Here is a 51,551-nt window from a genome sequence, read left to right as displayed (position 1 = left end):
GCATGCCTCCCGTCTGCTTGCAAGCGATCCGGCACGTCGTTGGCCGGACGGTTACGGCAAGACGGCATCCGCTTCGAGCACATTGAGGAGGAGGGACGGGCAGGGTTTCTCGGTGCTGTCGCCGAGGAACTCCGCACAGGCACCTACCGCCCCAGGCCGTACCGACGAAGAGAGATTCCAAAGGAGGGTGGCAAGGTGCGTGTCATCTCGATTCCATCGATTCGAGACCGCGTCGTCCAAGGTGCCCTCCGGCTGGTATTGGAGCCAATCTTCGAGGCCGACTTCTCGGACAGCTCCTTTGGGGCGAGGCCGGGGCGCTCGGCGCATGAGGCCATCGACACCGTGCGGCAGGGACTGCGACGGCGCAGACACCACGTCGTGGACGTGGACTTGAAGGCCTACTTCGACAGCATCCGGCACGCGCCGCTGCTGGAGCGGGTGGCCCGAAGAGTCCAGGACGACGAGGTATTGGCGCTCGTGAATCAGTTCCTGAAGAGCACAGGAGACAAGGGAATCCCGCAGGGCTCGCCCCTGTCCCCGCTGCTGGCCAACATCGCGCTGAACGACCTCGACCATGCCCTGGACCGAGGACGAGGCTTTCTCAGCTATGCGCGGTACTTGGACGACATGGTGGTGCTCGCCCCCGATTCCGAGAAGGGACGGAGGTGGGCGGCCCGGGCGCTGGAGCGCATCCGCCAAGAGGCGGAGGCACTCGGCGTGTCGCTCAACACGGAGAAGACGCGGACGGTGACAATGACCGACCGTGGCGCCTCCTTCGCGTTCCTGGGCTTCGACTTCCGGTGGAAGCGGAGCCCGAAGACGGGGACGTGGTACCCGAATACGAATCCTCGACGGAAGAAGGTCACCGAAGTCCTGCGCCGCGTGCGCTACGTCCTGCGGGACAGTCGAGCACTCGCGGTGAAGGCAGCCGTGGCGGAGGTGAATGCCATCGTGCGTGGCTGGGTGAACTACTTCCGGTGGGGCAACTCGTACCAGGCGCTCGACAGGGTGAAGCATCACGTCGAGCTCAAGGTGAGGCGGTTCGCGGCGAAGAGAGCGAAGCGAGGGGGATTCGGCTGGAAGCGGTGGAGTAAGGACGTCGTGTACGGCGCCTGGGGTCTCTTCGATGACTACCGGGTGCGGTACTACGCTGCCCTGAAAGCGGGCTTCCCTCCGAGCGGAACCATAACCCTGGTGAGATGACGCCTTCGCGGTGAGCCGGATGCGGGAAATCCGCCTGTCCGGTTCGACGTGGCGGGGACCGGAAACGGAGTGATGGCACGCTCTACACGGGCACGAAGCTGGAAACGGCGGAAACAGCCAAGAGCAGCCTGCACACCACCGCGCCGGCCCCCGACCCGACCGCCTCGGCTGAACGGCCAGGCTGACCACGCCTTGGGGGCGAGAGCAGGCAGGACGCAGTGCCGTACACGGATGGCTTCAAGTCAGAAATGGTTAAGCAGATGGTGGATCCGGGCTCGGTAAGTGCCGCGGCGCTGGCGCGCCAGGTGGGCGTGTCGCAGCCGACGTTGTCGCAGTGGTTGAGGGAGGCGAATAACAGCTCCTAACAAATGCCAGGACAGAGCCGGCGCAGGAGCATGACGCAGCAGCCGAGGACGAGGAAGCCGAAGTGGACGTCGTCCCTGCGCTCGTCGCGGACGCGAAGTCGGCGCAGCTGGTTCTTCCACGCCAGCGTGCGCTCCACGACCCAGCGGTAGCGTCCGAGCCTTTCCTTGGACTCGACGCCCGGGCTCGCGATGCGAGCGTCAATGCCACGCAGGCGAAGCCCGCCCCGGTTTTTTCTGGAGGCGTAGGCCTTGTCGGCGTGGAGTTTTCCCGGGCGGAAGCGGCGCTGCCCCGAAGGCATCCGCACCGCGGGCACGGAGTCGACGAGGGGGAAGAGTTCGTGCGTGTCGTGGACGTTGGCGGCTGTCACCGATTCGGTCAGTGGCAGGCCATGGGCCTCTACGAGAAGATGATGCTTGCTACCCGCCTTCGCTCTATCCGTCGGGCGTGGGCCCGTGAGGGCCCCCTTTTTGACGCCCGTCCGGCCGAGGAGTCGATGGAGGCGCGGGAGAAGTCCACCTTACCTCGCAGTCCCAGCTCGTCCAGCAGCCGCGCCTGGAGCTGCTCCCACATGCCGGCCCGGGTCCATTCCTCCAGCCGGCGCCAGGCCGTCATGCCCGACAGGCCGAACTGCTTGCGAGGCAGCATCTCCCACGGGATGCCGCTTCGAAGCACGAAGACGATGGCCTCCAGCGCCGCCCGGTCATCCGCCCGAGGACGGCCCAGCTTCTTCTTGGGCCGGGGCGGAGGCAGCAGTGTCGCCACGCGCTGCCAGAAGGCGTCAGAGACAAGTTCGCGGACCATGTCCCTCAAGCTGAGGATGCCCCTTGGCAACGGCCACACCAACCCCGACTTTCGTTAGGTGCTGTTAGTGTAAATGGCACGTACTTCAATCGCCGGCCCCTTCGCCGGCACGTGGCCAATCCTCGGGCACGAGCTTCAATCCGCCACGCCACCTCTCCACACGAGCCTTGCGGTACCAGTCTTCGTTGAGGTCCGCATGCTCCGTCATGATCACTTGAAGTCCCGGAGTCACCTCGGCCACGGCCTCGAAGATCAACTCGAACATCCGCGAGACGGCGAGACGATCGTCGTCGGGCACAAGTGCCATCGAACCGTCCACGTCCTTCTCCGGTGGGAAGTACACCTGCGATGGCTGGTCTAGGAAGAGGAAGTGCGGGACCGGGCTGGAACGCTGAACGAACCATTGGTGGAGTGCCAAATGGGCGATGAGGTGGTACCCGACCCAATTCTCTCCGCTTCCCATTCGGGCCATTGGCACTGCACCATCGAGAGTATCTGCGACGACTGTGAGTCTCTTCAAGTCAAGCCTCAGAGGCGATGATGAATGCTCCAGTCCGAGCGAGCGAGCCCACTCGGTCATTCGTTCGGAGAGGCGCGAAGTAATCGAGAACAGTTGCTCTTGAACATGCTCATCGCTCAGTTCCTCTTCTAACTGCTGACACTTAGCTCGCAGCGACTCGGCCTGCTCCTCAAGTCCCTTCGTATCGGGAACATCCGGCATGCTCTCAAGGTAGAGGCTGAGCCGGCCTAGGATATGGGCCTTTCGCGCGGAGTCGGCTTGTGCTTGGGAGAGAGCCATGTTCGCCGTGCGGACTGCCTCCATTTGCGCACGGTTTTTGGAGAGCTTCTGGTGGACATCGTGGAGGCGCTTTTCAAGCTCTCCAATGGCGCGCTCGATATGAGGCTCGACGCGCGCAACAGATTCCATGCGCGTCGCGACGTCGCGCAGCGCGCTATGCAAGACCTCGACTTCCGGAGGAGCCTGCGTTTCGGGAAGCTCCTGCGTGCACAGCGGGCAAGTGTGCCCAGCCGCACCGCCCTCGAAGATACCAATCGTTGCGAGACGCGCCCTCTGTTCCTTGGCCTCGCGGGAGAAGCCCTTCTCGTCCTTGGAGAACGCACGTGCCGCCTCGATGTCGGTCCGCAACCGTCGCTGTGTCTCCAGTAGATCTCCTCGCTCCGTCGAAAGTCGCGAGAACTCCGAGCCTTCAGGCAGTGTGACGTCAACATTGCCAAGGGGGGTCCTCGCTACCGTCTGAAGCGCGCTTATCGTTTCCTCTCTCGATGTCGTCACTGCGTTCGAGAGCCCGGCGTCGCGTGCCTGCGCCAGGAGTGCATCCGCCTTCGAGGCTCCATCTCCACGCAGTGCTGCGATCTCTGCAAGACGACGCTCAACCGCCCGAAGCTGGTCTCGAAGCCGCCGAAGTTCAGCCTGCTTGCGCACATGCTCATCATCTACAGCGCCGAGCAGGTATGGCAGCGCGTCCTTCAATGCCTGCGCGAAGAACGAGTCATCGGTTCCGTGAAAGAGTTGCTGTCGACGGATGATCTCATCTTGTCGCTGGAAGCATAGAGCGAGTGCGTGGCGAACCGTTGCTGAGAGTGAAGGGCGCTTCTGCCCCGGGGGCGTCTCGTGCAGGTTGTCGCGGATTCCGACCCACGACGTCAATAACGCGAGGGCGCCCTTTGTGTTCGTCGTCTGCCGTAGCGCCGTTGCTGAAGGCAGTTCGACTGTCGCTCCAGTCACGACAAAGAAGTCCTCGCTCGACGCTCCTTTGGGCGGCGGGCAGCGTCGCGCGACGAATGCCTGACCCGATGCGAGTTGCAGTCGAACACCGAACCATGCGACGCAGTGGCGAATCGGCCCGTGGGGCACGCGACACTCACCGCTACCGAAGCAGTAGTCGACGATGTCAATCAGCGCAGACTTCCCCGTTTTAGATGCACCGGTGATGACGTTCACTTGTCCTGCCTTCAACGGGAGTGCGCGCTGTCTCCCGTCGTGGCTGTAGAGGACGATGTCGAGTATCTGGACGCTCATGGTCTTACCCCCAGCAGCGCCATCACGGTCTCCGAATCACCAGCCTTCTCGAGCCATCTCCCGAGAAACTCGGCGTGCTTGGCGCATGCGCGAACTTCGTCGCTGGTCGGTTTGAGACCAGCGGTTACCCGCTTCTTCATCTCGGCGTTTGCATGGACGCCCTCTGCGCTCAGCGAAAGCAGGCCATGCGAACCTCCGAAGACGAGCGCTTCTCGTGTGAACGGCCTTAGCGCGGACGCCCTCTCACTGATGCGCGTACGCACGATCGGTTGCTCAGCGAGCCATGTCGGAAGCGACGACTTGATGTTGCGTGGAAGGCTCTCTCGGGTCTCGCGATGGAGTACGAACGGTAACACAAGGAACGAGAGTTCGATTGGTAGCGCCACCTTGCGCTCTGAGGTGTACCCGAGCGCTGAGTGCCACAGTAGGACAGAGCAGAATCCAGGGTTGAGCAGATTCCGTTCCTCGATCGAACGAGCGCGCCACGGTATCACTCTGCAGCCCCTTTCGCTGCATCGTCAGGATTGGCGGCGCTGCTAGAATTCAGAATCTCGGCGAGGCGATCGTGGAAGTCGGGGTGCCACCCGATTCGTGGCGGCGTCTCGTCCGCTAGCATGTGGAACGAACCGCGGATAACAAACGGTTCCGTGACGCCGGGCCGAATAGCGATCGTAGTCATCTCCGCCCAGGCCAGTACCGAGCGCGCCGCCTTTCGCTTGGCAGCTTCGGCAGCGGTAGCCTCGATTTCGTCCTTAGCCGCTTCGAAGATCAACTCCCACTCTTCAAAGAGCTTGCGCTCATAGCGACTGAGGTCACCGACGAGAAGGAGTTCCTCCCGTAGCCATCGAGAGCGCTGTTCGTAGGCTCGGTAGAAATCTCTAATTGCGGCGGCAACACGTTTCTTTCCTGCGTCAATGAGCTTGAGTTGATGCACGAACCGGTACTCAGCATGCGCATCCTGTGTCTCGTCGTCGAGATTGAAGGTGATTAGGTCCTCATCAATCGGCAGGTTGTCCTGCTTGAATTGCTCGCGCAGTTCGGACATTTCGGCTTCAAGCTCTGCGCTTAGGATTCCCGCCGGCATTGGACTCGCAGAAAGCTGCTTGATGACGCGGCGGAACCACCAGCCCTCAAGCCGATTCAGGAACGGAATGAGGTGCTTCTGCTCGGCGGTCCAGAAGACTTCTGCTTTAAGGTCGTCGTCGATTGTCAAAATGCCGGGAGCGCGATCGAGCACGACCACGTTGTCGAGGATGTTTCGACGCGCAGTCGCTGACACGGCGAGGAACGCAGCGTACGCGGGTGCGTTAGCTTGGCTTTCGGAGCTTTGTGTCGTCGATTCGAGAATCGACAGTGCCTTCCCAACATCGCGGCTTTCATTGCGCAGGAACCACGCCGCGCCGTCCTTCGGTGCCGCACCCGTCGTGAGCAAACAGAGTGCCGTGCCCGCTGGGAACTGGTTATTTGCGTGGCCCTCGAACCACACGCGTAGCGACTTCCAAAGGTCGCCGCTCGCATTTGAGAGGGAGGCTTCACTATTGCGATGATGCTTCGTCTGAAGCAGTTCCTCTGGCGTTCCGCCCGTCGACTCAAAGGTAACGTCGTCGAGCGTCTCGAGAGAGACGACGAAATCGCCACCGGCTTTCGCGCGGCGCAGTGACCAGAGCAGCGCGATGCGAACCTGGTACAGATACCCAAGCGCCGAGTCGGCAGCAGAGAACGGGAACCCACTCATGGTGTCCACCCCAGTGACCTAAGAAGCCATCCTTCAGCCTCCGCAGTTCAGAGGTCAAGTCCCGAGTCCTGTGCGGTTGGTTGGGGGGATGCTCCTCGGCTGCATCACGCAGTGTCAGTGACTGGAGATGATTTCAGCAGGGACATGGACTTGACGTTGCCGTTGTCGCGAGGGTGGGGGGCCAAGTTAGGGTAGGCAGGTGCCAGAGTTGGCTGGGGGCGCTGACTAACGCGGAGCGGCAGGAACTCACGAGGTCGTGCAAATGCGTTGTCCTGGGCCGTCCTGTCGAATCGCTCGCGGGTCACCTTCTCGGTTCGTAGTTTCGAGCAGCCGAAGGCGGCTCGCGTGCTCGGGCGCGTCAAGGGTCGGGCTGAGCCGAGAATTCTGACTGGTCCTGCGCCCTGACAACTCCCTCCGCGTGCGGGTGTGAGGCAATCGGCCGCAAGCGGTCGGTCCTGAGCAATCAGGACTCGCGATCCGTTTGTCCGACCCGGATGCGGTCTGTTGACCCTATTCCTGACACGTGGAGAAGGGCAGAGAGGCGGGCAAGGAGGCTGTGCAGACCGAGGCCTCGGCCAAGAGAGACTGGGCGCCGTTTCGGAGAGTCTTCGCTGCGCAACGAAATCGTGAGTACCCAGTAAATGCTGGTCGCGTCTTCGTGCTCTCGGTTAACAGCCACGAGGGTCCGAGCCGGCCTCAAAGGCTCCGAGTCGTCCTGGAAACAGGGAAGCGAAGCAAACCTGGAAGGTACGACATCGAAAGCTCGGGGTTGTCAGAATCGAATGCCCTTGGTGGTTAACAAAGCTGTTAACCACTCTCGGACTCTCTCTCCCCAAAACGGGTGAAAGAGCGGTCCAGAGGGCCCAATCGGCGGCGGAGGAGAGGGGGCATCTCGCTCTGCGGGATAGAGCGCCAAGAGCGCCCTCTTCGTCACCGCGAGCCAGAATCCCTTGGGATTCAGCGGCTTAATCACGAAGGCCCCGCGATGTTCATCGCGAGGCCCGTGGAAAGCAAAAAGGCCCTGCCAAGTTAGGGCAGGGCCTTCTTTTTTGCTCCCCGAACGAAGCCCTGCGCGAACTCGTTCTCTGCGCCCTCTCCAGAGACTGCGACGGAAAACACGAGAAAAATCCTGGGGTTAGGCGAAGTCGGGAAAATTCGGGGGCCGATTGAGTCTCCGCAAACTTCCCTGCGGCTGTTTCCCCGAGTAGCGCGGATTGGGGATGGCGTCCAGCATCCTTCAGAAGGGGAGGGAGTAGGTATGCCTCGCACAGGTCTGGGCGGGACATGCGGGTCCTGGTGCTGCCCCATGCTCGACTACCACCTACGCCGGTACGGTTCGGTCCTGCCTGTGGCCCCCGGCGGAAGCCCTGCCGGCCGTGCATTCCGGTGGTGGGCGTCGCTCAAAGCCGCGCGCCGGTGGCCGTTCACGGGGAGGGCGCCCAGCCTGAAGCAGGGGGCAGGCTGGGCCGTGGTCTTGGCAGGCTGGGTTGATGACCTAGCCTGCCTTGTCGCACTGCCGGATGCTGAACAGATGCCCCCATGACGCAGCGACCGAGTTTTCGGTAGGCACAGCCCTTTATGCGGCCCCTCCTTCGGCGACCGGAGAGTGTCCCGTGGGTGCAGGGGACTGTTCTGGGGGGACGGGGACGACCTTGGGGCGGCCGCGGTCGAACCAGGTGTAGACGGTGGGCAGGACCAGCAGCGTGAGCAGCGTGGAGCTGAAGAGCCCGCCGATGACGACGGTGGCCAACGGCTTCTGCACCTCCGCGCCGGCCCCGGTGGAGAATGCCATGGGGAGAAAGCCCAGCGAGGCCACCAGCGCGGTGGTGAGGACCGGCCGAAGGCGCACGTGGGCCGCGTCGTGGGCGGCCTGGGCCGGCGACAGGCCGTCCTGACGCAGCTTTAGGATGTAGGCCACCAGGACCAGTCCGTTGAGCACCGCCACTCCGAAGAGGGCGATGAAGCCCACTGCCGCGGAGATGGACAGCGGCATTCCCCGCACCAAGAGCGCCAGCAGTCCACCTGTCACCGCGAAGGGGATGTTGAGGTAGATGAGGAGGGCCGGCCGCACCGCGTTGAACGTGGTGTAGAGCAACACGAAGATGAGGAAGAGGGTGAGGGGCACCACGATTGCGAGCCGGCTCGACGCGGACTGGAGGTTCTCGAACTGTCCGCCCCAGCTCACCCAGTAGCCCGTCGGCAGCTTGACCTCGCGCGCGATGACCGACTGGGCCTCCGTGACGAAGCTCTGGAGGTCTCGCCCGCGCACGTTGGCCTCGATGGTGAGTCGTCGCTGGATGTTCTCCCGGCTCACCTGGGCGGGGCCTTCCTCCACGACAATGCGCGCGAGCTGTGAGAGCGGGATGAGTTGTCCGGAAGGGCTGGCCACGCGGATTCCCTCGAGTTGCTCCACGCTCTGCCGAGCGCCTGGTGCGAAGCGCACCTGGAGCGCGAAGCGCCGCTGGCCCTCCAGCACCGTTCCCACCTCCTTGCCACCGATGGCCTCGATGGTGTCCAGCACCTGCCGGGCGTTGATGCCGTAGCGGGAGATGGCCTGCCGGTCTATCTGGATGCGCGCGACAGGGAGCCCCGCCACCTGCTCGGCCTTGACGTCTGCGGCGCCTGGGACCTTGGCCAGCGCGGCGGCGAGCTTGTCTCCCGTCTGTTTCAGCACGTCCAGGTCCTCGCCATAGAGCTTGAGTGCCACGTCCGAGCGCACGCCGGAGATGAGCTCGCTGACCCGAAGTTCGATGGGTTGCGAGTAGCTGAAGAGGGTGCCGGGCACCTCCTTCGTGAGCGCTTCGTTGAAGCGGGCGATGAGCCCCTCGCGGTCCTCCGCCGTCGTCCACTCCTCATGCGGTTTGAGCATGACGAAGATGTCGCTGATCTCCACGCCCATGGGGTCTGTCGCTATCTCCGCGCGCCCCGTACGGGAGATTACGGTGGTGACCTCGGGAAATCGCTTGAGCACCTTTTCGATGAGGCCCGTCTGTCGCACCGACTCCTCCAGCGAGACCGAGGGCACACGCCAAGCCTGCAGCGCGAGGGCTCCCTCATCCAGCCGGGGAATGAACTCCGCACCCAGGAAGGGCACCGTGGCCAGGCTCACCGCGAGCAGGCCTCCCGCGATGCCCACCACCACCCCGCGCCGCCGGAGGCACCAGGACAGCGCGGGCTCGTAGACACGGCGCGCCCCGCGGACGATGAAGCTCTCCTGCTCCTTCGCCCTTCGGGGAAGCAGGACGGAGGCGAGGGCCGGGATGAAGGTGAGTGACAGGACGAAGGCCCCCGCCAAGGCGCAGATGACCGTGATGGCCATGGGCTTGAACATCTTCCCCTCGATGCCGCTCAGGGCGAGGATGGGCAGATAGACCACGCCGATGATGACTTCACCGAACGCGGCCGCCTGTCTCACCTCCACCGCGCTGCGATAGACGACTTCGTCGCGCTCCTCACGCGTGAGGGCCCGGCCCAGCGTGTGGCTCTGCTCCGAAATGTGCCGCACCGCGTTCTCCACGATGATGAGCGCGCCGTCGACGATGAGGCCGAAGTCGATGGCTCCCAGGGACATCAGGTTTCCGGAGACGCCCAGCGCCCGCATCCCGATGAAGGCGCAGAGCATGGACAGGGGAATGGCCGCGGCGGCCAGGAGTCCCGCGCGCAGGTTTCTCAGCATGACGAAGAGCACGACGATGACGAGCAGACCGCCCTCGACGAGGTTCTTCGCCACCGTTTGGATGGTTTTCCGGACGAGGTCCGTGCGGTCGTAGAAGGTGTCGATGGTGACGCCAGGAGGCAGGGTGGGGCGGATCTTCTCCACCTCGGCCTTCACGTCGGTGACCACCTCGCGCGAGTTCTGCCCGATGAGCATCATCACGATGCCCGTGACGGCCTCGCCCCGGCCGTCACGCGTCACAGCGCCCTGGCGGACCTGTGGAGCGAACGCCACGTTGGCAACGTCTCGGACATAGACCGGGACTCCTTGTGGAGACGTGGAGAGGACGATGCTGCGGATATCATCCAGTGTCTCCACAAGGCCTTCGCCACGGATGAGCACCTGCTCCGGGCCGCGTGCGATGTACGCGCCTCCGGCGTTGGCGTTGTTCTCCTCCAGGGATTGGAACACCTGGCCCAGAGACAGGCCGTAGGCCGTGAGCTTGGAGGGGTCCACCTGCACCTCATAAGTCTTGAGCTCTCCGCCGAAGGCGTTGACCTCGACGACGCCGGGCACGGCACGTAGCCGCGGGGAAACCTGCCACTCCAGGATGCTGCGCAGCTCCATGGGGCCCTGACCCTCGCCCCGTACTTCGAACTGGTAGATTTCTCCCAGGCCCGAGGAGATGGGCCCCATCTCCGGAGAGCCGTAGCCTTCGGGGATGCTTTCGCGCGCCGCTGTCAGCCGCTCCTGGATGAGCTGCCGCGCGAAGTAGATGTTCACTTCGTCCTTGAAGACGACGGTGACGACGGACAGCCCGAACTTGGAGACGGAGCGAATTTCCTCGGTGTCCGGCAAGCCGCTCATCGCGGTCTCGACGGGCACGGTGATGAACCTCTCCACCTCTACGGGCCCAAGGCCCGGCGAGGATGTGAGGATTTGGACCTGCACGTTGGTGACGTCCGGTACCGCGTCGATGGGCAGTGAGCGCAGCGCGTTGAGGCCGAAGCCGACGAGCACCGCCGTCAGGATGAAGATGAGGATGCGGTTCTTGATGGAAAAGTGGATGAGCCTGTCGAACATGGCGCCCGCCTAGTGGGAGTGGCCCTCGCCCATGCTCTCCTTCGAGAGTTCGGACTTGAGGATGAAGGCTCCTTGCGTGACGAAGGAGGTACCGGGCTGAAGACCTGAGAGGATTTCCACGTCCTGGGCGGAACTGGCGCCAGTCTGGACCTCGACGGGGCGGAAGCGGTTCTCGCCGGCTGGGACGAAGACCACCTGCTCTTCGCCGACCTTTTGCACGGCCTCTCGTGGGACAACGATGCGTGTGGGCGAGGCGGAGCCAGAGTCTCGTGTCTCTCCCGAGGTGGTGGCGATTTCCGCCTGGGCGAACATGCCCGGCTTGAGCGCCCCATCGGTGTTGGACACCACGACTCGTACCGGAATGGTGCGAGTCTTCTCATCAACGACGTCTCCGATGTAGTCCACGCGGCCCGTGAAGCGCTGGCCCGCCCGTGCTTGGACGGTGATTTCCACCGGCTGACCGGCATGGACCTGCGGGAGCTGAGACTCCGTCAGGTCCAACTGCACCCAGAGTTCCGTGAGGTCCGCCACCGTGAAGAGGGACGTGGCCGCCTCCACCGCCTGGCCCACCGTGCCCGAAATCTCCACCACCGTGCCTGTCAGTGGGCTGATGGCCGGAAAGCGCGAGCTGTAGTGCTCGTTGCTACGCAGCGTGCTGATTTCTCCGTCGGAAAGGCCGAGCGCATGAAGCCGGCCGTCGGCGGCGTTGCGCTCCGCCTCGGCGGTGACGAAGGTGCTTTCCGCCTCGCGCATGTCCCGCTCGCTGGTGATTCCTTTAGCAAGCAGATCCTTCTCCCGGCGGAAGTTCTGCTCCGCCACGCGCGCCTTGGTCGCGGCGGAGAGGTAGTCCGCTCGCGCCTGGCCAAGCTCAGGGCTCTCGAGATGGCCCAGCACCTCCCCCTTTTTCACCTTCTGGCCGAGAGCTACCTGGATGGTGGCGAGTCGTCCTGGAACGCGGGAGGCCACTCTGGCTACGCCTTGCTGGGTGAAGGTGATACGCGCTGGCACGATGAGGCCGGTTACGAGGGGCTTTGCCTCTGCCTGGGCCAACTGGAGCTGCGCCGAGCGCAGCGCCTCTGGCGTGAGGGTGATGACCTCGTCATGTTTTTCTCCCCCCTCACCATGGGTTTCGCCTTCTTCCTTCTCGTGGTCGTGGCCCTCTTCTTCGGCGTGGGGCTTGCCCTTCGTCTCCTTGCCGGACGGGGCCGTCTTCGCTTCATCGGAGGGGGGGGCGGCCTTCTTGTCGGAGCAACTGGCCAGAAGAAGGGCCGCCGCCAGGACGATGGACAGATTCGTGTGAACGTTCATTGGATGTTCCCCACCACTTTCTTGAGTTGGGCCTCCGCGGCGTTGAGTTCCTCAAGGGCCTCGATGTAGCTACGGCTCGTATCGAGGGCCTCGCGCCGGATGATGAGCAGCTCCAGGAAGTCCACCTTCCCGGCCCGATAGGCCTCATTGATCAGCTTTAAGTTCTCTTGCACGGCCGCCATCACATCGCCGCCGAACACCTCCGCGGCTGACAGGGCAGTGCGGTAGCGCTCGAGGGCGAGCACCACCTCGGAACGCACGAAGCGTTCGGTGGCGGCGAGCGCCCGCTCCGCCTGGGCCGCCCGTGCCGTGCTAATCCCTCGCGCCGCTTGGTTGCGGTTGAAGAGGGGCAGGTCGATGCCGAGTGTGCCTTGGACGATTTGGGCGTCCTCCTCCTGGCTGTAGCTCACCCCCAATCGAGGGCGGGGTAGCGCCCCCCGGCTGGCGAGCCGGACCTCTGCCTGGGCTGCCTCCAACTCGGCCTTGGCTGCCTTGAGGTCCGCGCGTTGCGCCGCCGCTCGCTCCAGGAGGACGGAAAGGATTGGGGGCGCGGCCGCCTCCGCGCGCAGGTTCCCTTCGGGTGCGATGTCCTCAGTTGGTTCGATGCCCAGCAGCAGTCGCAGCTCTCCGAGGGCCTGCGTCCGGCGCTGGACGGCGCGAACACGGGCACGCTGGGTCTGGCCCAGCGCCACCCGCGCGGTGTTCACTTCGATGCGAGAGGCGGCTCCAGCCTGCAGTCGCTGCTCTGCGGCATCCCGGCCCTGCTCTGCGAGTACGAGTGCATCATTGGCCAGTTGCAGTTCCTGCTCGGCCGCGAGGGCCCTGCCGAAGGCTTGGCGCACTTCGGCCGCGAGCTCTACCTGAGAGACCGCGAGGCGCGACTCGCTCGCGGAAAGTGTCGCCGCTGCGGCGTCCCTGCGCGCTCCGCGCTGGCCGAAGAGTTCCAGTTGTTGGCTCACCCCGGCGCCCACGTCGACGTTGTTCCCACTCGCGCGAAAGCGTGGGCCGACGGCGACTTGTAGGTCCGGATTGGTCTGGAACAGGAGGGATGCTCCCGAAAGCTGAGCTCGAGCTGCGGCGGCATCGGCCTGGGTGGAAATGAGTCGGGGGCTGCGTTCGAGTGCGAGTGCCACAGCTTGCTCCATCGTGAGAGGGCGGGCCGCGAAGGCCGGCACCGCGACGAGCAGGAGCGGGAGCAGACTTATGAGACGGATTGATGGAGACACGACGCTCACCAAATTGAAAAGAGGTAGGGCCGCGCCTGGGCTGGAGGATGTGCGGAACCGGCGGAGTCAGACCGTCAGGACGCGAGCACACCTGCAGCGTCAGCCGCAGCTGATGAGTGGATGAGAGATGGCCCAAGGCCGGCGCCGCGCATGGCGGTACCGGGCACGCCTGAGCAGGCACATGCGTCCGGTCCGTTCGCGCGTCATCGGCGCGAAGGCGCGGCCTATCTCCCGGTCTCTCGAAGCGAGAGTCCCCGTAAGCGTGCGAGAATTGCCGCACGCGCATGGCCGCGGGACGTCACGGCCACAGCACGGCTGGAGGTGGAGGGGCGCACGAACCGGCCGTTAGGCCGATATAGGCGGACGCAGGAGGCGGGGACGCACTTCCTCGGCCGCCTCCTGGTTCTGCCCGACAATCTTCGGCGGTTTGACCGTGATGGCCCAACCCGGTGACGGCAGGGATTCAGGAATGACGGACTGGCTGGGGCAGCACCCGCAATGGTGCTCGGTTGGGCCACAGCCGTGCTCCCGGCTGGACTCTCCCAGGTCTGACTCGTCCGCAATGGAGTGCGCGAGATGCCCGGACGCCGCGTAGTGAACGGCCATCTCGACGGCCTCCCCGAAGGAAGGCACGAGGCCGTTGACCAGCACGATGAACATCAGAAGGCGCAGCACGGTGTCTTCGTAGTGACTTTAGTGGAAGAAGGCAATACGGCTGGTGGTCACGGTTTGCTGGCGCACGGATTCACCTCGTTCAGGGGGCCTGCCTGGGGGGCCCTTGCCCTTCCTGCCGGGCAGCTTCTTGGAAGATGGCCTGGAGGTCCCCTGGAATGGGCATGGGCGTGAAGATGCCCACGTTGGCGCCTCCGGTGTTGCCGAGGGGAGCGCGCCCGAGCCAGGAGCCAGGGGCGGCCAGCAGCAATCGGGGCAACTGTCCGGCCAGCTCGCTCAGGTTTCCTCTCCTCCATGCGAAGCAGAACATGGCTAGGTGGACCTGAAGATGAGGCCACGCGTGAGCCTGGCTCAGAATGTGAGCGCGTTCCAGCGAATGCCACGCCAGTTGGAGGTGGCCTTTGGCCTCGGCCTCGGAGGCTTGTCGCAGTTCCTTCTCGAAATGAATTCGCAACTTCGGTTCCATCAAGGCGCCTCCTTCTGATGCGTCAGTGACACGCAGCGCAGGTGTCCTCGCCCCGCCACGCTTCCCGGCCTTCCTTCACAAGGAAGAGCGTCATCCCAAGGGCGGCCACTGGGTCCGCCCACCACCAACCGAAAGCCGCGTTGAGGCCGATACCACCCAAGGTGATGAGGGACAGCCACCAGCACGCAGTGGTCTGGAGGGCATCGGCTTCCATGGCGCGGCTGCCCAGGGCCACGGCGGTCCGCTTTTTCGCGCGCGCGAGCCACATCATTACCGCCAGTGAGACAGTCGCAAGAATGAGGCCGACGAGGCTCGTCTTGGGCCGCTCGCTGTTCAGAAGCGATGTCGATGCTTCCCATGCCACGAATGCGGCCAGCGCGAAGAGTGACAGTCCGATGAGCCGGTGCGCGCGGCGGTCCAGTTGCTCCAGTTCCCCGGGAGTGCGCCGAGCTCGCCGCTCCGCCGAGAGGCGCCACAGCATGATGGCTGCGGAAGTGCTCTCCACGAAGCTGTCCACTCCGAAGCCGAGTAGCGCCACGCTGCCGGCAGCGAGGGCTGCGGCCACGGCGATGGTGCCCTCGATGAGGTTCCATCCCACGGTGACCAGCGTCAATGCCTTGGCCCGTTTGAGAATCGGCAGTCTTCCGTCGGGGAAGGTGGCCGTCTCAGACATGATTTTCCTCTCCAGGGTGCGCCACGACAGGCTCCTCGGCGGGCGCGATGTTGCAGCAGTTGGAAAGCTGCCCCGCCTCCACCTGGAGCGTGACGTGCTCGATGCCGAACTCATCGTGGAGTTGCCGCTTCATGCGGTCGAGGAGCGGGTCGTCCAGTTGTATCCCCCGAACGACGAGATGCGCGGTGAGGGCCGCCTCGGTAGTGCTTATGGCCCAGACGTGCAGGTCATGCACGTCGACGACGCCAGGTGCTCGGCTCAGCTGCTCCCGTACCAAGGTCATGTCGATGTTCTGCGGCACTGCATGCAAGGCGAGATTGACGGAGTCTTTGAGTAGTCCCCATGTCCCCCAGAAAATGAGGACTGCGATGAGGAGCGTCACCACGGGGTCGAGCCATGCCCATCCGGTGAAATGGATGAGGGCGCCGGCCAGGACGACACCGAGCGACACTCCTGCGTCCGCAGCCATGTGGAGGAATGCACCCCGGATGTTGAGGTCGTCCTTGCGGCCCTTCCAGAAGAGCATGGCCGTGGCGGTGTTGATGATGATGCCCACCCCGGCTACCGCCATGATGGTGACGCTGGAGACAGGAGCGGGCTCTCCGACGCGCTGCACAGCCTCCCATCCGATAGCGCCCACGGCGACGAGCAGGAGGAGGGCATTGAGGAGGGCTGCCAGGATGGACGAACTGCGCAGACCATAGGTGTGGCGGGCTGTCGGCTTTCGCCTAGCCAGGATGCTCGCCCCCCAGGCGAGCATCAACCCGAGGACGTCGCTCAGGTTATGGCCGGCATCCGCCACTAGCGCCAGAGAGTTGGAGATGACGCCGAAGGTGGCCTCGACAGCAACGAAGGCCAAATTGAGGGTTACACCGATGGCAAATGCCCGTCCGGGTGAATCGGGTGCGTGACTGTGGGAACCTGACATGGGCGTGGGTGCCTCCAGAGTGAAAACAGTTCCGCTGCACACTCCTTTTCCGGTGTGCCAGCAGGGACTTCCTGAAATCTACCTGGGCTGACGAACGGATTTGCCCAGGGTTACACCTCCACGTTTTTGTCGCGCGCGGACGCTGACGAAGCGGCCCCGCCAGCGCCCGATGGGAGTGCACGCCTTCCCCGACCTCCGAATTCTCATGGCTGCCTGGAGCTCAGCTCCGGTTTCTTCGCCGTCGAGCAGGCGAAGGGGACCGCGCCCGCAGTGCTTGGGACGCCAACCACCCTATGGGAGCGCCCACTGTGAATCCCAAGAAGAGGCAGGCCGCAGCGAACGTGATGTCGGCGCGGGGTTCGCCCCAGTTGTAGATGAACAGGCTCGTTCCGAGCGCAGTACCAGCCCAGAGCGCGTATCGGCGGAGCTGGAGGCGGGCTTGAAGCACCGAGGCTGTGAGCAGCACGAGGCCCGCAGCCCAGGATACAAGAAGGGGGGGCCACCGGTTGCGGTAGAACTCCACGCGCAAAGGGCCTTCAAGGCTCCCCTCCAACTGCTCCACCGTCAGCGCGTGTACGCCTCGCGGGATGGAGCCTCGCTGATGGAAGCTCAATCGGTTGCGCCAGACATGGGTGCGCCCGCGCTTCGCCCGGATGTAGGTACGCGACCGCTCCAGCGTCCCACGTATCATCTCCTCCATTCCCGCTATCGAAAACAGGATTTCGGTGTCGCCTGTTTGGGCGAGCCTGCCCCTCACCACGACGAGGACCCTTCCATTCACAGAAGGAGGGAGGGGGATGCTCTGTCCCTTCTCCGTCACTTCGACGGCAGCAAGTGGCTGCCCAGGCAGAACTGTTTCGAGGGCGGGTAGGGCAGCCAGCACGAGCACGAGGACCATCACGAATATGGACGCGGTGCGCGCCCAGCGCGCTTTAGTGCCTCGCCAGCCTTCGTGCAGCATCGCGCCGCAGAGGCCCAGCGCCGCAACGGCGATGAAGGCGGCTGCAGCGTCGCCATCCGCGAGGCGTTCCATCATAGGGGTGGGCATGTGCTGGTCCGGTCCCGGGTGCGATGCAGGGCTCTCATCTCAGGCTGGCTCACATGGACAGTCCACGCAGCCTCGCTCGCAGCAGGAGGGGCCGCAGGACTGCACCAGCCTCCTGCCCAGTGCCTGCCGGGCCCGGTGGAGGCGGACCTTGGCGTTGGTGGGGGTGATGCCAGCCGCTTCGGCGAGCGCCGCGAGGCTCTGACCTTCTAGATCCACCCTGCGCAGGGCCTCCGCGTACTCCGGCTTCAAAGTAGTGACGAGGGCAGAGATGCATGTGCAGACAGTCCTCTCCAGCTCGTTTGCATCCTCAGTGGACAGCAGGCTGTCACCGACCCATTCGCGCCGGGCGTGCTCCTCGCGCTTTTGGCGCCGGTGGCGGTCAATGAGTGCATTGCGCAGCAGCCGATAGAACCAGGCCACCGCGCTCTCCTCATGGCGCAGGGTGGCCCCACTCTCTACTCCCTTAAGGAGCGCGGACTGGAGGACCTCTTCGGCCCCCTCGGCACTGCCGATGCGTGGCGTCAGAAAGGCGAGGAATCGCTGCCGGTTTTGGAGCAGGAGCGTGAGTGTCTCTGGGCTCATGGGCTGGGCCTCTCAACTCGCCGCACGGGTTGACTCCCCCTCGGGTGCCTGCGTAACGCTTGCCCGAGCAGGGGGGCTCAGGAGGGGGGCTTGCCGCCCACCGCCGAACACGGAGTAGAGGACCGGAAGCACCACCAGGGTGAGCAGTGTGGAGGAGAGGATGCCGCCGATAACCACGGTGGCGAGAGGTCGCTGGACTTCCGCTCCCACGCCTGTGTTGAGCGCCATGGGCAGAAATCCGATGGCGGCTACGGCGGCCGTCATCAGCACGGGCCGCAGGCGTGAGAGGGCCGCTTCGCGGATAGCTTCGCTCAATGCGTGGCCTGCATCGAGGAGGGAGCGCACGCGTGAGACGAGCACCATGTCTCCCAGCACCGACACCCCGGAGAGGGCGATGAAGCCCACTGCGGCGGAGATGGAGAAGGGCAGTCCCCGCAGCAGGAGCGCGAGCACTCCGCCTACCAGTGCGAAGGGCACTCCCGCGAAGATACGCACGGAGTCGAGGACGCGCCGGTAGGTGAGGTAGAGCAGGAGGAAAATGAGGGCCAGGGCTAGCGGCACCACGATGAGCAGGCGCGCCTGGGCACGCTCCAGGTGCTCGAACTGTCCGCCGAAGCGGAGGTAGTAGCCCGCGGGCAGCTCCAGCTTCTCGTCCAGCGCGTGGCGCACCGCCTCGACAAAGCCGCCGAGGTCTCGGTCGCGCACGTTGGCCTGCACGACGATGCGGCGCTTGCCCCACTCTCGCTGGAGCGTGGTGGGCCCGGACACCTCGCGGATGCGGGCAAGCCGCCCCAGCGGCACGCGTGCATCCCCGGGCCCCGTCACCGGTATCGTGGCCAGCTTCGCCGGGTCATCCCGGTACTCCTCGGACAGACGCACGGCCAGGTCGAAGCGCCGCTCGCCCTCGCGCACCTCGCCCACGCTCCGGGTGCCCACCGCCTCGACGATGTCGAGCACCGCACGGGTGGAAATGCCGTGACGGGCCACGGCCTCTCGGTCCACTGTCACCTCGAGCACGGGCTGGCCCGTCAGCTGCTCCACGGTGACGTCGGCGGCGCCTGGGATGGCCTTGACCAGGCCCTCAATCTCACGGGCCTTGGCCTTCAGCACGTCCAGGTCGTCCCCGAAGAGCTTGATGCCCACGTCGCTGCGCACGCCCGCAATCATCTCGTTGACGCGCATCTCGATGGGCTGGAGGAATGCCATGCGCATCCCGGGCAGGTCCGCCAGCTCCGCCTTCATCTCCGCCACGAGTTCGTCCTGAGTGGCGGCCCGCTTCCAGGCCTCGCGCGGCTTGAGGGTGATGAAGGCGTCGGACAGCTCGATGCCCATGGGGTCCGTGGCCACCTCCGCCGTGCCAGTGCGCGTCCACACGCGTTGAACCTCGTCAGGGAACCGGGCGAGCAGCACCTTCTCAATCTCGGTGCCATAGCGGACGGACTCGGTGAGGGAGACCTCGGCTAGGCGCACGGTGTTGATGACGAGCGTGCCTTCGGACAAGCGTGGGACGAACTCGCTGCCGAGCTGCGTGGCGGCGATGAGTGCACCCACGACGAGGAGCCCCGCGCCGGCGAGGACGGCCCGAGTGTGAGTGAGGGCCCAGTCGAGGACCGGCTGGTAGCAGCGCTTGAGGAAGGTGACGAGGCGCGGCTCGCGGTGGTGCCCTCCGCCACGCTTCAAGGCGAAGGACGCCAGCACCGGCATCAACGTCATGGAGAGCAGCGCGCTGCCCAGCAGGGCGAAGATGACCGTGAGCGCCATGGGGCGGAACAGCTTTCCCTCCACGCCCTCCAACGCGAGAATGGGCAGGTACACCACCATGATGATGAGTTCACCGAAGAGGGTGGGCCCGCGCACCTCGACGGCGGCGTCGCGCACCACCTCGAGGATGGACCGACTCCCCCTGGCCTCGGCGAGCCGCCGCTCCGCGTTCTCCACGAGGATGACGGAGGAGTCGACGACGAGCCCGAAGTCGATGGCTCCCAACGACATGAGGGTGCCGGCGATGCCGAAGCGCAGCATCGCGTTGAAGGCGAACAGCAGGGACAGGGGAATGGCCGCCGCGACGATGAGCCCCGCGCGCCAGTTGCCCAGGAAGAGGAAGAGGACGGCGATGACGAGGAGCGCACCCTCAAGGAGGTTGGTTCGCACTGTGCGCAGCACGTGGTCCACCAACTCGGTGCGCTCGTAGACGGGCTCCACGGAGACGTCTTGGGGTAGGGTGCGCTTCACCTCCTCGAGCCGTTGCGCCAATGCCTTCGTCACTGTGTGGGAGTTCTCGCCCACCAGCATGAAGCCCAGGCCCAGGACGGCTTCGCCTTCACCATCCGCCGTGGTGGCGCCCCGGCGGATTTCGTGGCCCACCTCCACACGGGCCACATCCCGGATGCGCACGGGCACGCCGTTGTGCGCCGCGACGACGACGTCCTCGACGGCCTTGCCGTCCTCCAGGACACCCACGCCGAGGACGAGGCTCGCCGCGCCCCCGCGCTCCACCATGCCGCCCCCCACGTTCGCGTTGTTCTCCTCCAGCGCGCGGTAGACGTCCTGCAGCGAGAGATTGAATTGCTGTAAGCGGCGCGGCTCCACGACGACGTGCCACTGCTTCTCCTGGCCGCCCCAGGCATTCACCTCTGCCACGCCGGACACGCTGCGCAACTGTGGAGCGATGACCCAGTCATGCAGCGTGCGCAGCTCCTCGAGGCTCTTCGTCCGGCTCTTGACGAGGTAGTGGAAGACCTCGCCCAGGCCTGTGGCCACCGGCCCCATCGTCGGGCGCTCGATGCCCGCGGGGACAGAGACCTGGCCGAGCCGCTCGGAAACCTGTTGCCTCGCGAACCACAGGTCCGTGCCGTCGCTGAATTGGAGCGTCACCTGGGACAGGCCGAACTTGGAAATGGAACGCAGCTCGCTGACGTGGGGCAGGCCCGCCAGCGCCTGCTCGATGGGGATGGTGAGCTGCCGCTCCACCTCGATAGGGGTGAGGGCCGGGGCCATGGTGTTCACCTGCACCTGCGTGGGCGTGGTGTCAGGGATGGCGTCGATGGGAAGTGCCCGGAAGGCCAGCAGGCCCGAAATGACGAGGGCCAGGGTGCCAAGGAGGACGGCCCAGCGGTGTGCTAGGGACCAGTCGATGACTCGGGTCAGCATGGGACTATTCGCCTCCCTCTGTCTCGCAGCAGCCCGCACCGATGGACTCCTTGAGGATTTCCGTCTTGAGGAGGAACGCGCCAGTGGTGACGACTTCCGCACCAGCCGAGAGTCCCTTCACCACGGCGACTTCTTCACGGGTGCCGGCACCCAGCTCCACCACGACGGGCTCATAGAGGCCCGCGCCCTTCTTCACGAAGACGAGCGCGCGGCCCTCGGCGCGTTGGATGGCCTCGCGGGGGACCAGCACGGACTCCTGCTCGGCGGTCACCTGCACCCTGGCGCGGAGGAAGAGCCCCGCCTTGAGGGCGCCGTCCGGGTTGGGCAGCTCCACGCGGGCGCGCACGGTGCGGGTGGCCGGGTCCACGGAGGCGCCCACGCGGGTGAGGGTTGCCTCACGCGTCTCGCCGGGCATGCTCTCGAATGAGAGCGTGACGCGCTGGCCCGCGCGCACCATTCCCGCGTCGGCTTCGGGCACCTCTAGGAGGGCCCACATGGTGTCCAGGTCAGCGATTTGGAGGAGCGTCTGCCCCGCACCCACCTGCCTGCCGGGGACGGCGTCACGTGCCACCACGGTGCCGGAGAAAGGCGCCGTCATCACGTAGGTCCCCTGCTGGCTGCGGACGGAGGCCCCTGCGGCGGTCAGGGATGCGCGGGCCGCGTCGCGCTCGGCCTCGGCCTCGGCCACCTCCGCCTGGGCTTGCTCCAGGTCCTTGCGTGCGCTGATGCCCCGCTCGACGAGCGACTGCTCGCGTGTGAGCGCGGCGCGCGCGACTCCAAGCCGTGCCTGGGCCGATGAGAGGCGCCCCTGGTCTGTGCCTACGGCGCCGGAGGTCATCACCACGAGGGGTTGCCCGGCCTTCACCTCGTCGCCGACGTCCACACGGACTTCCAGAACCAGCGCCTCGCTTCGGGCCGACATCTGAGCCAGCCGGTTGTTGTTGAAGGCGAGCTGACCAACAACGTCCAGGGTGCGAGAAAAGGGCCGCTTCTCCACGCGACGTGTCTGGATGCCGGCCTCTCGAGCGGTTTCGGCGGAGGCGAGCCGAACGCGCGTTCCTGGCTCGGGGAAGGTGGGCGGCTCCGCGCCCGCCGCCTTCACCAGCTCAGGGTGACAGTACGGACAGACGGATTCCGGAAAGCCGTGCTCCCGGCAGTAGTCGCCCGCCTCGATGAACTTCGCGACGAGCGCCGGGTTGCACTTGGTGCACTTCGACTCGGGGACCGAGTGCTCCTTGCACCAGTCCTTTGGCGCGGTGGCCTGTGCGGTGAAGGCGAGGTTCGGGTTGCACTGGAGGCACTGGGACTCTGGCACTCCGTGCTCCTCGCACCAGTCGTCTTGCGCCTTGAAGACGTCGATGAGGTCCGGATTGCACCGGGTGCACAGCTCCGCCGGCACCTTGTGTTCGCACAGATGTAGGGACTGGGAGGGGCCGGAAGCGCCTCCCGCGGCGGCCGGAGGCGCGGAGGACTTCTCCGCCACGGCGGGCTTCGACCCCTTCGAGCAGTTGGCTGTGCCCAGGGCGAGCAGGGCCAACAGCATCACCGGACCGACGCGGGAGGCTGGCATCATCTACTTCACGCCCTTCTTGGAGAGTTCTGGGTTGCAGATAGAGCACTGGGACTCAGGTCGCTCGTGCTCCGCGCACCAGTCGCCCTTGGCCTTGAAGACGGCCGCGAGCTTCGGGTTGCAGCGAGTGCACAGGGACTTTTGGATGCCGTGCTCACACTTGGGCTTCTCGGCCTCGGCGGCCTGGGCCTTCTCGGTGGGCTTGGTCTCCTCGGCCAGCGCGGGGATGACGGGAAGGGTGAGAAGCGAGACGACGATGGACAGGGTGCGCAACGAACGCATGAGGAAACTCCAGCCGGGGCAGTCGCCCATGGCGGTGAATTCCCGCGCGAGAGTGCGCGGGGAGGATGGACAGGGCTTCAGGCGAAGAGGACGCGCATGCGCACGCACGGACCCGGCAGGGCTCGCGCACGGCACACGTCTCCCGTGAAGGGAGGCGTCAGGCTCTAGGCGGTTGGAAGATGTCGGTAGCGGTCCCGGAGAGGACCGGCTCGTCCACGTGGCTGGGCACCAGCGGCGGTGTGGGCGCGGCCGCGAGGTCCCCCATGACGGGAACCGGAGCGGGGGCTGCTCTCAGCGGGCAGCATGGGCACAGGACGCAGCTGGGGGCGCAGTCCGTGCAGTCATCGCCTTCATCCTCCATGCAGTCGGCGTGCGTGTCCGAAGCGAAGGCCAGCGTCTGGAAGACGCCGCCCGTCGTCAGGACGAGGAGCACGACCATGAGTCGCAAGAGGAGCTGCATCCAGTAGGTGGCTTACAAAGGCCCAGGGGAAGAGTCAATCCGCCGAGCCGGTCGCCCGGGTGGCACGCTCGCGGGTCAACCTTTCCAGGAGGCGTCGCATGGCTCTGGAGTCCCAGTCCCGTGGGCCAGGGAAGCGGGCGACCAGCTGCCCTTCGACGACGAGGATGCTCGTTGGGAGCTGCTCCACCCCATACTCGCGGGCGACCTTCTCGCCCACATCCAGGCGCAGGCGGAGTTCCGGCGGGGGAGGGCCCTCGAAGAATGACTCCACTGCCTTGAGGTCCGCATCGTGGCTGAAGACGACGACCCGAAGTCCCTCGGGAGGCGACTCGGCCAGGGAGAGGAGATGGGGCGTCTCCTCCCGGCATGGAGGGCACCAGGAAGCCCAGAAGACTACCAGCAGTGCGAGTGGGCCCGGTGCATCTGCGAGCATCGGTGCAGGTCCATCAATCCGGATGTAGCTGGGCGGAGGTTCGTTCCGGCAGGCACAGGTCATTGCCAGAAGAATGAGCGCCAGCAGACATGGGGGACGATGGATGCGCATCACTCCAGACGCTATCTCACGGTCCGACGTTAGGGCGCCACGATGTGTGCGGCTCAGCAGCCAAATCGACGACCCGCTCACGGAACCCCGGCGGGTATGGAGGGCGTGACTTCGGCATCGTGGGACCCTTTTCGCACAGCGGGTGGGACTCCACGAAACCGGGGCAACTTCCCCCCTTTCTAGTCAGCCCAGGCAAAGCGATGACCGTGCGCGCCTCGCCCACCCGCCTTGACGCGCTGAGGTCTGTTCCCAGGCCTGCGCTCGCCGCCCTGCCACCCTCCTCCTGGTCATCGCTTCTGGGGTGTCACAGGAAGTTTGCAGAGGCCGATGTTGTGGTGGGCCATAGGATATTCGAATATCGTAATATCCTCATGGCACCTGCCGCCGCCTCTTTAGATGTTCGGTCCGCCTCCCGCCTCTTTAAGGCGTTGGGAGACGAGACTCGCCTACGCATCGTCGCGCTCCTCAGTCATGGGGAGCTGTGCGTCTGCCACTTCGAGTCAGCCCTGGACCTGACCCAGTCCAACACCTCCCGGCAGCTCGGCGTGCTGAAGAACGCAGGCATCGTCGAGGCCCGCCGAGACGGAAGCTGGGTGTACTACCGACTGGCTCCGCAACTGGACGAGGTGTGCAAGGCCCAGCTCAAGGCGCTCGTGTCCGCCTTCACCAAGAGGGATGTCCTCCGGGAAGACGTCGCGCGCCTCCTCAAGTCCCGCGGCCCCAACGCCTGCAAGTAGACCCAAGAGCCTTCTCATGACCGCAACCACTGCTCCAGACAGCATCGTCAAGAAGCTCTCCGTCATCGACCGGTTCCTGCCGGTGTGGATCTTCGCCGCCATGGGCCTGGGCATCGGCCTGGGCAGAGCTTTCCCGGACCTGGGCGCTAGGCTGGACACGGTGAGGCTGGACACCGTGTCCCTGCCCATCGCCATTGGCCTCTTGTGGATGATGTACCCGGTGCTAGCGAAGGTGCGTTACGGCGAACTGGGCCGGTTGCGCGCGCGGGGCAAGCTCTTCACCACGTCCCTGGTGCTGAACTGGGTTGTGGGGCCGGTGTTGATGTTCGCCCTGGCTTGGCTCTTCCTTCCGGACCTTCCGCACTACCGCAACGGTCTGGTTCTCATCGGCCTGGCCCGTTGCATCGCCATGGTCCTCATCTGGAACATGCTCGCGTGCGGGAGCAATGAGGTGGCCGCCGTGCTGGTGGCGCTCAACTCGGTCTTCCAGATTCTCTTCTACTCGGTGCTCGGCTGGCTCTTCCTCACCGTCATTCCTGGCTGGCTCGGCGCGGATGTGGCGGCGTTCGACGTATCCATGTGGAGCATCGCCAAGAGCGTGCTCATCTTCCTGGGCGTGCCCCTGGTGGCTGGCGCGCTGACGCGCATCGGCCTCACTCGGCTCAAGGGAGAGGCATGGTACGAGCAGCGCTTCCTGCCGCGCTTGGGGCCTACCGCGCTCATTGGCTTGCTCTACACCATCGTCCTCATGTTCGCGATGCAGGGGGAGAAGATTACCCGCCTCCCGCTGGACGTGGTGCGCATCTCCCTCCCGCTGATTGTCTACTTCGTCATCATGTTCACCAGTGCCTTCTTCCTCTCCAGGAAGCTGGGCTTCTCCTATGAGGAAACGGCGTCGTTGTCGTTCACCGCCGCGGGCAACAACTTCGAGTTGGCCATCGCCGTGGCGGTGGGCGTGTTCGGTATGGCCTCGGGAGAGGCGCTGGCGGGCGTAGTGGGGCCGCTCATCGAGGTTCCCGCCCTCATCGCCTTGGTCTACCTGTCGCTTTGGCTCAGGCGTCGGCTTTTCCCCGGAGCCGGTGAAGCTGTGCTGCCTCGTCGTTTCGAGGGGAAGGCGCCTGCGTCCGGGCCTGGCGAAGCGCACCCGTAGGACCCGGCTGCCGACGTCGTCCCCTAGGTGCTCCTTCTCGAGGCCCCGTGATTCCTCCAACGCCCTTCAAAGTGCTCTTCCTCTGCACGGGCAACACTGCCCGTAGCATCCTGGCCGAGTTCCTGCTCAAGCGCTTGGGGGGCGAGCGCTTCGAGGTGCACAGCGCGGGTGCTGCGCCGAAAGGTGACGTCCATCCCCTCGTCCTCCGGCTGCTTCGAGAGCGCTTCCGCATTCCCGCTGCCGACGCGCGCAGCAAGTCCTGGGAGGAGTTCCGGGACGTGCGCTTCGACTTCGTCATCACCCTTTGCGACAAGGCGCGTGAGTCCTGCCCGGTGTGGCCGTATCAGCCCGTCATCGCTCACTGGGGAAGTGCGGACCCGGCGGCAGTAGAGGGTGGCGAGGCGGAGAAGGAGTCGGCCTTCCTCAAGGTGTCCATGGAGATCTCCCGCAGGCTGGAGCTATTCCTCGCACTACCCATCGAGAAGCTAGACCGGCTGCGCCTGACGGCGCTCACCCGCGGCATTGGTGAGCAGTAGCCGGCTTTCCAAGGAGTCGTCACGATGAAGACGGTCATCTTCGCTTGCGTACACAACGCCGGCCGCTCGCAGATGGCGGCGGCCTTCTTCAACGCCCTGTCGGACCCAGCCAAGGCGCGCGCCGTGTCTGCTGGTACCCAGCCGGGAGAGCGCGTTCACCCCGAAGTGCAGGCTGCCATGACGGAGGTGGGCATCGACCTGTCGGGCGCCAAGCCTCAGCGCCTCACCGATGAGCTGGCCCAGGGCGCTCAGTGGCTCATCACCATGGGCTGTGGCGATGCCTGCCCGTACGTGCCGGGGCTGAAGCGCGGCGACTGGCCTCTGGAAGACCCGAAGGGCAAGTCGGTGGAGCGCGTGCGCGAGATTCGCGACGACGTGCGCGCCCGGGTGGTTGAACTCCTGACCAGCGAAGGGTGGACGCGATGATGCCCACCCTTCGGCCCGCCCGCCCCGCCGACCTCGGCGCAGTTGAAGCACTCCTCGCTGGCGCAGACCTGCCCCGACAAGGAGTGGCCGACCACCTGCCTTACTTCCTCGTGGCAGAGAGCGAAGGCACGCTCGTGGCTGCAGCAGGGTTGGAGCTGTACGGGACGTGCGCCCTCCTTCGCTCCGTTGTCGTGAACGAGAACCAGAAGGGGAAGGGCGTGGGGGCAGAGTTGGTCCAACGGCTCGTTGAGCGAGCCGGCGCAGATGGGCTCGAGGCCTTGTTCCTCCTCACCACCACTGCTGCGGACTACTTCCCGCGCTTCGGCTTTGTCCGCATCGACCGCGCTGCCCTCCCCCAGAGTTGCATGCCTCCGAGGAACTCCGTGGAGCATGCCCTGCGAGCGCGGTCGTGATGTGCCGCGTCATGGGGCGCCAGCCTTCGCCCTTTGTATCAGGGAAGTAGTCGGCTCGGCGGACGCACCGAGCTGACGATGCCCTGCGCGCGCATCGCTCGCTCGCCTTGACGCACTGCTTGGCGTGGCTTTGACGCACCGATGATGCAGCGGGCGAATTTCGGGTGGGCACAACGAGCCGAGGCAGTCAGTGCTTGTGGCGGTGGTGCTGGTCCGACACGTGCGGATGGTCGTGCGTGAGCGGCACATGCCGGTGGGGATGGCTGTGTGGTTCGGTCACATCAACGCCAGGGGGATGCGAGTGCTGGTGGTGCGTGCCATGGGTGTGCAGGTGCTCGTGCTCCAGTGCAGCGTGCGTGTGCACATGGCCGTGCCGCTCGCGCAGCAGAAGGAAGACGCCCGCGCCCATCAGTGCGCCCGCCAGCAGGTCCAGTGGCTGCATCCGCTCGCCAAGCAGGGGCACCGCTACGAGGGCTCCCACGAACGGAGCCGTAGCGAAGTAGGCGGCTTCGCGGGCCGCGCCCAGCAGGCGGAGGGCATAGGCATCCAGGACGATGGACAGCCCGTAGCTGGCGAAGCCGAGCAGCAGGGCCGCGCTCAAGATGTGCAAGGAGGGGAAGGGCTGCCCGGTGAGCCAGGCCAGTACGAGGGTGCACGTGCCGGAGCCGAGCGCTTTGATGCGCACAAGTGCGAGCGGGTCCTTGAGGGAGAGTCGCTGCGTGAGGTTGTTGTCCACGGCCCACGCCAGGCACGCGCCGGCCAGGGCCAGCACGCCGAGCACGTCCCCGTGCAACTCGCCCTGCTGGAAGCCGAGAACCGCGGCGCCCGCCATGATGAACCCAGCGGCGAAGGCGCCCGCCCGGCCCAGATGTTCGCCGAACACGAGCAGCGCCAGGAGGATGGTGAAGGGGCCCTCCAGGTTGAGGAGCAGTGAGGCTGCCACTCCGGAGAGCCGCTGCAGGCCCATCAGCATCAGCACCGGGCCAAGCACCCCGCCGCAGAGAATGACCCCCAGCAGCGGGGCGCCGTCGTTGCGCCCCAGGCGTGCCTCGCGGCTGGGGGCTCCCACCGGACGCAGTCGGCGCAGCGCTTCCAGACAGGCCATCCCCAGCCCGCCTCCCAGGTAGAGGAGCGAGGCCAACACCAGAGGAGTGCTGGAGGGCAGCAGCAGCTTCGCCACGGGCGCGCTGACCCCGAAGAGGGCCGCGGCGGACAGTCCAAGCACCGCGCCCTTCACACGTGGAGACACCGTCACGCTTCCTCCTCTCGAATCATGCCTGCGCCTGGACTGTTGGTAGGTACTATTGACGATAGTAGATGGCTGAGGATAGAACCGTCTTCGTGAAGAAGCGCACCTGGGAGCCGCTGGGCACGTTGGAAGCGGCCGTGATGAAGGTCGTCTGGACGCAGGCGCCCGTTACAGCCCGAGAGGTTTGCGACCGGATGACTGGCCGCGAGGAGCGGGCATACACGACCATCATGACGACGATGGACCGGTTGCACCGCAAGAGCCTGCTGGTGCGCGAGAAGGACGGCCTAGCCTGGCGCTACAACCCGGCCCTCTCCCAGCCTGAGTTTGAGAAGGCGCTGGCGGACGGGCTCGCGGCCGACATTCTCCAGTCGCATGGCGATGCGGCGCTGGCCGCGTTCGTGGACGCCGCGGCTGAGGTGGACGAATCGCTGCTCGACAGGCTCTCTCAGCTCATCGCCGAGCGGCGCAGAGGGCACAAGTGATAGCGGCCCTGGCGTTCCTCCTGGAGTGTGCAGCCGTGGCCGCTGCCACCGGAGTGCTGGCCTCGCTTCTGGTGGGAGTCGCCACCCTGTTGCCGTGGCCCGCGTCACGGATGCGCCCGGCGCTCCGTGCAGATGCGGCCTTTGTCGTGGGCACCCTCCCCGCAGTGGTGGCGCTGGCGGTGGTGTCCGCCGCTGCCGCGCCGTCCCTGTCCGCAATGCTGGGCTGGAGCCATGACCATTGTGGCAGTCATGGGCACCATCTCCATCTGTGCATCCTGCACTCGTCGGGGTTGAGGCCGGTGCTCGCGGTGGTGGGGGCGTTGGCGCTCGCCGTGTTCGTCTTCCGCGCGGGTGCGCTGCTGTGGCGCGTGCGGCATACGAGGGCCCGGCTGGCCGCGCTGGAAACGTTGGGCTCCGCTCGCCCAGGTGTGTTCCCAGTGGTGGCCGTTCCGGGAGCGCCGCGGCTTTGCCATGCCGCTGGGGTGTTCCACCGGCGAATCCTCCTGTCCGCCAGCTTGGAAGGAGCCCTGGACCCTCAGGAGCTGCGCGGAGCGCTAGCCCATGAGGAGGCGCACCTGCGACGCAGAGACCCCCTGGCGGCATTGCTGCTCGCTGTCTCGGGCCTCTTTGTGCCTCCGCCCTTGGCGCGCGTCTTCCTCTCTGCCTACCAGACGGCGGCCGAGGAGGCCTGCGACGCGGAAGCGGTGCGCATCGTCGGTGACGGGACGGTGGTGGCGGGGGCGCTGGTGAAGATGGCGGCTCTGCAGCGGAGGGCGCGCGACGTGGCTGGCGTGCCTGCTTTCGGCAAACTGGCGCTCGAGCAGCGGGTGCGACGCCTCTTGGACGAGGACGCACCGCCCTCGCTCCCCTCGCGCGCGCTCCTGTTCGCGGTGGGCGCTGCGTCTGGGGTGCTGACTCTCGCGCTGCTCCACGCGGCCTTCCTCCACCATGCGGTAGAGACCGCCCTTCACATCCTCTCCTGAACGATGGCCATGCTCATGCGCGCGCCTTGCTGTTCTTCGTCCTCACCTACTATCGCAAGTAGTATCTTGCTGGTGCTGATGGCCGGTGGTGCGGCGGCCCAGTCGCCGCTCACTGAGTCGCGGTACGTGGAGCAGGTGGTCGCCGCGAGCCTGGAGGCGCGTGTCGCCGACGCGGAGGCAGCGGTAGGACGGGCTGCGGCTGTGGGGGCCGGACGTTGGCCCAATCCGACACTGGAGTGGCAGCGTGAGAAGGCCACCTCCGGCGTGGCGGATGGGGCGAGCCAGGACATCGTGGGCGTTTCCATTCCCCTGGTGCTCTCTGGCCGTCTGGCCCTGGAGTCAGAGGCCGCTGGGCGCAGTGCCCAGGCCGTGGAGGCAAACCTTGCGCGGGCTCGGGGAGAACTGCGCCACGAGGCAGCCCGTTCCTTCGCCACGGCCCTGGCTGCACAGGAGCGACGGGCCATTTTCGAGGAGTCCTTGTCCGCCTTGCGGCGCCTGGCGGAAGCCATCGCTACGAGAGAGCGCGCGGGCGACGCCGCGGGCTATGACCGACTGCGCATCGACACGGAGACCGCCGCAGTGGAGGACGGGTTGAGTGGCGCTGTTCTCGAAGAGCGTCGGGCGCGGGCCGAGGTGCTGCGCTTGTTGGGGCCCGGGGTGAGTGTGCTGCCTCCGCTCGAGGGTCCCCTGGCTCCGGAACGCTCGCTGCCCGCCTCGAGCCAACTGCAGGCTGAATTGGAGGCCCGCCGTGCAGATGCGCGTGCGCTGGAGCTGGAGGCGCAAGGCGCGAAGTTGGCCCGCCAGGCGGCATCGCGTGGGTGGATTCCGGACCCTACGGTGAACGCTGGCATTCAACTCCTCGACGTGGGCCTGCCCGGGGCAGGAGGAGGGTACGTGGTGGGGCTCGCCATCCCGCTGCCCTTCTTCGAGCGGAGACAGGGGCAGGAGGCCCAAGCAGAAGCACGACAGCGGCTCTCCGAGGCCCGCCGCGCCGCGCTGCTGCACACCGCGCATTCCCGCCTCACCACGGTGTTGGAGGAGGTGGCGGGCCGGCGGGAGCGGCGCGTGAGGCAGCGCCAGGGCGTGCTCACCCGCGCGGAGGAACTGCGCCGCATCGCCCAGGTGGCCTACCGGGGTGGAAGCGCGGACCTCCTTGTCCTGGTGGATGCCGAGCGGACTGCCCGCGAGGCGCAGCTGACGGCAGTGGACCTGTCCCTCGGCGTCGCTGAGGGCGAAGCAGACCTCTTCCTTCTCTTGGGTGCCTGGGACGGCGCCGAACTTCGGAGTGTCCAGCCATGAGTCGCCTGCATCTTCTCTCCCTGGTCCTCGCGTCTGTCCTCGCGGTGTCCTGCAAGGAGCACGGTCATGACCACGAGGGGGAGGCCGCCCACGGCCACGACGAGGGTGGCGCGCATGGTGCCGCGGAGGCGGAGCGTCCGGACCTCTCCGTGACTGCCTATCAGGACGGCCTGGAGCTGTTCATGGAATACCCGGCGCTGGTGGTGGGGCAGCCTTCCGCGCTGGTGGCTCACTTCACAGACGCACGCGCCCCTGACGGCTTCAAGGTGGTGACGAAGGGGAAGGTGACGGCCGCCCTCCGCTACGCCGATGGCACCGAGGAGCGCTTCGTTGCCGAGAAGCTGTTGCGTGACGGCATCTTCAAGCCAGAGGTGCGTCCCACGAAATCAGGCCAAGCCACGCTCACCCTGCGGCTGGAGGGAGAGCAAGTCGCCGGGACGGTGGGGGCAGGCAAGGTGACGGTGTACCCCACCGTGGCCGCAGCCGTGTCTGCCGCTCCTCCCGAAGCGGTTGGTGAGTCTTCGGTTCCATTCCTCAAAGAGCAGCAGTGGAAGACGCAATATGCCACGGCGCCCGCTGAGGTGCGCGTCCTCCAGGGAGGCGTGCGCGCAAACGGCGAGTTGAAGCCGGTGGCGGGCCAGGCCGCGGAGCTGTCCGCGCCTGTAGCCGGGCGCATCCCCGTGGGCGGGCCGGTGCCGCACCTGGGGCAGGTGGTGAAGAAGGGCGAGGTGCTGGTGCGGGTGGTCCCCACCACGGTGGCAGGAGCGATGGACCTGGCTACCGTGGAGATGGAGGCCGCGCGGGCCCGGGCCGAGCAGGGGTTGGCGGAGCGCGAGGTGGCTCGGGCCGAGGAGATGTTCTCGGCGAAGGCGATCCCCGAGAAGCAGCTCGATGCTGCCCGGGTGGCGCGGGAAATGGCGATTGCGCGGGTGTCCGCGACAGAGCGCCAGCTCACCCTGTACCGCAGCACGCAGAGCGGGTCGGGCGGTGGGGTGGGCGGAGCCGCCTTCGAGTTGCGCTCTCCGTTGGACGGAGTGGTGTCCTTCGCGGAGGTGATGCCAGGCGCGGTGGTGGTCGCGGGGACGCGGCTCGTGTCCGTCATCAACCCCTCGCGACTGTGGCTGGAGGCGAAGGTGTACGAGGCGGACGCGCCGAAGGTGGAGCGCTCGCCCGGCGCGGCCTTCACGGTGGCGGGCTTCACGCGCGAGTTCACCGTGGATGAGAAGTCAGGCCGCCGCGTGGCGGTGGGTAGCGTCGTGGACTCGGCTACGCGCACAGTGCCCGTGCTCTTCGAGCTGCCCAACCCGGATGGCGCCCTCAAGCCGGGCATGTTCGCCAAGGTGACGCTCTTCACGGGCGAGACGGTGCGCGCGCTGGCCGTGCCGGAGGCAGCGGTGGTGGACGACAACGGGCGTCCCACTGTCTTCGTCATGGAGGGTGGTGAGTCCTTCTTCAAGCGCGTCATCCGCCCTGGAGTGCGCTCCGGCGGTTGGGTGCAGGTGCTGGACGGAGTCAAAGAGGGCGAGCGCGTCGTCTCGCGTGGCGCCTACGAGCTCAAGCTGTCTACCGCCACCGGGGCCATCCCGGAGCATGGCCACCAGCACTAAAGGCACGACGACGATGAATCGCCTCATTCGCTGGGCCATCGACAATCGATTGCTGGTGGTTGCCGCTTCCGTACTGCTGCTGGTGCTGGGCTTTCAGGTAGCCCGGAGCATGCCGGTGGACGTCTTCCCAGACCTCACTGCACCTACCGTGACTGTCCTCACCGAGGCCCATGGCCTGGCGCCCGAGGAGGTGGAGACGCTCGTCACGTTCCCCATCGAGACGGCCGTCAACGGCGCCACGGGTGTGCGCCGGGTGCGCTCGGCCTCGGGCGTGGGCATCTCCATCGTCTGGGTGGAGTTCGAGTGGGGGACGGACATCTACACGGCCCGGCAGGTGGTGAACGAGAAGCTCCAACTCGTCGCCGCGCAGCTCCCGCCGGACGTGCCCCCGCCCTCCATGGCGCCCATCTCCTCCGTCATGGGGGAAATCCTCTTCCTCTCCGTCTCCTGGCAGAAGGACGCGCTGGCGGCGGACGCGGCGGGCCGCGAGGCGCAGATGATGGAAGCGCGAGGGGCGGCGGATTGGGTGCTGCGCAAGCGCCTGCTGTCCGTTCCGGGCGTCTCCCAGGTGGTGCCGATTGGTGGGGTGGTGAAGCAGTACCAGGTCCTGCTGCGCCCGGAGGCATTGCAATCGCTCAATGTCTCCTTCGAGCAGGTGGCCACCGCCCTGCGCACGACGAACCACAACGCCTCCGGCGGCTTCTACGTGCAAGGCGGGCAGGAATACCTGCTGCGAGCCGTGGGGCGCGCCAAGGGTGTCGAGGACCTGGCGGGCACGGTTGTCACCGTCCGTGGGGGTGTGCCTATCACCGTGGGGCAGGTTGCCAACGTTCAAGTAGGGCCTCGCCTCAAGCGCGGGGAGGGCAGTGCCAACGCAGAGCCCGCCGTCATCCTCGCGGTGATGAAGCAGCCGGATGCCAATACGCTGGAGCTGACGGAGCGGCTGGACGCGGCGTTGGACGAGGTGCAGGCCACGTTGCCGCAGGGCATGGTGGTGGGCCGCAACATCTTCCGCCAGTCGGACTTCATCTCCGTTGCGGTGCGCAATGTGTCCGTGGCGCTGCGAGACGGGGCCATTCTCGTCGCGCTCATCCTGCTCGTCTTCCTGATGAACGCGCGGGCGACGTTCATCTCCCTCACCGCCATCCCCCTGTCACTGGTCGCCGCGGTGCTGGCGCTCAAGGTCATGGGTGTGACGCTCAACACCATGACGATTGGCGGCCTCACCATCGCCATCGGCGCTTTGGTGGACGACGCCATCATCGACGTGGAGAACGTCTTCCGGCGCCTGCGGGAGAATGCTCACCTGCCAGAAGGTCAGCGCCGTCCCGCCCTGGAGGTCATCTATCGGGCCTCGGTGGAAGTACGCCAGGCCATCGTCTTCGCCACCCTCATCATCATCCTCGTCTTCCTGCCGCTCTTCTTCCTGTCGGGACTCGAGGGGCGGATGCTGGCGCCGCTGGGCCTGGCGTACATCGTGGCCATCGCCGCTTCGCTGGTGGTGGCGGTAACGCTGACGCCCGCGCTGTGTGCGTACCTGCTGCCCAAGGCCAAGGCACTGGGCGCGGATGAGGGGCCGGTTCTGCGCTGGCTGAAGGAGCGCTATCGGCCGGTGCTGCTGTGGGCACTCTCACGGCCTCGCGCCATCCTCGCCGGGGCAGCGCTGGCGCTGCTTGCCACGCTGGCCGTTGTCCCGTTCCTCGGACGCTCCTTCCTCCCCGAGTTCAACGAGGGCACCCTCACGCTGAATGTCGTCACGCTGCCGGGTACGTCGCTGGAGGAGTCGGACAAACTGGGCCGACGGGTGGAGGAAGTGCTGCTGTCCTTTCCCGAGGTGGCATCTACCTCCAGGCGTACCGGCCGCGCTGAGCTGGACGAGCACGCGCAGGACGTCAACGCCGCTGAACTGGACGTAGGGCTGGACCTCTCGAAGGGAGAGCGGAGCAAGGAAGCGGTGCTGGAGGCGATGCGCAAGGCCCTGGCCCAGGTGCCCGGTGTCATCGTCACCATCGGCCAGCCACTGAGCCACCGCATCGACCACATGCTGTCGGGCACGCGGGCCAACATCGCATTGAAAATCTATGGCGATGACTTGGACCGACTGCGCACGCTGGCGGAGCAGGTGAAGAAGGTGGCCGAGGGCACCCCTGGCGCGGTGGACGTGGCGATTGAGCAGCAGGTGGACATCCCCGAGCTGGAGATTCGCATGGACCGGGATGCGGTCGCTCGCTACGGGCTCACCGCGGGCGAGGTGGCCGAGTCGGTGGAGCGGACCTTTGCCGGGGAGACAGTGGGCACCGTGCTGGAGGGACAGCGGGTGGTGGAAATCGCCGTGCGTTTGGATGACGCCTCGCGTGCGGACCTGGACGCTATCTCCTCCACGCTCATTGACACACCCAGCGGCCAACGCATCCCGTTGAAGATGCTGGCGAGCCTCACGCGCGAGTCAGGTCCCAACACCATCAGCCGCGAAGCCGTGCAGCGGAAGATGGTAGTGCAGGCCAACGTTGCGGGCCGAGACTTGACCTCGGTGGTGGACGAATTGCGGTCCCGCCTCACCCGCGAAGTGCCCATGCCGACTGGCTACTACGTGGACTACGGCGGCCAGTTCGAGAGCGCCGAGGAGGCCTCGCGGACCATTGGTTGGCTGAGCGTAGGGGTGGTGGTTGGCATATTCCTGCTGCTGGTGGTGGCCTTCGGCTCAGTGCGCAACTCGCTGCTCACGCTCATCAACCTCCCGCTGGCGCTCATCGGTGGTGTGGTGGCGGTGGCGCTCACCTCCGGCGTGGTGAGCGTGGCGTCGCTGGTGGGATTCATCACCTTATTTGGCATCGCCACGCGCAACGGCATCCTCATGGTGAGCCACTACGAGCACCTGATGAAGGAGGAAGGGAAGACGCTCGCCGAGGCCGTGGTGCAGGGCTCGCTGGAGCGGCTGGCGCCCGTGGTGATGACGGCACTGTGCGCGGGGCTGGCCCTGGTGCCGCTCGTCATCGCGGGTAACGAGCCGGGCAATGAGATTCAGGCGCCCATGGGCGTGGTCATCCTCGGGGGACTGCTGTCCTCCACCTTCCTCAACATGCTGGTGGTGCCAGTCCTCTTCCGGCGCTTCGGCCGGCCGCCCGCGCTCCCTGCCGCCTCAGAGCCCGTGGGGGGGTGAGCGGGTGCGGTTCGGTTGGCAGGCTTGGGGCTGTGGCCTGGTCCCATGGGCGAGGACGCGGACTTCAACGCTGCTTCGAATTCGCTCGGGCGGGGTGAGGGCCGGTGCCCCACCCTCAAGGCTGTTTGCAGTGCGCTTGGTGATTCCGGCGCCACCGCGCTTGCAGAGGAACTCGCTGGCCCCTTGCGCGCCTCGCTCACTCGCATTGACGCGGTGCCGAAGGTGGCTATGCCGCGCTCTTGACGCAGCGATTGAATGGGGGGAGGGACGGTCGGCCCCCTCATGGTCTGTTGCGAGGTTCGGCCCAGGTTTCGAAGTCGCGAGCGCCAGATAGACGCAGGCCTCAGTGTCCTGAGTGCTCGTGGCTTTCACCTTGCGCCGGCGGAGTGGGGGCTGGCTCGGCTCTCTTGGTATCGCCCTTCTGCTTTTCAGGGCCATTGGCGTGCGGCTTGCCGAACTTCACCAACTGCGCATGCACCTGTCCGTTGTTCATCTTCATGCCGTGGACGACGACGCGCTCACCTGCCTTGAGGTCGGCAGCGGTGACTGCCACGCCGCTCTTCTCGTAACGAGTGTTGGGGTCCGTCATCACCTCCTGCTGCTTCCCGTCGCTCGTTTCCACTACGAGAGTGTTCTGCTTCACCTCCTTCACTGTTCCCATGACGTGCGCCCCGTCCTTGCCGTGGGCGAGTGCTATGGCCGGCATCAGCAGGGCGAGGCTCAGTACGGTGAGGACGGTGAGGGGAGGACGATGGAGTTTAGTTCTCATGGCATTGCTCTCCTTGCGTAGTTGGGCGCTACTCCGCGTCGAGGAACTCGTCCTCCATGCGCTTCTCGTTGAACTCGTGCTGGGACTGGGGCATGGCGGCCTTTATTTCGTCGAACTCTTCCGGGCTGAGGCGCGGCAACGTGCGGATGAGCCGACGAGAGCCCAGCTGTCGTTGTTGCCCACTTCGTCGTGGGCTTGCCCCCAGGCGGGCATACCCGTCAGGCGGATGCCGTTTTGGATGATCCAGTACAACTCGCCATCGCTCAGGTCTTGGGTCGGGGCCGCGCGCATGTCGGGGGCGCGTGGATAGAGCCCCTGCCCGATGGGGGTCTGTCCGCTGCCGTCCGCCGCGTGGCAGATGGCGCAGTGGTCACCCCAATGAGCACGTGCGTCGGCGAGCGCCTGCCACGGGACGGGAACGAGTGGATTGTTCACCTCCCGTGCGCCGGCAGGCATGCTGAGGCTCCGTGCCGCACGTGCCACCTTTGTTTCGAGCGCCGAGGGTTCGTCTCGGGCCGAGAAGCCGCGTCGCGCCATGGCCAGCCCATACACCCCGCCACCCACGCCCAGGGCGAGCGCCAGAGCGCCTATCACGGCCAGTCCTCCCACCACGTTGCGGCGCATGCTCACGGTAGCTTCTCCTCCTGAAGCTGGCGGGGGCGGTGGTCAGAGGTCGAGCCGCCTGAGCCGCAGGGCATTGGTGATGACGGAGACGGACGAGATGCTCATCGCCGCGCTGGCAATCATGGGGCTCAGCAGCAGACCGAAGAACGGGTAGAGGACCCCAGCGGCGATGGGGACGCCGAGCACGTTGTAGATGAACGCGAAGAAGAGGTTCTGGCGGATGTTGTGCACGGTACCGCGGCTGAGGTGCCGGGCGCGGACGATGCCGCGGAGGTCACCCTTCACCAGCGTGACAGCAGCGCTCTCCATCGCGATATCGGTGCCCGTGCCCATCGCGATGCCCACGTTGGCCTGGGCGAGCGCGGGCGCGTCATTTACGCCGTCTCCGGCCATGGCCACCACCTGCCCCTCGGCCTGCAGGCGCTTCACCAACGCGTTCTTTTCCTCGGGGCGCACCTCGGCATGAACTTCGTCAATGCCCAGGCGGTGGGCCACCGCTTCCGCCGTCGTCCGGCTGTCGCCGGTAAGCATCACGAGGCGCAGCCCGTCGGCCCGCAGCTGCTGTATGGCCTCGGGCGTGGTGGCCTTCACCGGGTCGGTCACGCCCAATAGCCCCGCAGGCTTGCCATCCACGGCGACGAACATCACCGTCTGGCCCTCCCGCCGCATGGACTCCGCCTTCTGCACGAGTCGCTCGGCGTCGATGCCGAGCCCCGCGAGGAGCCTGGCATTCCCCAGCGCCACCTGTGCACCGCCCACGTGGCCTGTCACTCCTTGGCCCGTCACGGACTTGAAGCCGGTGGCCTCCGTGAGGACGGCACCGCGCTCCTGTGCGCCTTTCACGATGGCGGACGCGAGCGGGTGCTCGCTCCCGCGCTCGATGCTGCCGGCCACGTGAAGCAGCCGCGCCTCGTCGAAGCCGGGGGCCGGCACCACCGTGGCGAGGCTTGGCCTGCCCTCCGTGAGCGTGCCCGTCTTGTCGACGATGAGAGTGTCCACCTTCGCCAACTCCTCGAGTGCCGACGCGTCTCGGATGAGGACGCCGACCTGCGCGCCGCGACCCATGCCCACCACAATGGAGATGGGCGTGGCCAGGCCCAGGGCGCACGGGCACGCGATGATGAGGACGGCCACCGCGTTGACCAGCGCGTGGGCGAGGCGGGGCTCCGGCCCCCACAGCCCCCAGACGAACGCCGTCAGGACGGCGATTCCCACCACTGCGGGCACGAACCAGCCGGAGACGGTGTCTGCGATGCGCTGGATAGGGGCCCGGCTGCGCTGGGCTTCGGCCACCCGCTGCACGATTTGTGAGAGGAGGGTGTCGCGGCCGACGCGCTCCGCCCGCATCACGAAGCTGCCCGTGCCATTGACAGTCGAGCCCGTCACCCGGCTATTGGGCGCCTTCTCGGAGGGAATGGGCTCACCCGTCACCATGGACTCGTCCACGGCGCTCTCGCCCTCCAGGACGATGCCATCCACGGGCACCTTCTCACCAGGGCGGACCCGGAGGCGGTCACCCACGTGGACCCGCTCCAGCGGCACGTCCTCTTCGCGCCCGTCCTCGCGCAGCAGCCGTGCCGTCTTCGGAGCCAGCCCGAGGAGCGCCTTCAAGGCTCCCGAGGTGGCATGACGAGCCCGGAGTTCCAGCACTTGGCCCAGCAGCACCAGAGTGGTGATGACCGCTGCGGCTTCAAAGTACACGGGCACGTGGCCCCCGTGGCCGATGAAGGAATGGGGCAGGAGGCCGGGGAAGAGGGTGGCGAAGACGCTGAAGCCGTAGGCCGCGCCCGTTCCCAGTGCAATCAGCGTGAACATGTTGAGGTGCCGGTTGCGTACCGACGCCCAACCCCGCTGAAAGAAGGGGAAGCCGCCCCACAGCACAACGGGCGTCGCCAGGGCGAGCTGCACCCAGGCCATGAGCGGCCCTGGAACGAGGCGCTGCACGGGCTGCCCGGGAATCATCTCGGACATACCCAGCACGAACAGGGGGAGCGAGAGGGCAAGGCTCACCCAGAAGCGCCGCCGCATATCGAGGTACTCCGGGTCCGGCGCTTCCTCAAGGGTGACAGTCCGTGGCTCAAGCGCCATGCCGCAAATGGGACACGTCCCGGGCTCGGGCCGAACAATCTCAGGGTGCATCGGGCAGACGTACTCGGTGCGTGTCTGGACGGCTGGCTGCTCGGGCTCCAGGGCCATTCCACACTTCGGACAGGTGCCCGGGTGGTCCTGCCGCACCTCCGGGTCCATCGGGCAGATGTACGCGGTGCCAGCAGGGGCAGGTGCCGGTGGCGGCTGGGTCTCGGGGGAGAGGTACTTCTGCGGCTCCGCCTTGAACTTCTCGCGGCACTTCGGGTTGCAGAAGAAGTAGGTGTGCCCCTCGTGCACGTGGCTACCGCCCTTCGCGGCATGGGGGTCCACGAACATCCCGCAGACGGGGTCCTTCACTTTGTCCTCCGGCAGGTGCGGAGGGTGGTGCCCGGCGTGGACATCTGGGGGGTGATGCGTCGTCATCGTCGCGCTTCCTTTCACCGGTGCTCACGAAGCACCCCATCCCCTCTTACAGTTCCGGGTGAATCTGGAGGCGGCCCACGGCTGCCCGCCCGCTTCGGAGGGATGCTCTCGATGAGGAGGCCTCCCCATCCCGGTAACAAGCAACCCGGAGGCCAGCCATGCCTGAGAGGTAAGTCCGCAATTCTGCTCAGGCGTACGCTTTCGCGGCGTAACCGGTGCTGTTACACCCTGATGAGGTCGGTCACACCCGGTTTGCGAACCCCGCGGGCGCGCTGGAACATGAGGGCATGTCCGAACCGCTCCGTTCCCTCATCTCTCGGTGGCGCGAAGACCCGGGCGGAACCTACCGCTCCTGGTTCCTCTGGGAGGAGCGCCTGAAGAACTTCCGCTCCATCCGCCGCGGCCTGGCCACGGTGGTGGAGGAGATCGAGAAGGGCACCTTCGGCAACGTGTACAAGGGCTCGTCCCTGGAGACCGTGGTGGGCTCGGTGTCCGAGCAGCGGCAGATCTTCAAGGGCGCGGACCACGCCTTTCTGTGGAAGCCCAAGCTGCGCATCCCGGACATCTACGAGTCCCCGGAGAACCAGCGCGCCTTCGGCCGCTTCCTGTCCGCGTGTGCCTGCTGTGGTGACGGTGAGGGGCTCGTGGCGGCCATCCGCGCCCTCGATGAGCGGAAAATCAAGGGGCTCGGGCCCGCCGCGGCGAACCTGCTCTACTTCCTGCATCCCACGCTGATGCCGCCGTTCAACACGGCCATCGTGAACGGCTACAACGCGCTCACCGGTGCGAAGGTGAAGCTGGGCAAGTGGGAGGAGTACCTCGCCATGCGCGAGGGCGTCCTCCGGCTCAATGCGACCCACCGCGAGTTGCTCTCCAATGACCTGGGCGCCGTGGGCGGGCTGCTCTTCGACATCGGCAGTGGCCGGTATGCGCCACCGCCCGGGGAGGAGGACGTCGAGGCGCGAGCTGCCTGGGAGGCGGACCTGGCCAAGGTGCGGACCGAGGCAGCGGGGGCACGCAAGGCCCGCGAGGCTGCCGAGGCCGAGGACCTCACCCACACCGAGGTCCAGGGCTGGCTGAGAGACCTGGGCGCCGCACTCGGTTACGACGTGTGGGTGGCCGCCAATGACCGCGGACGCCGCTGCGGCACGGGCCTGCTCGGAGATGGGTGCCTCGCGGAGCTGCCGTCAGTCGTGGCGACGGCACCAGGGGGCGAAGCGGTCCGTCTCATCGACGTGCTCTGGCTGGAGAAGGGACGCGCCGCGGTGGCCGCGGCGTTCGAGGTGGAGCACACGACGTCCATCTACTCCGGCATCGTGCGGCTGCTAGACTTGGCGCTGGGGGCCCCGGGCTCCGCCACGAGGGGCCTGTTCCTCGTCGCGCCAGACGGCCGCGAGGAGGATGTCCGGCAGCAACTCGCGCGCCCAGCCTTCCGCCGAGTCGCGGACCTCGACGTGCGCTACCTTCCCTACGGTGAGCTGGAGCGCCACCGCGAGGCGATGGGCCGCTTCGGGCAGGGGCTCAAGGCCGTGCAGGCGGTGGCTCGCCGCCTCCATCCGTGAGCGTGCCTCTCAGGAACACTACATTCCAGACCGAGACAGCACGCTGTCGTCAGCGCTGCTACTGACCGGGCGAGGCCGGTTGGCCCTGCTGCTGGGTGCCGCTTCCGCTCATGCAGCGCTGCATCCCCTGCGCCATGCGCTGAACTTCCTCGACTTGGCCGGCGTTCTTTGCGGTGAGCCGCAGAATGGCCCCTGTCGGCGTCTGCTCCACCTTCACGTCCGCCATTCCGCGCATGGAGCAGTTCATTCCCGCGCCGCCCATGCCCTGGCCCATCATGCCGCCACCCATCATTCCGCCGCCCATCATTTCGCAGGGACAGCCGGATTGCTGCTGCGCGGATGCGTCCGTCTGGCGCTCCGCCTTCGGCGCCTGACTGGTGCCTTGGGCTCCAGCGAGTGGTCCGAAGAGCAGTCCCGTGGTGATGAGCAGGCTGTACCCAAAATTCCTCATGGCATTTCCTCCCTGACTCGAGCTTCCCCAAAGAAAAGCTGCTGCCGGAGCTGGAGGATGGCTTGGCCGAGCCAAAGTGGGATGGCGGTGTAAGCGGTGGCTTGCCGCCTACAACCCTGAGCACGCCCGGCTCTCCTATGGCTGACTGCCGTACCACGCCTTACGCCACTCAATCAGCTGGCCGACCTCCTCCGCCTGCGCGTCGATGATTCTCCGGGACATGGCGCGGATCTCCGCGATGCTGCTCCGCTGGAGCGCGACAGTCGCCATCTGAATGGCGCCCGCGTGGTGAGGCATCATCGAGTCGATGAACGCCTTGTCGACGTCCGGCTTCTGCGCAAGCTCGTCGGGCATCAGCATGCCGCTGTTCTGCATCTCGGACTCGCTCATCATGGTCGGCACGTCCGAGGAGCCGAAATGGGCCTGCTTGAGGGCCTTCAGTTCGTCAATCTCCTGCCGCTGATCCTGGATCATCTTCGTCGCCAGTGCCCGAAGCTCCTGGCGCGTCCCGCGCTGCTCCTCGACCATGGCCATCTCGGTGGCCATCTGGTGGTGCGCGGCCATCATGTCGATGAACCGCTCGTCGGAGTAGTTGCCGTCCACGACGAGCTGTTCGGGGGCGACGTCATCGCCCATGGACATGCCATGGGAACTCGACTCGTCGTCTCCGCAGCCTGCCACCACCATGAGCAATACGACCGTCAGTGCGCGGCACAGCATAGGGGAACTCATATGTTCGCAACCTCCACGCTCGACGCCCTGTACGCCTCGCCGAGCCGAGGCACTAGGAACGCTCGCAGGACCAGAAACTGAGCACGGAGCAGTTCCTTGTCAGCTGTGAGCGGCGAGGTTACAGGCTTGGCCCGCGAGGCTTACTTGTGCGGTTTGGCGAGCCAACGCGCACTGCGACTTCAGGCCAGGGCTGCTGTTGGAAGAAATCAGTTCTTGCGGAAGACGAGACCGTTGGGCTTGGTGCCCACAGTGAGCGTCTTCCGAATGGTACGGGTCGCAACCTCCACGACGCTCAGCGTCCCCGCTGCCTGGTTGGTGACGAAGGCGGTGGCACCGTCGGCGGAGAAGGTGATGCCATGAGCGCCGGCACCTGTGGCGAGTTCCCCCTGGCGCGTCGTGGTTCCCGCCGCGAAGAAGATGAGCTTGCCATTGTCAGTGTCCGTCACCCAGAGGTCGCCGTTGGGGGCCGTGGCGGCCATGGCCGGCGTGAAGCCCAATCCGTAGGTGCGCGCGACCTCCAGCGTCCCGGAGTTGATAGCGGTCAGGCTCTTCCCGTCCTCGTTGTCCACGTACATGAGGCCGTCGTTCCCCGGCCAGGCCCCCACGGGGTTGGCACCGACGGGCACTGTCTTCTCCACCGCTTTGGTCACAACGTTGATGACAGTGACGCTGTTGGAGTCACCGTTGGCAACGAAGGCATATCGGCCATCCTGTGAGAACGTCACCTCCGCGGACATGTCCCCCACGGTGACCGTCTGCCTTGGTTCTAGCGTCCGGCTGTCGAGTACGAGGACCGTGCCCGGCTCCGACATCAACGCCGTCCAGACTTCGGTGCCATCTGGCGAGAAGGCGCCGTTGTGGGGCATCGCGTCGAACTGCCGTATGGCCCGGGTCTCGCCCGTCTTCGCGTCCAGGAGGAGGACTTTGCCCGGCATGGTGTGGCCCGCGTGGCCGCCGCCGTGCCCTCCACTCAGGTCCATGCCAGGGACGGCCACCACGAGCGAGGTTCCATCCGGGCTCAGGTTGACGTGGTGCGGATAACTCACATCTTCCAGTTGGAGGGTGCTCGCCACCTCCAACTGCTCCACGTCGATGACGCTGAGAGAGTGGCTCCCGCCATTCACAACGAACACGACGTCCTTCTCGGCGGAGGGGAAGGTGTCCGAGTCGTCGTCACAGCCGATTATGGTCAGTAACGCCAGGGAAGGGAGTGCCCACAGCGTCCGCTTGAGGAGTTCCATCAGTCGAGCCTTTCGGAATGTCCGCGTGAAGAGTCAGACCAGGGGGGACCTAATAGACGTGCTTGCGTGTTTGTGCAACTCGGTTGCATTTAATTTCTGCTGTGGCGTTGCTGGAGGCGAAGCGTTCCTTGGCGTGCGTGAGCTGGACGTTCAATCTGGCTCCTTGAAGTCATCGGAACGCAGGCCATAGCGCTTGAGGAGTCGATGGAGGCTCTCGCGCTCCATGCCCGCCCGTTCCGCGGCTCGAGTCACGTTGCCCCCGAACTCCCTCAGCAGGGCGATGAGATAGTCCCGGGACGCGTGGTCCCGCGCCAGGTCCACCGCCTCACGGAAGGGCATCTTTACCAGCTGGCTCGCGGGCAGTGCCCCCTGGGGCGCCCCCGCGACTTCCGGTGGAAGGTCGCCCTGGCCCAGGCGGGAGCCCGTGGCGATGGCAACCGCGCGTTCGATGGCATTCTCCAACTGGCGCACGTTGCCGGGCCAGCTGTACCCGGTCAGCGCGCGTAGCGCGTCCGGCTCCAAGCCGTCCACCGACTGGTGGTAGGTCTTCGCCGCCTTCTGCACAAAGTGTATCGCCAGCAACGGGATGTCCTCGCGCCGCTCGCGCAGGGGCGGCAGATGTACTGGGAAGACATTGAGCCGGTAGTACAGGTCCTCGCGGAATCGGCCTGCGGCGGCGTCGGCCTTGAGGTCGCGGTGGGTGGCGGTGATGACGCGTGCGTCGATGCGGCGCGCCACCGAGTCACCGACACGTCGGACCTCTTTATCCTGGAGAGTTCGGTTGAGCTTTACTTGGACAGCCAGGGGCAGCTCGCCAATCTCGTCCAGGAAAATGGTCCCCCCCGACGCGGATTCGAAAAGGCCGGGTTTGGTCTCCACCGCGCCGGTGAATGCCCCCCGGGCGTGACCGAACAGCTCGCTCTCGATGAGCTCCGAGGGCAGCGCGCCGCAGTTGACGGCGACGAAGGGCCGGTCTTTCCGCGGGCCGTGGTGGTGGATGGCCCGGGCCACCAACTCCTTGCCCGTTCCCGTCTCTCCGGTGATGAGCACCGTGATGTCCAACTCGGCGGCGCGCTCCAGCAGGCCGTAGAGCGTGCGCATTGGTGGGCTCCTGCCAATGATGTTCTGGAAGCTGTAGATGCCCTCCAACTCGCGCCGCAATGTGGCCGCCTGCTCCTTGAGCCGCTTGCGCTCAAGAGCGCGAGCCACGACCAGGGATGCCTCGTCCGGGTCGAAGGGCTTCGGCAGGTAGTCGTAGGCCCCCTCCTTGATGGCCTCCACTGCCTTGGGGACGGAGGCATACGCCGTCATCATGATGACCTCGGTGGCCGGCGAGTGCTGCTTGACGGCCCTTAGCACCTCGAAGCCGTCTGCCCCCGGCATGCGGATGTCCGTCACTACGAGGTCGAACTCCTGGGTCTGGATGAGAGTGAGCGCACGGCCGCCGTCTTCAGCCGTCCTCACTTGGTAGGCGTCACCCAGAATCCGGGTGAAGAGGTGACGCATGTTCTCTTTGTCGTCGACGACGAGAACGCTCGGTCTGTTCGTCACGGCGTACTCCGGGGGAGATGCAGGGTGAACTCCGCGCCATGTCCGGGGAGATTGCGTGGCTGGATGTGGCCTCCATGGGCCTGGGCGATGGCCTGTGACACGGCCAGCCCCAGCCCGGTGCCTTGAGGTTTGGTGGTGAAGAAGGGCTCGAAGAGCCGCTCGTGCGCTTCGGGAGCAAGGCCTGGTCCGGTGTCGCGGACCGTGAGCGCCACCTCACCTTCGCGCGCATGAATGGCCACCGTCACCTGTCCCGAAGGCCCTGCGGCCTCCACGGCGTTCTTGAGCAGGTTGGTGACCACCTGGCGAAGCCGCTGCGGGTGGCCGGCCACCTGGGCTTCGCCTTCCACCGTCAAGGAGACGTCGGAGAGTTGGGCGGACTCTCGCAGCCGGGAGATGACCTCCTCCACCAGCTCTCGCAGCTCCAGCGTTTCACCCGGAACCTGGAGCGGTCGCGACAGGTCGAGCAGCCCCTCCACGATGTCACGGCAGCGCAGCGTCTCCTCTTCGATGATGCGCAGGTCATCGGCCAGCGCGCCTTCCGCCTTGCGCTGAAGCAGGCGCACGTAGCCCAGGATAACACCCAGGGGGTTGTTGATTTCATGCGCCACGCCCGCTGCCAGGCGGCCAATGCCCGCCAGCCGCTCGCTCTGCACCAGACGCTCCTGGTGCTCACGAAGCGCGGCGGTCATCCGGTTGAATTGCTGTGCCAGTCTTCCGAACTCGTCCGGGCGGTTCAGCGCGATGCGGGTGGTGAGGTCGCCCGCAGCGATGCGGGCCGCGCCGGCCTCCAATAGGGAGACAGGACGGGCTACCGAACGGCCGATATAGAGGCCCACACCCGCCGCAAGGAGGGCCGCGGCGGCCAGGATCACGACGGTCCATTGGAAGCTGCCGTGTTGGACTGTGCTCGCGTGCTCCTCATAATTCCCGATGGCGCGCTCGTAGTGCGAAGCCAGGGTGTCCGCGCTCTCCTGGATGACGCCGACGAGCTCCAGTGCCCGGGAGTGCTCACGGACCGCTGTGGTGCGGTCCCCTTTCAGGACGGCCGGGACGAGTGCCTCCCGGAAGAGCAGGTCCAGTTCCGCAGTGGTGCGACGCATCGTGTCTACCTGGGCTCGCTCCTCGGGGGTGATCGCCTGCGCCTGGACCTGCTCAAGGAGCGCCAGAGCGCGGCGGTGGGCACCGTCGTAGAGCGGCAGGTGGCTGGCATTGCCGAGGATGAGGGTATGGGCCAGGTGAGCGTAGAGGTCTCGCACTGCGGTCGCGAGCGACAACGTGGTGCGCACGGCGGTCTCCTGCCTCCGCACGCTGTGCAGGGCCTCGTGGATCTCCGCCATGCCTTCGAGCGCGGCATAGGCCGCTGCGCCGAAGGCCAGGACGAGGAGCGAGAAGGCGTATAGGAGCCTGCGAGCAGTTCCGGACACAGCGTCCCCCAGCGAACGAAGATGAAAGTTTAGCAATGCGCAGGCCAACACCGCGCTCGCAGCAAGTGCCTGAATTCGTTCCTGACACAGGCCCCGGCCCTGTGGAGAGGGATGTGGGGAGCGTAACTGGGATGGTCACACTGTGACGGGTACAGCGTCAGGCCGCGACCGCTGCGGTTCCAGGGACCTCCGGCTCGGAAGTTGCCGGCCCTGGAACCACCTCGCGGCGCTTCCACAGGAAGTAGACGGCCGGGTAGACGAGCAGTTCCAGCAGGAAGCTGGTGACGAGGCCGCCTACCATGGGCGCTGCGATGCGCTTCATCACGTCCGCGCCCGTGCCAGTGGACCACATGATGGGCAGCAGGCCGAGCATCGCCGCCATGACTGTCATCGCCTTGGGCCGCACGCGCTTCACGGCCCCGTGAATGATGGCCTCCACCAGGTCGCCCTCGGTGCGAAGCATCCCGCGCTTCTTCGCCTCGTCATGTGAGAGGTCGAGGAAGAGGAGCATGAAGGCGCCGGTCTCCGCGTCCAGTCCCATCAGGGCAATCATGCCCACCCACACCGCGATGGAGACGTTGTAGTCGAGCGCCCAGAGCAGCCACACCGCGCCGATGGCCGAGAAGGGCACCGCCAGCATCACCAGGCCCGCCTTGAAGGCTGACTTCGTGTTCATGTACAGCAGCCCGAAAATCAGCACGAGCGTCAGCGGGATGACGAGCTGGAGCCGCTCGCGGACGCGCAGCATGTTCTCGTACTGCCCGCTCCACGTCATGGAGTAGCCCGGGGGCACCTTCACGCTGGCCACCGCCTCCTTGGCGCGCTCCACGAAGCCGCCCACGTCGTACTTGGAGGTATCGAAGTCCACGTAGACGTAGCCGGTGAGCATGCCGTTCTCGTTGCGGATCATCGACGGGCCATGGGCGAGCACCACGTCCGCGATGGCCTCCATGGGGATCTGGCCCTGGCCGCCGGGGAGGGGCAGCAGCACGCGCTTCAATGCCTGGAGGTCCTCGCGGTAGTCCCGCGCGTAGCGCACGTTGATGCCGTAGCGCTCCCGACCCTCCACGGTGGTGGACTGGTTGTCGCCCCCCACCGCGGTCATCACCATCATGTTCGCGTCGTCCACGCTCAGGCCGTAGCGAGCCAGCTCGTCGCGCTTGAGGACGAAGTCCAGGAAGTAGCCGCCCGCCACGCGCTCGGCGAACGCGCTGCGGGTGCCCTCCACCTTCGCTACCGCGGCCTCCGTCTCGCGAGCGATGCGCTCCACGGTGGCCAGGTCGGCGCCCATGATCTTGATGCCCACGGGGGTGCGGATGCCGGTGGTCAGCATGTCCAGCCGGCCCTTGATGGGCATGGTCCACGCGTTGGAGATGCCCGGTAGTTGGAGCGCGGCGTTCATCTCCGACTCCAACTGCGCCTGGGTGATGCGGTCACGCCAGAAGGGACGCAGGACGCTCTTCAGCCACTCGGGAGCCCAATTGCTGTACCAGCGTGGCACCTCGCGCCACTGGGACTCGGGGCGCAGCAGCACCGTCGTCTCCATCATGGTGAAGGGGGCGGGGTCGGTGGAGGTGTTGGCGCGGCCGGCCTTGCCGAAGACGCGCTCCACCTCGGGGAAGCGCATGAGCAGCTTGTCCTGGACTTGCAGCACGCGCTGCGCCTCGGCGACGGACATGCCGGGCTCCACCGCCGAGGGCATGTAGAGGATGGTGCCCTCGTTGAGCGGCGGCATGAACTCGCTGCCCAGGTGCAGGTACACGGGGATGGTGGTGGCGACCAGCAGCACGCTCACGGCGATGGTGGCCTTGGCGTGGCGCACCACGAAGCGGCAGGGGCCCTCGTAGAGCCGGTGCATCAGCCGGCTGATGGGGTGCCGCTCCTCGGAGTAGTACTTGCCCACCAGGGCCGTGGTGGCCACCGACGCCAGGAGCCTCGGGCGGAAGCGGAAGGGCTCCACGCGGGCGAAGAGCATCCGCATCGCGGGGTCGAGCGTAATCGCCAACAGCGCGGCGATGGCCATGGCCAGGTTCTTCGAGTACGCCAGCGGGCGGAAGAGGCGGCCCTCCTGGTCCACCAGCGTGAAGATGGGCATGAAGGCCACGGCGATGACGAGCAGGCTGAAGAAGACGCCCGGCCCCACCTCCATCAGCGCTTCCAGGCGCACCTGGTGAAAGTCGCCCTTTTTCCCGTCCTTAATCCAGTGGTGGATTTTGTTGTACGCGTTCTCCACCTCGACGATGGCGCCGTCCACGAGCACGCCGATGGAGATGGCGATGCCGGCCAGCGACATGAGGTTGGCGTTCTGCCCCATCGCGTACATGGGGATGAACGCCAGCGCTACCGACACGGGAATCGTGACGATGGGTACGAGGGCCGAAGGCGCGTGCCACAGGAAGATGAGGATGATGATGGAGACGATGATGATCTCCTCCACCATCTTGTGCGTCACCGTGTCGATGGCGCGCTCGATGAGGTCCGAGCGGTCATAGGTGGTGACGACCTCCACGCCCTCGGGCAGCGAAGGCTTGAGCTCCTCGAGCTTCGCCTTGATGCGCTCGATGACGTTGAGGGCGTTCTCTCCCTGGCGCATCACCACGATGCCGCCCACTGCATCCCCCTCACCGTCCAGGTCGGCCACGCCACGGCGCAGCTCGGGGCCCAACGCCACGCTGGCCACGTCCTTGATGGTGACGGTGGTGCCGCCCTGGGCCTTGAGGACGAGCTTCTCGATGTCCTCCACGTTCTTCACATAGCCACGGCCCCGGACCATGTACTCGCGCCCGGCCACCTCCACGAGCCGTCCACCCACGTCGTTGTTGCCCTGACGGACGGCGCGCACCACCGCGTCTAGCGACAGCCCGTAACTGGCAAGGGTGTTGGGGTTGACCGTCACCTGGTACTGGCGCACCTGGCCGCCCACGGTGGCCACCTCGGAGACGCCGGGTACGCTTTGAATCTGATACCGCAGGAACCAGTCCTGGTAGGAGCGCAGCTCGTCCAGCCGGTGCTTGCCGCTCTTGTCCACGAGCGCGTACTGGAACACCCAGCCCACGCTGGTGGCGTCCGGGCCCAGCTCCACCTTCACGTCCTGCGGAAGCTGGGGCGTTATCTTCGACAGGTACTCAAGCACCCGCGTGCGTGCCCAGTACATGTCCGTGCCGTCCTCGAAGATGACGTACACGTAGCTGAAGCCGAAGTCGCTGAAGCCGCGCACCGCCTTCACCTTGGGGGCGCCCAGCAGCGCGGTGGTGATGGGGTAGGTGACTTGGTCCTCGATGATGTCGGGGCTGCGGTCCCACCGGCCGTAGACGATGACCTGGGTGTCGGACAGGTCGGGCAGCGCGTCCAGCGGCATGTTCCGCATGGTCCACCAAGCGCCGATGAGCGCCACCACGGTGGCTGCGATGACCAGGTACTTGTTCTCCGCCGAGAAGCGGATGATGGCGCGAATCATGGCTCAGTGACCTTCGTGGCCGGAGGGGGCCGGGGGAGCATTCGCCGGAGGCGAGGAGGGGGGAGGCTCTGCCGTGGCGCTGCCGGATGAAGAGGAGGCCAGCACGGCCAGCGACGCGCGCAGGCGCGACTCGGAGTCGACGAGGAAGTTGGCGCCGGTGACGACCTGGTCGCCGGCCTTCAGGCCCGACGTCACCTCCACGCTCTTTCCATCCGACTCGCCCAGGCGGACCTCGCGGGGCTGAAAGCGCCCGTCGCCGAGCGCCAGGAAGACGACCTGGGTGGTGCCGGTGGGAACGACGGCGTCGGACGGAATCTTCAGCGCGTCCCGCGTCATGCCGCGGAGCACCACTTCACCGAACATCTCGGGGCGCAGGTCGCCGTCAGGGTTGGGGAACTCCAGGCGCACCTTGACGGTGCGCGTGGCCGGCTCCAGCACAGGGTCCAGGAAGGCCACCTTCCCGGCGAATACCCGGTTGGGGAAGGCCTTGAGCTGGAGGTTGGCGGGCATGCCCACCTTTACGTGGCGCAGCTCGCTCTCGTACACGTCCGCGAGGACCCACACGCGCGACAGGTCGACGACCTCATAGGGCGTGGCACCCATCTCCAGGCGCGCTCCCTCCACGACATCCTTCTTGGTGATGACGCCCGAGATGGGCGACACCAGGGTGAGGGTGCGGGTGGCCTCGCCGCGCGGGCGAGCCGCTCCAGGGCGGCCGGCGGCACGTCCCACAGCAGCAGCTTGCGTCGGGCCGCCGCGACCAGCGTGTCGCCGTCCGTGGCCATTCCCTCGGCTTCGCCCAGGGCCTGGCGGGTGCGCAGGGCCAGCAGGTACTCCTCCTGCGCGGCGAGCAACTCGGGACTGTAGAGGGAGAGGAGCGGCTCACCCTGGCGCACGGGCTTGCCGGTGAAGTCCGCGTGCACGCGCTCGACGAAGCCGGCGACCTTCATGTTGACGCGGCGCACGCGGGTTTCGTCCACGGCCACGCGGCCGTTGGTCCGCCAGGTGCCCCCGACCTTGCCCTCCGTCACCGGAGCGGTGCGCAGGCCGATGAGCTGCTGGCGCGAGGCGTCGATGGTGACGGGGGCCAGCCCCTGCACCATTGCGGCTCCCTCGCCTCCGGGAGCAGCCGGCGAAAGCGCCACCAGATCCATGCCGCAGATGGGGCACTTGCCCGGGTGGTCCTGCACGATGCTCGGGTGCATCGGGCACTGGTAGCGAGTGGCGGCTGGCTCGGAGGCGGATGGGGTGGAGCTGGCCGAGGGAGCCGGCGCGAGGGCTTCATGCGCCTCATCCTGGTGGGACAGCAGGTGCACGGCGCCTCCGCCCAGGACGGCGCTGGCCAGCGCCGCGGCGGCGAGCGCGGCGGCTCCGAAGCGGCGGCGCGCGGG

General features: G+C 66.3%; 41 protein-coding genes and 1 pseudogene. 13 read left to right on the top strand and 29 right to left on the bottom strand.

Annotated elements, in window-relative coordinates:
- The first annotated feature begins 39 nt into the window (after positions 1–39).
- Positions 40–1,203 carry a group II intron reverse transcriptase/maturase gene (gene ltrA, locus ACLEQD_RS01815; protein ID WP_410381229.1) on the top strand — a complete coding sequence of 388 codons (1,164 nt, stop codon included), beginning with the start codon at positions 40–42 and terminating at the stop codon, positions 1,201–1,203.
- Between the two features lie 218 nt (positions 1,204–1,421).
- Complete coding sequence (locus tag ACLEQD_RS01810; RefSeq protein ID WP_410381222.1) at positions 1,422–1,568, top strand: transposase; 147 nt, start codon at positions 1,422–1,424, stop codon at positions 1,566–1,568.
- Here ACLEQD_RS01810 and ACLEQD_RS01805 read toward each other — a convergent pair.
- The 18 genes from ACLEQD_RS01805 to ACLEQD_RS01720 form a co-directional block, all read right to left on the bottom strand.
- A protein-coding gene (locus ACLEQD_RS01805) for an IS5 family transposase (protein ID WP_410381220.1) occupies positions 1,565–2,370 on the bottom strand; the annotation gives its coding sequence in 2 pieces (ribosomal slippage) (positions 1,565–2,025 and positions 2,025–2,370; 807 coding nt in all). The two genes, ACLEQD_RS01810 and ACLEQD_RS01805, sit on opposite strands and share 4 nt — an antisense overlap.
- Before the next feature lie 85 nt (positions 2,371–2,455).
- Positions 2,456–4,411, bottom strand: coding sequence for a DUF3732 domain-containing protein (locus ACLEQD_RS01800; RefSeq protein WP_410381218.1), 1,956 nt, complete (start codon positions 4,409–4,411; stop codon positions 2,456–2,458).
- Positions 4,408–4,905 (bottom strand): three component ABC system middle component, encoded by a 498-nt coding sequence (locus ACLEQD_RS01795; protein ID WP_410381216.1) that lies wholly within the window; start codon positions 4,903–4,905, stop codon positions 4,408–4,410. The genes ACLEQD_RS01800 and ACLEQD_RS01795 overlap by 4 nt, the downstream gene beginning before the upstream one ends.
- Positions 4,902–6,146: an ABC-three component system protein gene (locus tag ACLEQD_RS01790; protein WP_410381214.1), complete on the bottom strand. Its 1,245-nt coding sequence runs from the start codon at positions 6,144–6,146 to the stop codon at positions 4,902–4,904. Before ACLEQD_RS01790 ends, ACLEQD_RS01795 begins: the two co-directional genes overlap by 4 nt.
- Positions 6,147–7,722: 1,576 nt before the next feature.
- Positions 7,723–10,884: an efflux RND transporter permease subunit gene (locus tag ACLEQD_RS01785; RefSeq protein ID WP_410381212.1), complete on the bottom strand. Its 3,162-nt coding sequence runs from the start codon at positions 10,882–10,884 to the stop codon at positions 7,723–7,725.
- 9 nt (positions 10,885–10,893) lie between these two features.
- The gene (locus tag ACLEQD_RS01780) at positions 10,894–12,192 is read right to left on the bottom strand and encodes an efflux RND transporter periplasmic adaptor subunit (protein WP_223738400.1); all 1,299 of its coding nucleotides are present in this window, start codon (positions 12,190–12,192) and stop codon (positions 10,894–10,896) included.
- Positions 12,189–13,325 (bottom strand): TolC family protein, encoded by a 1,137-nt coding sequence (locus ACLEQD_RS01775; protein ID WP_370639877.1) that lies wholly within the window; start codon positions 13,323–13,325, stop codon positions 12,189–12,191. The genes ACLEQD_RS01780 and ACLEQD_RS01775 overlap by 4 nt, the downstream gene beginning before the upstream one ends.
- A gap of 438 nt (positions 13,326–13,763) precedes the next feature.
- Positions 13,764–14,093 carry a hypothetical protein gene (locus ACLEQD_RS01770; protein WP_223738401.1) on the bottom strand — a complete coding sequence of 110 codons (330 nt, stop codon included), beginning with the start codon at positions 14,091–14,093 and terminating at the stop codon, positions 13,764–13,766.
- 79 nt (positions 14,094–14,172) lie between these two features.
- A complete protein-coding gene (locus ACLEQD_RS01765) occupies positions 14,173–14,556 on the bottom strand; it encodes a DUF3703 domain-containing protein (RefSeq protein ID WP_223738402.1) in 384 nt (127 codons plus the stop codon).
- Positions 14,557–14,578: 22 nt separating this feature from the next.
- Positions 14,579–15,229: a cation diffusion facilitator family transporter gene (locus tag ACLEQD_RS01760; protein WP_223738403.1), complete on the bottom strand. Its 651-nt coding sequence runs from the start codon at positions 15,227–15,229 to the stop codon at positions 14,579–14,581.
- A complete protein-coding gene (locus ACLEQD_RS01755) occupies positions 15,222–16,157 on the bottom strand; it encodes a cation diffusion facilitator family transporter (RefSeq protein ID WP_223738404.1) in 936 nt (311 codons plus the stop codon). Before ACLEQD_RS01755 ends, ACLEQD_RS01760 begins: the two co-directional genes overlap by 8 nt.
- 220 nt (positions 16,158–16,377) lie before the next feature.
- The gene (locus ACLEQD_RS01750; protein WP_223738405.1) at positions 16,378–17,193 is read right to left on the bottom strand and encodes a hypothetical protein; all 816 of its coding nucleotides are present in this window, start codon (positions 17,191–17,193) and stop codon (positions 16,378–16,380) included.
- Between the two features lie 51 nt (positions 17,194–17,244).
- Positions 17,245–17,787 (bottom strand): RNA polymerase sigma factor, encoded by a 543-nt coding sequence (locus tag ACLEQD_RS01745; RefSeq protein WP_223738406.1) that lies wholly within the window; start codon positions 17,785–17,787, stop codon positions 17,245–17,247.
- A 12-nt stretch (positions 17,788–17,799) separates the two neighbouring features.
- Positions 17,800–20,937, bottom strand: a complete 3,138-nt coding sequence (locus ACLEQD_RS01740) for an efflux RND transporter permease subunit (protein WP_223738407.1) — start codon at positions 20,935–20,937, stop codon at positions 17,800–17,802.
- A gap of 4 nt (positions 20,938–20,941) precedes the next feature.
- A complete protein-coding gene (locus tag ACLEQD_RS01735) occupies positions 20,942–22,507 on the bottom strand; it encodes an efflux RND transporter periplasmic adaptor subunit (RefSeq protein ID WP_223738805.1) in 1,566 nt (521 codons plus the stop codon).
- 3 nt (positions 22,508–22,510) lie between these two features.
- Positions 22,511–22,789: a hypothetical protein gene (locus ACLEQD_RS01730; protein ID WP_223738408.1), complete on the bottom strand. Its 279-nt coding sequence runs from the start codon at positions 22,787–22,789 to the stop codon at positions 22,511–22,513.
- 157 nt (positions 22,790–22,946) lie between these two features.
- Entirely contained in the window at positions 22,947–23,228 is a 282-nt protein-coding gene (locus tag ACLEQD_RS01725) for a hypothetical protein (protein WP_223785003.1), read from the bottom strand.
- A gap of 55 nt (positions 23,229–23,283) precedes the next feature.
- On the bottom strand, positions 23,284–23,682 hold the full coding sequence (locus tag ACLEQD_RS01720) for a TlpA family protein disulfide reductase (protein WP_223738409.1): 399 nt from the start codon (positions 23,680–23,682) through the stop codon (positions 23,284–23,286).
- A 482-nt stretch (positions 23,683–24,164) separates the two neighbouring features.
- Between ACLEQD_RS01720 and ACLEQD_RS01715 the strand changes: the two genes are divergently transcribed.
- The 5 genes from ACLEQD_RS01715 (at position 24,165) to ACLEQD_RS01695 (ending at position 27,055) form a co-directional block, all read left to right on the top strand.
- Positions 24,165–24,530 carry an ArsR/SmtB family transcription factor gene (locus ACLEQD_RS01715; RefSeq protein ID WP_141642832.1) on the top strand — a complete coding sequence of 122 codons (366 nt, stop codon included), beginning with the start codon at positions 24,165–24,167 and terminating at the stop codon, positions 24,528–24,530.
- A gap of 16 nt (positions 24,531–24,546) precedes the next feature.
- Complete coding sequence (arsB, locus tag ACLEQD_RS01710; protein WP_223738410.1) at positions 24,547–25,680, top strand: ACR3 family arsenite efflux transporter; 1,134 nt, start codon at positions 24,547–24,549, stop codon at positions 25,678–25,680.
- Between the two features lie 50 nt (positions 25,681–25,730).
- The gene (locus tag ACLEQD_RS01705; RefSeq protein ID WP_370639883.1) at positions 25,731–26,216 is read left to right on the top strand and encodes an arsenate reductase ArsC; all 486 of its coding nucleotides are present in this window, start codon (positions 25,731–25,733) and stop codon (positions 26,214–26,216) included.
- A gap of 24 nt (positions 26,217–26,240) precedes the next feature.
- Positions 26,241–26,642 (top strand): low molecular weight phosphatase family protein, encoded by a 402-nt coding sequence (locus ACLEQD_RS01700; RefSeq protein ID WP_223738412.1) that lies wholly within the window; start codon positions 26,241–26,243, stop codon positions 26,640–26,642.
- 83 nt (positions 26,643–26,725) lie between these two features.
- On the top strand, positions 26,726–27,055 hold the full coding sequence (locus ACLEQD_RS01695; RefSeq protein WP_410381208.1) for a GNAT family N-acetyltransferase: 330 nt from the start codon (positions 26,726–26,728) through the stop codon (positions 27,053–27,055).
- A gap of 187 nt (positions 27,056–27,242) precedes the next feature.
- Here ACLEQD_RS01695 and ACLEQD_RS01690 read toward each other — a convergent pair whose 3' ends face one another.
- Complete coding sequence (locus ACLEQD_RS01690) at positions 27,243–28,280, bottom strand: EamA family transporter (protein ID WP_410381226.1); 1,038 nt, start codon at positions 28,278–28,280, stop codon at positions 27,243–27,245.
- Positions 28,281–28,396: 116 nt separating this feature from the next.
- Between ACLEQD_RS01690 and ACLEQD_RS01685 the strand changes: the two genes are divergently transcribed.
- The 5 genes from ACLEQD_RS01685 to ACLEQD_RS01665 all read left to right on the top strand — a co-directional run bounded on the left by ACLEQD_RS01685 (position 28,397) and on the right by ACLEQD_RS01665 (position 35,838).
- Entirely contained in the window at positions 28,397–28,789 is a 393-nt protein-coding gene (locus ACLEQD_RS01685; RefSeq protein WP_223738414.1) for a BlaI/MecI/CopY family transcriptional regulator, read from the top strand.
- A gap of 35 nt (positions 28,790–28,824) precedes the next feature.
- On the top strand, positions 28,825–29,772 hold the full coding sequence (locus tag ACLEQD_RS01680; RefSeq protein WP_223738415.1) for a M56 family metallopeptidase: 948 nt from the start codon (positions 28,825–28,827) through the stop codon (positions 29,770–29,772).
- Positions 29,773–29,844: 72 nt separating this feature from the next.
- The gene (locus ACLEQD_RS01675) at positions 29,845–31,071 is read left to right on the top strand and encodes a TolC family protein (protein ID WP_223785004.1); all 1,227 of its coding nucleotides are present in this window, start codon (positions 29,845–29,847) and stop codon (positions 31,069–31,071) included.
- Positions 31,068–32,678, top strand: coding sequence for an efflux RND transporter periplasmic adaptor subunit (locus tag ACLEQD_RS01670; protein WP_223738416.1), 1,611 nt, complete (start codon positions 31,068–31,070; stop codon positions 32,676–32,678). Before ACLEQD_RS01675 ends, ACLEQD_RS01670 begins: the two co-directional genes overlap by 4 nt.
- 13 nt (positions 32,679–32,691) lie before the next feature.
- On the top strand, positions 32,692–35,838 hold the full coding sequence (locus ACLEQD_RS01665) for an efflux RND transporter permease subunit (RefSeq protein WP_223738417.1): 3,147 nt from the start codon (positions 32,692–32,694) through the stop codon (positions 35,836–35,838).
- Positions 35,839–36,181: 343 nt separating this feature from the next.
- Here ACLEQD_RS01665 and ACLEQD_RS01660 read toward each other — a convergent pair whose 3' ends face one another.
- From ACLEQD_RS01660 to ACLEQD_RS01650, 3 genes are all read right to left on the bottom strand, one after another.
- Positions 36,182–36,607 (bottom strand): DUF5666 domain-containing protein, encoded by a 426-nt coding sequence (locus tag ACLEQD_RS01660; RefSeq protein WP_223738418.1) that lies wholly within the window; start codon positions 36,605–36,607, stop codon positions 36,182–36,184.
- A 102-nt stretch (positions 36,608–36,709) separates the two neighbouring features.
- Complete coding sequence (locus tag ACLEQD_RS01655) at positions 36,710–37,231, bottom strand: c-type cytochrome (protein ID WP_410381224.1); 522 nt, start codon at positions 37,229–37,231, stop codon at positions 36,710–36,712.
- A 42-nt stretch (positions 37,232–37,273) separates the two neighbouring features.
- On the bottom strand, positions 37,274–39,742 hold the full coding sequence (locus tag ACLEQD_RS01650; RefSeq protein ID WP_223738419.1) for a heavy metal translocating P-type ATPase: 2,469 nt from the start codon (positions 39,740–39,742) through the stop codon (positions 37,274–37,276).
- Between the two features lie 287 nt (positions 39,743–40,029).
- Between ACLEQD_RS01650 and ACLEQD_RS01645 the strand changes: the two genes are divergently transcribed.
- A complete protein-coding gene (locus ACLEQD_RS01645; RefSeq protein WP_223738420.1) occupies positions 40,030–41,304 on the top strand; it encodes a type II restriction endonuclease in 1,275 nt (424 codons plus the stop codon).
- Positions 41,305–41,362: 58 nt separating this feature from the next.
- On the opposite strand, the gene ACLEQD_RS01640 is transcribed toward ACLEQD_RS01645, so the two are convergent.
- The 7 genes and pseudogenes from ACLEQD_RS01640 to ACLEQD_RS01610 form a co-directional block, all read right to left on the bottom strand.
- Complete coding sequence (locus ACLEQD_RS01640; protein ID WP_410381204.1) at positions 41,363–41,581, bottom strand: hypothetical protein; 219 nt, start codon at positions 41,579–41,581, stop codon at positions 41,363–41,365.
- Between the two features lie 309 nt (positions 41,582–41,890).
- On the bottom strand, positions 41,891–42,397 hold the full coding sequence (locus ACLEQD_RS01635; RefSeq protein WP_410381202.1) for a DUF305 domain-containing protein: 507 nt from the start codon (positions 42,395–42,397) through the stop codon (positions 41,891–41,893).
- A 296-nt stretch (positions 42,398–42,693) separates the two neighbouring features.
- On the bottom strand, positions 42,694–43,728 hold the full coding sequence (locus ACLEQD_RS01630; protein WP_223738423.1) for a YncE family protein: 1,035 nt from the start codon (positions 43,726–43,728) through the stop codon (positions 42,694–42,696).
- Positions 43,729–43,878: 150 nt separating this feature from the next.
- On the bottom strand, positions 43,879–45,279 hold the full coding sequence (locus ACLEQD_RS01625) for a sigma-54-dependent transcriptional regulator (RefSeq protein ID WP_223738424.1): 1,401 nt from the start codon (positions 45,277–45,279) through the stop codon (positions 43,879–43,881).
- Positions 45,276–46,703: an ATP-binding protein gene (locus ACLEQD_RS01620; RefSeq protein WP_223738425.1), complete on the bottom strand. Its 1,428-nt coding sequence runs from the start codon at positions 46,701–46,703 to the stop codon at positions 45,276–45,278. The genes ACLEQD_RS01625 and ACLEQD_RS01620 overlap by 4 nt, the downstream gene beginning before the upstream one ends.
- A 157-nt stretch (positions 46,704–46,860) precedes the next feature.
- A complete protein-coding gene (locus tag ACLEQD_RS01615; RefSeq protein ID WP_223738426.1) occupies positions 46,861–50,160 on the bottom strand; it encodes an efflux RND transporter permease subunit in 3,300 nt (1,099 codons plus the stop codon).
- Between the two features lie 3 nt (positions 50,161–50,163).
- Positions 50,164–51,365 (bottom strand): annotated as a pseudogene (locus ACLEQD_RS01610) (efflux RND transporter periplasmic adaptor subunit).
- Positions 51,366–51,551: the final 186 nt, after the last annotated feature.

The sequence above is a fragment of the Corallococcus sp. 4LFB genome, from assembly GCF_046520365.1.
GTDB lineage: Bacteria > Myxococcota > Myxococcia > Myxococcales > Myxococcaceae > Corallococcus > Corallococcus caeni.
Note: the sequence above shows the minus strand (reverse complement) of the source record. Positions and strands in the feature narration are given on the sequence as shown.

Excerpts from the sequence above, each read along its gene's own strand:
- ACLEQD_RS01800 (WP_410381218.1), bottom strand. The coding sequence starts at position 4,411 with ATGAGCGTCCAGATACTCGACATCGTCCTCTACAGCCACGACGGGAGA.
- ACLEQD_RS01790 (WP_410381214.1), bottom strand. The coding sequence starts at position 6,146 with ATGAGTGGGTTCCCGTTCTCTGCTGCCGACTCGGCGCTTGGGTATCTG.
- ACLEQD_RS01785 (WP_410381212.1), bottom strand. The coding sequence starts at position 10,884 with ATGTTCGACAGGCTCATCCACTTTTCCATCAAGAACCGCATCCTCATC.
- ACLEQD_RS01780 (WP_223738400.1), bottom strand. The coding sequence starts at position 12,192 with ATGAACGTTCACACGAATCTGTCCATCGTCCTGGCGGCGGCCCTTCTT.
- ACLEQD_RS01765 (WP_223738402.1), bottom strand. The coding sequence starts at position 14,556 with ATGGAACCGAAGTTGCGAATTCATTTCGAGAAGGAACTGCGACAAGCC.
- ACLEQD_RS01760 (WP_223738403.1), bottom strand. The coding sequence starts at position 15,229 with ATGTCTGAGACGGCCACCTTCCCCGACGGAAGACTGCCGATTCTCAAA.
- ACLEQD_RS01755 (WP_223738404.1), bottom strand. The coding sequence starts at position 16,157 with ATGTCAGGTTCCCACAGTCACGCACCCGATTCACCCGGACGGGCATTT.
- ACLEQD_RS01750 (WP_223738405.1), bottom strand. The coding sequence starts at position 17,193 with ATGATGGAACGCCTCGCGGATGGCGACGCTGCAGCCGCCTTCATCGCC.
- ACLEQD_RS01745 (WP_223738406.1), bottom strand. The coding sequence starts at position 17,787 with ATGAGCCCAGAGACACTCACGCTCCTGCTCCAAAACCGGCAGCGATTC.
- ACLEQD_RS01740 (WP_223738407.1), bottom strand. The coding sequence starts at position 20,937 with ATGCTGACCCGAGTCATCGACTGGTCCCTAGCACACCGCTGGGCCGTC.
- ACLEQD_RS01735 (WP_223738805.1), bottom strand. The coding sequence starts at position 22,507 with ATGCCAGCCTCCCGCGTCGGTCCGGTGATGCTGTTGGCCCTGCTCGCC.
- ACLEQD_RS01730 (WP_223738408.1), bottom strand. The coding sequence starts at position 22,789 with ATGCGTTCGTTGCGCACCCTGTCCATCGTCGTCTCGCTTCTCACCCTT.
- ACLEQD_RS01725 (WP_223785003.1), bottom strand. The coding sequence starts at position 23,228 with ATGGTCGTGCTCCTCGTCCTGACGACGGGCGGCGTCTTCCAGACGCTG.
- ACLEQD_RS01720 (WP_223738409.1), bottom strand. The coding sequence starts at position 23,682 with ATGCTCGCAGATGCACCGGGCCCACTCGCACTGCTGGTAGTCTTCTGG.
- ACLEQD_RS01715 (WP_141642832.1), top strand. The coding sequence starts at position 24,165 with ATGGCACCTGCCGCCGCCTCTTTAGATGTTCGGTCCGCCTCCCGCCTC.
- arsB (WP_223738410.1), top strand. The coding sequence starts at position 24,547 with ATGACCGCAACCACTGCTCCAGACAGCATCGTCAAGAAGCTCTCCGTC.
- ACLEQD_RS01700 (WP_223738412.1), top strand. The coding sequence starts at position 26,241 with ATGAAGACGGTCATCTTCGCTTGCGTACACAACGCCGGCCGCTCGCAG.
- ACLEQD_RS01670 (WP_223738416.1), top strand. The coding sequence starts at position 31,068 with ATGAGTCGCCTGCATCTTCTCTCCCTGGTCCTCGCGTCTGTCCTCGCG.
- ACLEQD_RS01665 (WP_223738417.1), top strand. The coding sequence starts at position 32,692 with ATGAATCGCCTCATTCGCTGGGCCATCGACAATCGATTGCTGGTGGTT.
- ACLEQD_RS01660 (WP_223738418.1), bottom strand. The coding sequence starts at position 36,607 with ATGAGAACTAAACTCCATCGTCCTCCCCTCACCGTCCTCACCGTACTG.
- ACLEQD_RS01655 (WP_410381224.1), bottom strand. The coding sequence starts at position 37,231 with ATGCGCCGCAACGTGGTGGGAGGACTGGCCGTGATAGGCGCTCTGGCG.
- ACLEQD_RS01650 (WP_223738419.1), bottom strand. The coding sequence starts at position 39,742 with ATGACGACGCATCACCCCCCAGATGTCCACGCCGGGCACCACCCTCCG.
- ACLEQD_RS01645 (WP_223738420.1), top strand. The coding sequence starts at position 40,030 with ATGTCCGAACCGCTCCGTTCCCTCATCTCTCGGTGGCGCGAAGACCCG.
- ACLEQD_RS01640 (WP_410381204.1), bottom strand. The coding sequence starts at position 41,581 with ATGATGGGCCAGGGCATGGGCGGCGCGGGAATGAACTGCTCCATGCGC.
- ACLEQD_RS01635 (WP_410381202.1), bottom strand. The coding sequence starts at position 42,397 with ATGTCCATGGGCGATGACGTCGCCCCCGAACAGCTCGTCGTGGACGGC.
- ACLEQD_RS01630 (WP_223738423.1), bottom strand. The coding sequence starts at position 43,728 with ATGGAACTCCTCAAGCGGACGCTGTGGGCACTCCCTTCCCTGGCGTTA.
- ACLEQD_RS01615 (WP_223738426.1), bottom strand. The coding sequence starts at position 50,160 with ATGATTCGCGCCATCATCCGCTTCTCGGCGGAGAACAAGTACCTGGTC.